Annotated in this window: 44 protein-coding genes and 3 pseudogenes (1 of these 47 running past the window's edge); 9 read left to right on the top strand and 38 right to left on the bottom strand. The window is 68.8% G+C overall.

Annotation, left to right across the window (positions count from 1 at the left end; translation table 11 throughout):
- From H7U32_RS00235 to H7U32_RS00175, 13 genes and pseudogenes are all read right to left on the bottom strand, one after another.
- Positions 1-1,077, bottom strand: the 5' portion of a protein-coding gene (locus H7U32_RS00235) for a purine-cytosine permease family protein (protein ID WP_204467005.1). 423 nt of this gene lie to the left of the window's left edge; the window shows 1,077 of its 1,500 coding nt (coding positions 1-1,077); its start codon is at positions 1,075-1,077; its stop codon lies off the left edge, out of view.
- A 106-nt stretch (positions 1,078-1,183) separates the two neighbouring features.
- The gene (locus H7U32_RS00230) at positions 1,184-1,954 is read right to left on the bottom strand and encodes a PfkB family carbohydrate kinase (protein WP_306452339.1); all 771 of its coding nucleotides are present in this window, start codon (positions 1,952-1,954) and stop codon (positions 1,184-1,186) included.
- 222 nt (positions 1,955-2,176) lie between these two features.
- A pseudogene (locus H7U32_RS00225) lies at positions 2,177-3,123 on the bottom strand (ADP-ribosylglycohydrolase family protein).
- 139 nt (positions 3,124-3,262) lie between these two features.
- Positions 3,263-6,157 carry an ABC transporter ATP-binding protein/permease gene (locus H7U32_RS00220; protein WP_204467003.1) on the bottom strand — a complete coding sequence of 965 codons (2,895 nt, stop codon included), beginning with the start codon at positions 6,155-6,157 and terminating at the stop codon, positions 3,263-3,265.
- 180 nt (positions 6,158-6,337) lie between these two features.
- Positions 6,338-7,522 carry a cystathionine gamma-synthase gene (locus H7U32_RS00215; RefSeq protein WP_204467001.1) on the bottom strand — a complete coding sequence of 395 codons (1,185 nt, stop codon included), beginning with the start codon at positions 7,520-7,522 and terminating at the stop codon, positions 6,338-6,340.
- Positions 7,523-7,559: 37 nt separating this feature from the next.
- A complete protein-coding gene (locus H7U32_RS00210) occupies positions 7,560-8,708 on the bottom strand; it encodes a pyridoxal-phosphate dependent enzyme (RefSeq protein WP_239457371.1) in 1,149 nt (382 codons plus the stop codon).
- A gap of 374 nt (positions 8,709-9,082) precedes the next feature.
- Complete coding sequence (locus tag H7U32_RS00205) at positions 9,083-9,985, bottom strand: hypothetical protein (protein ID WP_204466999.1); 903 nt, start codon at positions 9,983-9,985, stop codon at positions 9,083-9,085.
- A 1-nt stretch (position 9,986) separates the two neighbouring features.
- Positions 9,987-10,760: an ATP-binding cassette domain-containing protein gene (locus H7U32_RS00200; RefSeq protein WP_204466997.1), complete on the bottom strand. Its 774-nt coding sequence runs from the start codon at positions 10,758-10,760 to the stop codon at positions 9,987-9,989.
- Positions 10,761-10,871: 111 nt separating this feature from the next.
- On the bottom strand, positions 10,872-11,717 hold the full coding sequence (locus H7U32_RS00195) for an ABC transporter ATP-binding protein (protein WP_204466995.1): 846 nt from the start codon (positions 11,715-11,717) through the stop codon (positions 10,872-10,874).
- Positions 11,714-12,646 carry an ATP-binding cassette domain-containing protein gene (locus H7U32_RS00190; RefSeq protein ID WP_204466993.1) on the bottom strand — a complete coding sequence of 311 codons (933 nt, stop codon included), beginning with the start codon at positions 12,644-12,646 and terminating at the stop codon, positions 11,714-11,716. Before H7U32_RS00190 ends, H7U32_RS00195 begins: the two co-directional genes overlap by 4 nt.
- Positions 12,636-13,613, bottom strand: a complete 978-nt coding sequence (locus tag H7U32_RS00185; RefSeq protein WP_204466992.1) for an ABC transporter permease — start codon at positions 13,611-13,613, stop codon at positions 12,636-12,638. Before H7U32_RS00185 ends, H7U32_RS00190 begins: the two co-directional genes overlap by 11 nt.
- Positions 13,610-14,587: an ABC transporter permease gene (locus tag H7U32_RS00180; protein WP_204466990.1), complete on the bottom strand. Its 978-nt coding sequence runs from the start codon at positions 14,585-14,587 to the stop codon at positions 13,610-13,612. The genes H7U32_RS00185 and H7U32_RS00180 overlap by 4 nt, the downstream gene beginning before the upstream one ends.
- Positions 14,584-16,260: an ABC transporter substrate-binding protein gene (locus H7U32_RS00175; RefSeq protein WP_204466988.1), complete on the bottom strand. Its 1,677-nt coding sequence runs from the start codon at positions 16,258-16,260 to the stop codon at positions 14,584-14,586. The genes H7U32_RS00180 and H7U32_RS00175 overlap by 4 nt, the downstream gene beginning before the upstream one ends.
- A gap of 243 nt (positions 16,261-16,503) precedes the next feature.
- Here H7U32_RS00175 and coaBC point away from each other — a divergent pair, with 243 nt between their 5' ends.
- The 3 genes from coaBC to H7U32_RS00160 are packed head-to-tail and all read left to right on the top strand — an operon-like array spanning position 16,504 to position 19,375.
- The gene (gene coaBC / locus H7U32_RS00170; RefSeq protein ID WP_204466987.1) at positions 16,504-17,805 is read left to right on the top strand and encodes a bifunctional phosphopantothenoylcysteine decarboxylase/phosphopantothenate--cysteine ligase CoaBC; all 1,302 of its coding nucleotides are present in this window, start codon (positions 16,504-16,506) and stop codon (positions 17,803-17,805) included.
- The gene (locus tag H7U32_RS00165) at positions 17,805-18,593 is read left to right on the top strand and encodes a type III pantothenate kinase (RefSeq protein ID WP_204466985.1); all 789 of its coding nucleotides are present in this window, start codon (positions 17,805-17,807) and stop codon (positions 18,591-18,593) included. The genes coaBC and H7U32_RS00165 overlap by 1 nt, the downstream gene beginning before the upstream one ends.
- A gap of 14 nt (positions 18,594-18,607) precedes the next feature.
- Complete coding sequence (locus H7U32_RS00160) at positions 18,608-19,375, top strand: type III pantothenate kinase (RefSeq protein ID WP_204466983.1); 768 nt, start codon at positions 18,608-18,610, stop codon at positions 19,373-19,375.
- A 10-nt stretch (positions 19,376-19,385) separates the two neighbouring features.
- On the opposite strand, the gene H7U32_RS00155 is transcribed toward H7U32_RS00160, so the two are convergent.
- The 5 genes from H7U32_RS00155 to H7U32_RS00135 form a co-directional block, all read right to left on the bottom strand.
- Complete coding sequence (locus tag H7U32_RS00155; RefSeq protein ID WP_204466982.1) at positions 19,386-20,816, bottom strand: ABC transporter substrate-binding protein; 1,431 nt, start codon at positions 20,814-20,816, stop codon at positions 19,386-19,388.
- A 176-nt stretch (positions 20,817-20,992) separates the two neighbouring features.
- Positions 20,993-22,345, bottom strand: coding sequence for an ABC transporter substrate-binding protein (locus H7U32_RS00150; RefSeq protein WP_204466980.1), 1,353 nt, complete (start codon positions 22,343-22,345; stop codon positions 20,993-20,995).
- 727 nt (positions 22,346-23,072) lie between these two features.
- On the bottom strand, positions 23,073-25,154 hold the full coding sequence (locus H7U32_RS00145; RefSeq protein ID WP_204466978.1) for a beta-galactosidase: 2,082 nt from the start codon (positions 25,152-25,154) through the stop codon (positions 23,073-23,075).
- Positions 25,155-25,204: 50 nt separating this feature from the next.
- Positions 25,205-26,194, bottom strand: a complete 990-nt coding sequence (locus H7U32_RS00140) for a carbohydrate ABC transporter permease (RefSeq protein ID WP_204466977.1) — start codon at positions 26,192-26,194, stop codon at positions 25,205-25,207.
- An 88-nt stretch (positions 26,195-26,282) separates the two neighbouring features.
- Positions 26,283-27,215 (bottom strand): carbohydrate ABC transporter permease, encoded by a 933-nt coding sequence (locus H7U32_RS00135; RefSeq protein ID WP_204466975.1) that lies wholly within the window; start codon positions 27,213-27,215, stop codon positions 26,283-26,285.
- A 247-nt stretch (positions 27,216-27,462) separates the two neighbouring features.
- On the opposite strand from H7U32_RS00135, the gene H7U32_RS00130 reads away from it, so the two are divergent.
- Entirely contained in the window at positions 27,463-28,452 is a 990-nt protein-coding gene (locus H7U32_RS00130; RefSeq protein ID WP_204467351.1) for a LacI family DNA-binding transcriptional regulator, read from the top strand.
- 17 nt (positions 28,453-28,469) lie between these two features.
- On the opposite strand, the gene H7U32_RS00125 is transcribed toward H7U32_RS00130, so the two are convergent.
- The 10 genes and pseudogenes from H7U32_RS00125 to prfB form a co-directional block, all read right to left on the bottom strand.
- On the bottom strand, positions 28,470-29,198 hold the full coding sequence (locus H7U32_RS00125; RefSeq protein ID WP_323804543.1) for a pseudouridine synthase: 729 nt from the start codon (positions 29,196-29,198) through the stop codon (positions 28,470-28,472).
- A 164-nt stretch (positions 29,199-29,362) separates the two neighbouring features.
- The gene (glmS, locus tag H7U32_RS00120; protein ID WP_204466971.1) at positions 29,363-31,255 is read right to left on the bottom strand and encodes a glutamine--fructose-6-phosphate transaminase (isomerizing); all 1,893 of its coding nucleotides are present in this window, start codon (positions 31,253-31,255) and stop codon (positions 29,363-29,365) included.
- Positions 31,256-31,327: 72 nt separating this feature from the next.
- A complete protein-coding gene (locus H7U32_RS00115; protein WP_204466969.1) occupies positions 31,328-32,137 on the bottom strand; it encodes an amino acid ABC transporter ATP-binding protein in 810 nt (269 codons plus the stop codon).
- 38 nt (positions 32,138-32,175) lie between these two features.
- Entirely contained in the window at positions 32,176-33,171 is a 996-nt protein-coding gene (locus H7U32_RS00110; RefSeq protein WP_204466967.1) for an amino acid ABC transporter permease, read from the bottom strand.
- A gap of 68 nt (positions 33,172-33,239) precedes the next feature.
- Positions 33,240-34,166, bottom strand: coding sequence for an ABC transporter substrate-binding protein (locus H7U32_RS00105; RefSeq protein WP_204466965.1), 927 nt, complete (start codon positions 34,164-34,166; stop codon positions 33,240-33,242).
- A gap of 139 nt (positions 34,167-34,305) precedes the next feature.
- Positions 34,306-34,785, bottom strand: coding sequence for an SsrA-binding protein SmpB (smpB, locus tag H7U32_RS00100; protein ID WP_204466963.1), 480 nt, complete (start codon positions 34,783-34,785; stop codon positions 34,306-34,308).
- 31 nt (positions 34,786-34,816) lie between these two features.
- Positions 34,817-36,208 carry a CHAP domain-containing protein gene (locus H7U32_RS00095; protein ID WP_204466961.1) on the bottom strand — a complete coding sequence of 464 codons (1,392 nt, stop codon included), beginning with the start codon at positions 36,206-36,208 and terminating at the stop codon, positions 34,817-34,819.
- A gap of 56 nt (positions 36,209-36,264) precedes the next feature.
- The gene (gene ftsX, locus H7U32_RS00090) at positions 36,265-37,188 is read right to left on the bottom strand and encodes a permease-like cell division protein FtsX (RefSeq protein ID WP_204466959.1); all 924 of its coding nucleotides are present in this window, start codon (positions 37,186-37,188) and stop codon (positions 36,265-36,267) included.
- Positions 37,189-37,274: 86 nt separating this feature from the next.
- Positions 37,275-38,282: pseudogene (gene ftsE, locus H7U32_RS00085) on the bottom strand (cell division ATP-binding protein FtsE); the annotation flags it as partial.
- A gap of 66 nt (positions 38,283-38,348) precedes the next feature.
- Positions 38,349-39,473, bottom strand: a complete 1,125-nt coding sequence (gene prfB / locus H7U32_RS00080; RefSeq protein WP_204466956.1) for a peptide chain release factor 2 — start codon at positions 39,471-39,473, stop codon at positions 38,349-38,351.
- Between the two features lie 263 nt (positions 39,474-39,736).
- Here prfB and dapD point away from each other — a divergent pair, with 263 nt between their 5' ends.
- On the top strand, positions 39,737-40,699 hold the full coding sequence (gene dapD / locus H7U32_RS00075) for a 2,3,4,5-tetrahydropyridine-2,6-dicarboxylate N-succinyltransferase (protein ID WP_204466954.1): 963 nt from the start codon (positions 39,737-39,739) through the stop codon (positions 40,697-40,699).
- A 42-nt stretch (positions 40,700-40,741) separates the two neighbouring features.
- On the opposite strand, the gene H7U32_RS00070 is transcribed toward dapD, so the two are convergent.
- Together H7U32_RS00070 and map are read right to left on the bottom strand one after the other, a co-directional pair.
- Positions 40,742-42,028: a citrate synthase gene (locus tag H7U32_RS00070; protein WP_204466952.1), complete on the bottom strand. Its 1,287-nt coding sequence runs from the start codon at positions 42,026-42,028 to the stop codon at positions 40,742-40,744.
- 172 nt (positions 42,029-42,200) lie between these two features.
- Positions 42,201-42,977 (bottom strand): type I methionyl aminopeptidase, encoded by a 777-nt coding sequence (map, locus tag H7U32_RS00065; protein ID WP_204466950.1) that lies wholly within the window; start codon positions 42,975-42,977, stop codon positions 42,201-42,203.
- A 91-nt stretch (positions 42,978-43,068) separates the two neighbouring features.
- Here map and H7U32_RS00060 point away from each other — a divergent pair, with 91 nt between their 5' ends.
- Complete coding sequence (locus H7U32_RS00060) at positions 43,069-45,183, top strand: M13 family metallopeptidase (protein ID WP_204466948.1); 2,115 nt, start codon at positions 43,069-43,071, stop codon at positions 45,181-45,183.
- Positions 45,184-45,239: 56 nt separating this feature from the next.
- Here the strand turns inward: H7U32_RS00060 and H7U32_RS00055 are convergent, their stop codons facing one another.
- Together H7U32_RS00055 and H7U32_RS00050 are read right to left on the bottom strand one after the other, a co-directional pair.
- Complete coding sequence (locus H7U32_RS00055) at positions 45,240-45,857, bottom strand: single-stranded DNA-binding protein (RefSeq protein ID WP_204466947.1); 618 nt, start codon at positions 45,855-45,857, stop codon at positions 45,240-45,242.
- Positions 45,858-46,228: 371 nt separating this feature from the next.
- Positions 46,229-48,052, bottom strand: coding sequence for a proline--tRNA ligase (locus tag H7U32_RS00050; protein WP_204466945.1), 1,824 nt, complete (start codon positions 48,050-48,052; stop codon positions 46,229-46,231).
- Positions 48,053-48,147: 95 nt separating this feature from the next.
- Between H7U32_RS00050 and H7U32_RS00045 the strand changes: the two genes are divergently transcribed.
- Entirely contained in the window at positions 48,148-49,374 is a 1,227-nt protein-coding gene (locus H7U32_RS00045; protein ID WP_204466943.1) for an ATP-binding protein, read from the top strand.
- A 77-nt stretch (positions 49,375-49,451) separates the two neighbouring features.
- Here the strand turns inward: H7U32_RS00045 and H7U32_RS12545 are convergent.
- The 3 genes and pseudogenes from H7U32_RS12545 to H7U32_RS00030 form a co-directional block, all read right to left on the bottom strand.
- Positions 49,452-50,249 (bottom strand): annotated as a pseudogene (locus H7U32_RS12545) (HdeD family acid-resistance protein); the annotation flags it as partial.
- A gap of 667 nt (positions 50,250-50,916) precedes the next feature.
- Positions 50,917-51,405, bottom strand: a complete 489-nt coding sequence (locus H7U32_RS00035; RefSeq protein WP_204466942.1) for a very short patch repair endonuclease — start codon at positions 51,403-51,405, stop codon at positions 50,917-50,919.
- A gap of 15 nt (positions 51,406-51,420) precedes the next feature.
- Entirely contained in the window at positions 51,421-52,599 is a 1,179-nt protein-coding gene (locus H7U32_RS00030) for an aminotransferase class I/II-fold pyridoxal phosphate-dependent enzyme (protein WP_239457370.1), read from the bottom strand.
- Between the two features lie 104 nt (positions 52,600-52,703).
- Between H7U32_RS00030 and H7U32_RS00025 the strand changes: the two genes are divergently transcribed.
- Together H7U32_RS00025 and H7U32_RS00020 are read left to right on the top strand one after the other, a co-directional pair.
- Positions 52,704-53,753: a Gfo/Idh/MocA family protein gene (locus tag H7U32_RS00025; RefSeq protein ID WP_204466940.1), complete on the top strand. Its 1,050-nt coding sequence runs from the start codon at positions 52,704-52,706 to the stop codon at positions 53,751-53,753.
- A gap of 30 nt (positions 53,754-53,783) precedes the next feature.
- The gene (locus H7U32_RS00020; protein WP_204466938.1) at positions 53,784-54,875 is read left to right on the top strand and encodes a helix-turn-helix transcriptional regulator; all 1,092 of its coding nucleotides are present in this window, start codon (positions 53,784-53,786) and stop codon (positions 54,873-54,875) included.
- 7 nt (positions 54,876-54,882) lie between these two features.
- On the opposite strand, the gene H7U32_RS00015 is transcribed toward H7U32_RS00020, so the two are convergent.
- From H7U32_RS00015 to H7U32_RS00005, 3 genes are all read right to left on the bottom strand, one after another.
- Positions 54,883-56,322 (bottom strand): 3'-5' exonuclease, encoded by a 1,440-nt coding sequence (locus tag H7U32_RS00015; protein WP_204466936.1) that lies wholly within the window; start codon positions 56,320-56,322, stop codon positions 54,883-54,885.
- Positions 56,323-56,380: 58 nt separating this feature from the next.
- On the bottom strand, positions 56,381-56,830 hold the full coding sequence (locus tag H7U32_RS00010) for a permease (RefSeq protein ID WP_204466934.1): 450 nt from the start codon (positions 56,828-56,830) through the stop codon (positions 56,381-56,383).
- Between the two features lie 132 nt (positions 56,831-56,962).
- Positions 56,963-57,133 (bottom strand): hypothetical protein, encoded by a 171-nt coding sequence (locus tag H7U32_RS00005; protein ID WP_204466932.1) that lies wholly within the window; start codon positions 57,131-57,133, stop codon positions 56,963-56,965.
- Positions 57,134-57,671 lie beyond the last annotated feature (538 nt).

Below are 57,671 nucleotides of genomic sequence, written 5' to 3'. Positions count from 1 at the left end.
GGGGCCGATGAACGTGTCGGAGAAGAACGTCACGTACACCACGCCCACCACGGTGAGCACGGCCGTGAGTGCGGCGGCCACGGTGCGCGGCAGCCTCACGCCAAACGACAGCAGCGCCAGGCCGTTGGAATAGTTGTCCATGATGGCGCCGGACATGAGGCCCAGCACGGCGACCAGCGTGAACGGCACCAGGTACCAGGTCGGCAGGATCGAGGCCATGGCACCGATTGGGTCCAGCCCCACCTTGTCGGACAGGTCGGCGTTGGACACGGCGAGCAGCAGACCGTAGAGGATGAGGAACACGTTGGCGATCGACGCGCCGAACGTGGTCCATCCGATGATGCCCGCGTTCGACGCCCGGCGCGGCAGGTAGCGCGAGTAATCGGCCGCGATGTTCACCCAGCCCAGGCCGAAGCCGGTCATCACGAACAGGCAGCAGCCCAGAACGGCGGGCAGGTCGCCCGCCTGCGCCGACCCGATGGCAGAGAAGTCGATGTTGCCCCAGCCCAGGATGAAGAAGCCGAGGGTGACGATGCCGGTGACGATGGTGATGACCTGCTGGCACCGCATGATCAGATCGTAGCCGAAGATGCCCGCGATGACCACGAGGCCGACGACCACGATGGTCGAGACGATCTTCGGCACGGCTCCCGAGCCCATGCCGAGCGACGCCAGCGTCGACGACATGGCCAGCACGGCGGTGGTGGTCAGCGAGATCTCCCAGCCGAGCGTCGCGATCCACGACATGACCGAGGGGATCTTGGCGCCTTCGACGCCGAAGATGGCGCGGGTGAGCACCATGGTCGGCGCGTTGCCGCGCTTGCCGGCGATCGAGATGACGCCGACCAGCAGGAACGAGGCGACCACGCCGATCATCGTGGCGGCGGTCGCCTGCCAGAACGAGATGCCGAATCCCAGCGCCCAGGCGCCGTAGGACATGGCCAGCACCGAGATGTTCGCGGCGAACCAGGGCCAGAACAGGCTGGCCGGGGTGCCCTTGCGCTCGGATTCGGCGATCGCGTCGATACCCTGCTCCTCGACGGCGAGGGCTGATGGTCGGTCCGGTGCTGTGCTCATGGCGCGTCTCCTTGGTGACGGTTGATGTCTGCCACAATGGGGCCGCCGCCCCGCCCGGGTGGGGAATGACCATTTGCTGAAGCCCCCGCCGGAACCCCGTTGTCCGTCACGCCTCCGGATGGCCGTGCCGGCGGCGCGTGTCCGCCCCGAACAGCGCACGCACCTCCTGGCGCGAGGGACAGGTGGCGGGTCCGCGCCGAGTGACGGCGATCGCGGCCGCCGCGTTCGCGGTCCGCACCGCCTCGGGCAACGGCGTGCCCCGGGTCAGCTCGGCGCACAGGACCCCGGTGTGGCAGTCGCCGGCGCCGTTCGTGTCGACGGCGGCGACGGGGAAGCCGGCGACATGCCGCGGCCCCGCGCCCGGTTCGCACATCCAGGCGCCGTCGCCGCCGGCGCGCACGATCACCGGGGAGCCCAGCCCCTCCGCCAGCCGCCGGCAGGCCTGTTCCGCGCCCGATCCGTGCGGACCGTCCAGACCGAACCGCCGCATGAGCAGCCCGGCCTCGCGCTCGTTGCACGTCCATACCGGCGCATAGTCCCGCAGCTGCCGGAGCATCGCCATGTCGGCCGCATCGATCACCGGGGACGCGTCGACCACGGCGGCGAAGCGATGCCCCATCGTGCGTCGCAGGAACCGCCGCAGCGCCTCGGCCGTGCGGTGCGCCAGCGTGTATCCGCTGACATACAGCACGTCGCTCGCGCCAGGCTCGATGGCATCGAAGGCGTCGGCGGGGGCATGGGCCTCGGCCCCGCGGCAGGAGATGAACGTGCGTTCCGCCCTGGCGTCGGTCAGGGCGATACAGAACCCGTTGTCCTCCCCGTCGCAGCGCATCCCGATGTGCCGGATGCCGTCCCGGCGCAGGGCCGCGTCGATCATCGCGGCCCATGGGCCGTCGCCGATCACGCCGCCGTGGCATGCCGCGACCCCCCATGCGGCGGACGGTATGGAGCATGTTGTAGCTGGCGCCGACCTGCGCGCGGACGCCATCGGCGAACACATCCTGGCCGGGGCGCGGCACCTCCTCGACGCGCATGGTCAGGTCGACGATGATCTGCCCCAGCGAGATCACGGCCGGGGCGTCCGTGGCAACGGGGGCGCTCACCGCGCGCCCCCGTCGTTCCCGGCGCCGACGTCCCGTCCGCGCAGGTCCATGAGCCGGTCCGCGACCTGGGCGAGGTCGAGGCCGTTGACCCGTTCGACGAACGCGACCCGGTCCCCGCCGAACGCCCCGGCGCCCAAGCAGGCGCCGAGCATCGCCCCGCTCATGGCGGCGATCGTGTCCGTGTCGCCGCCGACCGACGCGGCGGCGCACAACGCGTCGAAGGGACGGTTGGCGTACCGGCTGGCGATGGCGAACGCGGCCGGCACCGACTCATTGGCCTCGACGCTGGTGCCGACCATCAGCCGCAGCCATCGCAGGAAGGCCGCGTCATCGGCCCCGGCCCCCTCCCCCTCGGCCCAGGCCAGCGCCCACCGGGTGCGTTCGAGCACGGAGGCCTTGGCGGACCAGGCGCCCGCCGGCCGCGCGGCGCCCGCCAGGGCGACGGCCCGGTCCAGGGACTGACGCACGCCGGCTCCCGCCACGCCGCAGCTGACGGCCGCGGCGAGCAGCGTCGTCGCCTCGATGCCCTGCACCGTGTTGTGCGTCACCACGCAGGAACGGCGCGCGGCGGCGAGCAGCGCCTCTCCCGGCGCGAAGGCGATGCCCACCGGCGCGGCGCGCATGGCGCCTCCGTTCGTCGTGCCGGTCCGTCCGGTCAGTTCCGGCGGCACGCCGCGCCCCAACGCCTCCAGCGCGGCCTTGGTGGAGGGGCCGAGCAGGTCGAGCGACCCCTTGGCCTTCATCGCCGCCTCCCAGCGCAGCAGGTCGTCGGCGTAGGCGAGCACGTCGAGGTCGCCGCGGTCGGCGATAAGCCGCCGCGCCAGCACCAGGGCCTGTTCGGTGTCGTCGGTCACGTGCCCCGCGGGCATGTTCGGGGCGATGGGCTGCGCGGCGGCCGCGTCGAGGAAACCGCGCACCGGCCCCCGTACGCCTTGGCGATCATGTCGGCGGACATGCTCTGCGTGGGCATGCCAAGGGCGTCGCCCAGCGCCAGCCCCGCCAGCGCGCCCCGCGCGCGCTCCCCCGTGGCCGTGTGACCGTGCCGCATCGTCATCCTTCCGTCCATCTGCGGTCCGCCAGCCTCACTCGGTGCGCAGGGCGGTGGCCGGGTCCTGCTTGGCGGCGCCGCGCGAGGGGATGAGGCCGCCGATGAGCGTGAGCACCACCGAAAGGATGACCAGCGCGATCGCGTTGGGCACCGGCAGCACGGCGCTCACCTCGTCCGTGCCCATGAAGTGGTGGAGCACCGCGTTGATCGGGACGTTGAGCAGCACCGTCAGGGCCACGCCGATCAGGCCGGCGAACAGGCCGATGATGCCGGTCTCCGCGTTGAACACGTTGCTCACGTTGCGCTTGGAGGCGCCCATGGCCCTCAGGATGCCGATCTCCTTGGTGCGCTCGAGCACGGAGATGTAGGTGATGATGCCGATCATGATCGAGGAGACGACCAGGGAGACCGCCACGAAGGCGATGAGCACGTAGGTGATGACGTTGATGATCGTGGTCACCGAATCCATCATGAGGCCCACGTAGTCGGTGTAGGTGATGCGGTCGGCCTTCTTCGCGTCCTTGTTGTAGTCGGCGATCTGGTCCTCGATCGAGTCCTTGTCCTCGAAGCTGTCGGCGTAGATGCTGATGGAGCTGGGCGCGCCGCGGCTCACGACGCCGAAGTTGGCCATGTTGTCGCGGTAGGAGCCGGTGGAGACGTACTGGTTGTAGATGGCCACGAGCGTCGGCTCGTCGGCGGTGGCGATCCACTGGTCGAACTGGGCGGCGATGGCCTGCTCGCCGCCCGCCCCGGCCATGGAGGCCGCGCCGGGCTGGGCGCCGGTCACGCCGGGCTGGGCGCCGGTCACGCCGGGCTGGGCACCGGGCTGGGCGCCGGTCACGCCGGGCTGGGCGCCCTGCTGGCCGGCGGCGCTCATCAGGCTCTGCGCCATCTGCGCCTTCTGCGTGACGCCCAGCGAGGCGACGTAGGCCTTGGCGTCGGCGGCCTTGGTCGCGTCGTCGGACGGCGCGAAGGTCATGCCGTTGAGCACGTTGTGCTGCTGGTCGGCCTGCTGGTCGGCCACGATCTGGCTGTGCTCGGCGCGGTCGATGAGCGTGTCGGTCAGCGCGCGCGTATAGCCGACGCCGGTGCCCAGCGGCGTGGCCTTGGCGTCCGCGATGGGCTTGACCACGCCCACGACCTTGAGCGCGATGGCCGCGTCGGAATCGACCAGCCGGGCGATCTCGTCGGCATTGTCGCCCACGTATTGCCAGTGGCCGTCCGCGCCCTTGACGTACTGGTCCGAGGCGGGCAGCAGGCTCAGCCGCTGGTCCAGCACCGTGGTGTAGTCGATCGCGCCGGTGTCGGTGGTCACCTTGTCCCCGGCGTTGAGCTGGTTCATCATCTCGTGGTAGTCGGCCGCCGGCTTGAGGCCCAGCTCGTACAGGGCCGTCAGCGGCAGCGTGTTGTTCTTGTCGAGGACGAGCACCACCTCGTCGGCCTGCTTCGGCCAGGCGCCGTCGACCACCTGGTAGTTGTCGGCGACGACCTTGCCCACCTGCCGCTTGCCGTCGGCGGAGGGCATGATCTCATGGAAGATGTCCGGGGCGGCGTTCTGGTCGGAGGAGCCGGTGAGCATGCTCATCTGCATCGAGGTGACCGAGCTCATGTCCATCGAAGACATGCTGGAGCCGGCCATCTGCGAGGCCATCGACTGGCCGCCGGTGGAACCGACGGTCACCCCGTCGGCGTCGACCAACGTGCCGGAGGGGTCATGGCTGTACACGGAGAAGCGGGTGTCGTAGGAGTACTGGATGCCGGCGGAGCCCACGTACTGGTGGATCGGGCTGGAGGCCTTGTCCAGGTACTTCTTGAAGGAGCTCAGGTTGTTCTCGGTGATCGAGCCGGTCATCGCGGAGGCGTCCTTGATGGAGCTGTCGTCCGGGTAGACGGCGTCCGCCTTGTGATGCGCGTTGGCGCGGCCCTCCATGTTCTCCTGGCTGGTGCTCATGATGGAGCCCAGGTCGAAGGTCTTCGCGTCGATGGTGATCGGATAGGCGGTCATCGTGTCGCGTTGGATGCGGTCGATGTACGTGTTCACGCCCGCGGAGACGCTCATGATCAAGGCGATGCCGATGATGCCGATTGACCCGGCGAAGGAGGTGAGGATCGTGCGCCCCTTCTTGGTCTTGAGGTTGTTGAAGCTCAGCGCCAGCGAGGTGAGCAGCGACATCGAGGTGCGGCCCATCGTCCGGCGCACCGGCTCGGCGGCGGTCTGGCTGTCCTGCCCGTCGGCGGACGGAGCGGTCGGATCGTAGGGGTTGGAGTCGGAGCGGATCACACCGTCCTTGAGCTCCACGATGCGGGTGGCGTACTCGCGCGCCAGCTCCGGGTTGTGGGTCACCATGACGACGAGGCGGTCCTTGGCCACCTCCTTGAGTAGGTCCATGATCTGCACGGAGGTGGCGGAGTCGAGGGCGCCGGTCGGCTCGTCGGCCAGCACGATGTCCGGGTCGTTGACCAGCGCGCGGGCGATGGCCACGCGCTGCATCTGGCCGCCGGACAGCTGGTTCGGCTTCTTGTCGACATGCGCGCCCAGACCCACCTGCTTGAGGGCGCGGCGCGCCATGTGACGCCGCTTCGACTTGGGCACGCCGCCGATCGTCAGCGCCAGCTCCACATTCGACAGGATGCTCTGGTGCGGGATGAGGTTGTAGCTCTGGAACACGAAGCCGATCGTGTGGTTGCGGTAGGCGTCCCAGTCGCGGTCCTTGTACTGGCGGGTGGAGATGCCGTTGATGACCAGGTCGCCCTGGTCGTAGCGGTCGAGGCCGCCGATGATGTTGAGCAACGTGGTTTTGCCGGAGCCGGAGGGGCCGAGGATGGCCACGAACTCGTTGTCCCGCAGGTTCAGGCTCACGTCGTCCAGCGCCTGCTGCACGAAATCGCCGGTCTTGTACTGTTTGGAAATGCCCTTGATCTGCAGCATGCCGCCGTCTTTCCCACCGTGACGCCTGGTGCGGGTGGCCGCATGCCGTCCGCGAGCAGTCGGTGTCATGTCATCGCCTGGAAAAATACGGCGGTCATTATACCGGGGCCATCTCGGTATTCCGCGCACATGGTGTCGCATATGTTTCCCCATGGGGAACAGATGCGACACCCTGCCCGCTCAGATCCGCCGCAGCGCCTGGCCGAGGTCGGCGATCAGGTCGTCCGCGTCCTCGATGCCCACGGACAGGCGCACCAGATCGTCCGGCACCTGGAGCGTGGTGCCGGCCACCGAGGCATGGGTCATGGCCCCCGGATGCTCGATGAGGGACTCCACGCCGCCCAGCGATTCGGCCAGCGTGAACAGCCTGGTGCCCTGGACGAAGCGCTTGGCCGCCTCCTGCCCGCCGGCCAGCTGCACGGAGACCATGCCGCCGAAGCCGCCGTGCATCTGCCGGGCGGCGATGGCATGGCCCGGATGCGATGCCAGCCCCGGGTACCACACGCGCGACACCACCTGCGAAGGCTGCGATTCCAGCCACTGTGCGACCTTCAGGGCGTTGACCGAATGCCGGCGCATGCGCAGTGGCAGCGTTTTGAGCCCGCGGATGTCCAGCCACGAGTCGAAGGGCGAGGGCACGGCGCCGGCCGCGTTGCGCAAGAACGCGACCTGTCCGGCCAGCTCGTCGTCGTCCGTCACGATGGCACCGCCGATCACATCGGAATGCCCGCCGATGTATTTGGTCGTCGAATAGGCGACCGCGTCCGCGCCGTCGGCCAGCGGATGCTGCAGCGCGGGCGAGGCGAAGGTGTTGTCGACCGCGACGCGCGCGCCGTGCGCGTGCGCGACGGCCGCGGTGGCGGCGATGTCGACGATGCCGAGCATCGGGTTAGTCGGCGTCTCCACCCACACCCAGCGGTGCGGGGCGGCCGCGAGCGCGGCGGAGACGGCGGCCGTGTCGGCCATGTCCACCACGTCAAGCCCCACGCCCCACGGCTGGAACACCTGGGCGAGCAGGCGGTACGTGCCGCCGTACACGTCGTTGCCGAGCAGGATGCGATCGCCGGGCCGCATGGTGGCGCGCAGCAGCACGTCGATGGCCGCCAGCCCGGAGGCGAAGCTCAGCGCGTGACGGGTGCCCTCCACGGCGGCCAGCTGCTCGTCGAAGGCCCGCCGCGTGGGGTTGACCGAGCGGCTGTAGTCGTAGCCGTGACGCGGCTCGCCCACCGCGTCCTGCTTGAACGTGGAGGTCATGTAGATCGGGGGCACGACCGCGCCGGTCGTCGGGTCGGGCTCCTGCCCGGCGTGGATGGCGCGCGTGTCAAGTGCAGCGGCCGGGGTGCGGGGTGTGGGGGTCGTGGTCATGGCGTCCGCTCCTGTCGTCCTGTGGTCGGGTCCTGGCTCACGCGTACTGCGCGACGAGCGAGGGACGGGAGGTGCGCTCGACGACATCGCCGTAGCCGTGCCCGCGCATCCAGTCGTCGTTGAAGATCTTCTCCAGATAGCTGCGCCCGGAGTCGGGGGCGAGCACGACGACCAGGTCGTCCTCGCCGAGGTCGTGTTCCCTAGCGTAGTCGAGAGCGGCGGCGACGGCCATGCCGGAGGACCCGCCGACGAGCAGCCCCTCCTCGGAGGCCAGGCGGCGCGTGGTCTCGAAGGCGGCGGCGTCGCGCACCCGGACGATCTCGTCGGGCACGGCGCGGTCGAAGGCGCCCGGGTACTTCTCCTTGCCCACGCCCTCCACGTCGTACTGGTGCTGGTCGGCGGGCGAGGCCGCCGAATAGATGGAGCCGTCGGGGTCGGCGCCCACGACGGTGACCTTGCCGTCGGAGACGTCCTTCAGGTACCGGCCGGTGCCGGAGATCGTGCCGCCGGTGCCGATGCCGGCGACGAAATGCGTGACCTTCCCCTCGGTGGCGGCCCAGATCTCCGGGCCGGTGGTGGCGTAGTGGCTGGCCGGTCCGTTGGGGTTGTCGTACTGGTTGGGCTGGAAGGCGCCGGGGATCCGCTCGGTGAGCCGGTCGGCGACGCTGTAGTAGGAGCGCGGGTCGTGGGCGGGCACATCGGTGGGGGCGACGACGATCTCGGCCCCGTAGGCGCGCAGCACGTCGCGCTTGGACTGGGAGACCTTGTCCTGCACGACGAAGATGGTGCGGTAGCCGCGCTGCTGGGCGACGAGCGCCAGACCGACGCCGGTGTTGCCGGAGGTGGGTTCGATGATGGCGCCGCCCGGCTTGAGCTTGCCCTCGCGCTCGGCCGCGTCGATGATGCGTTCGGCGATGCGGTCCTTGGCCGAGCCGCCCGGGTTCATGTATTCGAGCTTGACCACGACCTGGGCCTTGACGCCGGCGGCCTGCGGCAGGTGGTTGAGCCGGACGAGCGGCGTGTTGCCGATGAGGTCGACGGTCGAGTCGGCGATGCCGATGCGCGCCGGGTTGATGGGCGTGGAGCGCGGCGCGGCGATGGGCGCGGAGCCGGTGGAGACGGCGGGCGCGAACTGGTAGGGACGGTGGTTGGCGATGGTCGCGGAATCGTAAAGCAGCGTGGTCATGGTCGGGTTCCTTTGCCTGATGCGTATCGGTTGGTCTGGTCTGCCTGCGGAGGGATGCGCCAGGCACGGACACGGGATGCGCCGCCTGCCAGAGAGGACGAGGGAAGGAGCCCGGCGATGCGGATGCGAACCATGCATCGGCATGCCCTGGGGTCACATATTCGTGGAATTCCACCGGAATCGGCGAAGATGATCGTCTCTCGAGTTATGCGTCGTCAACCGCGCGCCGTGTGGCGTCGGTCAGCGACAACAACATGAGAGCTTCTGCATGGCTCAGCACCGTAGCAGGCGGTCTGACCATCCGTATCCGCCTGTCCATATGCCGAAACAGACGGGAGCCGGGCGCTCGATTCGTCCGGCTCCCGTCGCGTGGTTCAGCACATGCCGCCCCGATCCGGCGGCACCTCGCACCGGTCGGTCAGCCGGTGCGTCGCCCAGACCGCCACCACGGTGATCATCGCGGCGTACGCCAGCGGGAGCCACACCACGGTTCTCACCGCCCGCATGCCGTCCAGCGACGTCCATACGCCGCCTTTCGCCGCGTCGACCAGCCAGCCGACCATACTGTCGTCTCCCGGCTGCGGCTGCCACCGCATACCGCCCAGTTCCAGGCCGGCGACCAGCATCACCACTGCGCCGATCGCGGCCATCAGCCGGTGTCCGTGCGACCATACGACCATAAGCACGGTGCCGATGAGCTGTCCCGCCATCGCGACGACCACCATCGTCGCCACCGTGCCCAGGAACACGTAGCAGTCCCCCATCGCCAGCGGCTGCCCCGCCTCCGGCGCCGCCGCGGCGACGGATGGCGGCAGCACGCCGACATCGGCTCTGAAGATGCCGCCGTCGTGAGCCATCACCGTGGAATACGCGTACCGGAACCGCGAGGCAGCCAGACTCAGCGTCAACGGTGTACCGAGGCTCGTCGTCACCAGCCAGCCGGCGAACAGCACCACCGCCGCGGCACACGCCACCGCCAGGTTGGTCACGGTCTGTTCGCGCACGATGGTGCGCCGGGAGACGCCATGGCAGATGAGCGTGCCGAAGCCGAGGCACGGCCAGACAAGCGCTGCCAGGAACAGCATCACAGCCAGCGATCCTTCCAGGGTGCCGCTGGTGGCGGGAGTGGCGCCGCCATCGGTCAGCTGCCACCAGTAGCTGGCGTTGACCGCCAGCACGATGGCCAGCAGTACGGCACAGCACGCCAGCCACGCTCCGTGTTTGCGCAGCGTCATGCGCATCAGGCGGGCATGAACCGATGTAGTTGTAATCGCCATGTCACCCCTCCTTATCCGACGCAACGGCATTACCCGGCTCAGGCGTCGTTGCGACGCCGCCCGCCATGAGCCGGACCACGTGGTCCTGGAGCCGCAGGCTGCCGCGGTCGACGGAGTCCACGGCGCATTCGTCCGCCACCCGCCCGTGGTCGAGGACGATGGCGCGCTCGATCACCGGGGCGACCTCGTCGATGAGATGCGTGGCCATCACGATGGTCCGCGGGCGTTCAGCGACCGCTTCCAGCACCAGCCGGTGGAACAGGCTGCGATTGACGGCGTCCAGCCCGAGCATCGGCTCGTCCAGCAGCAGCACCTCCGCAGGGACTGCGAGCGCCGCGGCCAGCCGGACCATCATGCGCCGGCCGAGTGGCAGCTGGTGGAATCGCGAGGCCGGGTCGATGCCCGCCTCCATGAGCATGCGTGTGGCAAATCCCCAGTCGAAGCCGCCGGCGAAGCGTTCCTCGTTGCGGAAGAACGACCGAATCGAAGTGGCGACGAGGAACGGCAGCGTGTCGTTGACCAGATACACACGAGACTGGGCGTCCTCGCTGGCGCGCAGGTCCACGCCGTCGAGACTCATGGTGCCCCGGTCCGGCAGGAGCCGGCCGGCCAAGCAGCCCAGCAGTGTGGATTTGCCGGCGCCGTTGCGCCCGAACAGCCCGTAGATGACGCCTGGCCGCAACATGAGGTCGATGGGCCCCAGGGCGGCGGCGCCGGCGTACGTTTTGACGACGCCGGCGACCGCCAGCCCTGTGGGAGGAGTGGTCGGGCTCATGACTGGTATCCCTTCTCGACGAGTGCGATGCGTTCGCCGCGGCCGATGCCCAACCGCTTGGCCTCGGCGATGAGCCCCCCCCCGGTGGGCAGCACGCCCCGTATGACCAGACTACAGCGAGGCGGCGTCGATGAGGGAGCGGGTGTAGGCGGTCTGCGGATGGCGCAGCACCTGCGCGATGGCGCCGGTTTCCGTAACCCGGCCCTCTTGGAGCACGAGGATGCGGTCGGCTAGATGCTGCACCACGCCCAGGTCGTGTGAAACCATCACCAATGCCATCTCCGGCCGGGCCGCGCGGATGGCGGCGAAGGCGTCCAGGATCCGCAGCCGTGCGGCCGTGTCGATGGCGCTCATCGGCTCGTCGGCGAACACGATGCGTGGATTGGCCACGATCGCGCGCGCGATGGCGACCCGCTGCGCCTGCCCGCCGGACAGGTCGCGGGGAATCCGCGTCAGGAACACGTCCGGGTCAAGTCCCACGGTTTGCAGCGCATGCGCGACACGGCCGGTCAGATCGCCGCCATCCCGGGCATCCCCGTCATCCCCTTCCACCCTGTTCCGTCGGCGTAGCTCCAGCGGCTCGGCCACCGAACGGCCCACCGTCCAACGCGGGTCGAGCGAACCGTGCGGATCCTGGAACACCAGACCGCAGTCGCGACGCAGCGCCCGGAGTCCGGGCTGCCGCCGGCGCACCGGCATGCCGCGGTACGTCACCTCGCCCGCGTCGGCCGCGTCCAATCCGGCCAGGATGCGCGTCAACGTGGATTTGCCGGAGCCGGAACCGCCGATGATGGCCAGGCACTCCCCCGCGCGCACGTCGCAGTCCACGCCGTGCAGCACCTCGGCGCGTCCGCGACCCCGTCCGAAGCCTCGGACGATGCCGCGGGCCGAAAGCAGCACGCCGCCGTCAGCCGATGTGGTCGATGGGGTTCCGCCCACCTGTTCCCGCGCGGTCATGCCGCACCTCCTCCGAAGTCCGTCGTATCGTCCATGCCGCCGGGCGAGGCGCCCAGCGTGAGCGTGCGTGCCGCGGTGACGAGCCGCCGGGTCAGCGGCTCCCGCGGCTCGGCGAGCAGGCGCGCGGTGGGCCCGGATTCGACCACGCGGCCCCGGTCGAGCACCAGACAGCGGGTGGTGGCGCGGGCGAGCACGGAGAAATCGTGGGTGATGAACAGCAGCGAGGCGCCGGCATCGTCCACCAATGAGACGAGCAGGTCCACGATCTGCCGTTGGGTCACCGCGTCGAGCGCGGTGGTCGGCTCGTCCGCGATGATGAGACGCGGCGCGGCGACCAGCGCGGTGGCGATGCCGACGCGCTGCTGCTGGCCGCCAGACAGCTGCCCCGGATACCGGCGCATCACGTCAGCCGGGTCCAGCCCCACCTTGGCGAGCATGCGTTCCACCCGTTCGCGTCGTTCCGCGCGGCTCAGCCGGAAGTGGCGCTTCAAGGGCAGCGCCACCTGCTGGCCGACCGTGGCCGTCGGGTTCAGCGCGGCCGCCGGGTTCTGGAACACCGTGCCCACGTACCGTCCGCGCAGGCCGGCCATCCATCGGTCGGACACCGCGTAGCCCGGGGCCAGCAGCAGGCCGTCGTCATCGTCCGCCAGCGTCGGAACCGGATGATCGCTGCTGCCGTCGGCATGCCCGCCGCCTGTCGTCCAGTCCGCAGACGAACCGGCGAGGATCACACCTTCCATCGCAATGCCGCCGGCAACGCGCGCACCTGATGGCAACAGTCCCAGCAGCGCCTTGGCGATCATCGATTTGCCGGAGCCGGAGGGCCCGATGAGGCCGACACGCCCCCCCTGGCCAATCGAGAAGTCCACGCCGCGCACAATCGGCGCGTTGCCCAGCGTGATCCGCAGGTTCCTCACCTCAACGCCCATCGCGCACCTCCCCGGTCCCGTCCGGTTCCACGGCATCGGCCGGCGGCGCGGAGCCGACGGCCGCCGGGTCGGTCGCGTCACGCAGCGCGTCGCCGAGCAGGTTCAACGCCACGACGGCGACGGTGACGACCAGGCCGGGCCACAGCACGGCCGCCGGATACACGGTGACGAAGCGGACCGAGGTGGTCAGCGAATGCCCCCAGCTGGGCACGCCGCTGGGCACACCGACGCCCAGGTAGGTGAGTCCGGCCTCGGCCAGCAGCGCCGTGCCGGCCGACATCGATAGCTGCACGGCGATCACCGGCAGACTGTTGGGCAGGATATGCCGTATAAGCACGCCCATGCCGGAGGCGCCGTTCGCCAGCGCCGACTCCACATAGGCGGAGCGCGCCGCCAGCAGGGCGGCGGGGCGTGCGATGCGCGCCAGGTTGAGTCCGTACGCGAAACCACAGGCACACACCACCACGGCGACGCTGGCGCCCAACGGCACGGCGAGGATCAACGCCAGCAGCACCGTGGGGATGGAGATGAGCGCGTCCACCGCCACGACGGCCGTGCCTGCGAGCGCCCCGTGCCGCGACACCATCGCGGCGATGAGCAGCGTGCCCCACACGGCGGCGACAAGCGCCACGAGCAGGGCGATCGCCAGGTCGGTGGCGGCGCCGGCCATGAGCCAGCTCAGCACGTCGGCGCCGGTGCCGTCCGTGCCCAACGGGTGCGCGGGCGAGGGCGCCTGCCAGGTGTGGTAGCCGTCGGTGGCCAGCAGCGGCCATGGCGTCCACACCAGCGAGACCAGCGCGACGGCCGTCCACACGCCGATCACGATCAGGGCCGCCCGGCCGCCGCCCCGCGACCACACCGCGTAGAGCGTCCGGCCCGCGGCGCCTGCGGCACGCGCGGCACGGCCACCACACACGGCAGGGCCACCACGCACGGCGGATCCGCGCCGCTTCGATGTCCCAATCATGCGCGGCCTCCTTCCCGATCCGCTCCGGCCGCCAGCCGCGGGTCGAGCGCATGGTGCGCCAGGTCGACCAGCAGCCCGACGAGCAGGAAGAACGCGGCAAGCAGGAACAGTTCGCTCTGCACGGCGATGAGGTCGCGGTTGCCCACGTCGGTCACGAGCATCGCGCCGATGCCGGGCAGCGCGAACAGGTTCTCCACCACCATCACGCTGGTCACCATCTGCGCCAGCGTGAGCCCGGCCACGGAGACGAGCTGCGGGGTGGCCAGCCGCAGTCCGATGCGCAGCGCGGCCTCGGTGCGCGTCATGCCGCAGGCCATGCCCATGGCGACGGCGCCGCCCTCGAGCTGCTCGCCCAGGGCGGAGCGCGTGTGCCGCATCAGCGAGGCGGCCACGATGAGCCCGCTGGCCACGGCGGGCAGCGTCAGCGAGGCGAACGCGGCGCCGGGCTGGCGCCATCCGCCCATCGGGAAGCCCTGTGAGGGGAACAAGCCCACCAGTCCGGAGCCGCGGGCGAACAGCAGGATGAGCAGCAGTCCGCTCCACAGCGCGGGCACCGCGCCGGCCACGATCGCGACCAGGCGGAACGCGCCGCGCACCGCGGGCCGGCGGGCCAGCGCCGCCGCGCATCCCAGTGGAATGCCGGCCGTCAGCGCCAGCGCCATGGTCATGCCGATGAGCGGGAACGTCACCTGCGCGCGCTGCGCCACCTCGGCGGTGACCGACCGCCCGGTGAACGCGGAGACCCCGAGGTCGCCGTGGAGCAGCGCGGCCAGCCAGTCGCCGTACTGCGCGGCCAGCGGACGGTCGAGCCCGAGCTCGGTGCGCAGGCGCGCGACCTGCCCGGCGGTGGCGTTCATGCCGGCCATCACGGCGGCCACGTCGCCGGGCAGGATGCGCAGCGCGGCGAACACGAGCACGGACAGGGCGAACAGCGCGGCCACGAACAGCATCAACCGTTGTGCCAGGAACCTCATGCCGCTCCCCCTTCCGCGGGCCGGACGTAGGTGAGGTTCCACAGCGGCATGAAGCTCTGGCTCAGGTCCGCGGCGAACCCGCTCACCCCTTGGGCGGTGGCGGTGGTCACGCGGTAGGCGAACAGCCAGTCGGCCGCCGCGTCCTCGGACACCTGCCGGGCCGCCTGGGCGAGCAGCCGGTCCGTGGTCTTCTCGTCGGTGGCGGCCATGGCCTTGCGGTAGAGCTCCTGCACGCGCGGATTGTCGTAGCCGTAGTAGTACGTGGGGTCGGCCCACTGCTCGAAGTCATGGCTTTCCGCATGGTCCACGAGCGACAGGTCGTAGTCGGCGTTCTGATGCACGTCGGTCAGCCAGGTGGAGAACTCCACGTAATCGATCTTCAGGTCGATCCAGATGGCCGCCAGCTGCGAGCGCAGCTGGTCGCCCAGCTCGGTGCCGTAGGTGTTGGCGTAGGTGAGCGTGGTGGTCAGATGGTGGTCGGGCCCGTAGCCGGCCTGGCGCATGAGCTCCTGCGCCTTCGCCACGTCATGCGGGTACAGCCCGGTCAGATCGCGGTAGCCGGGGTCCACGGCGGGGATGGGCCCGCCGAGCGGCTGGTCGGCGCCGCCGCGCGCGGCGATGATCTGCTTATGGTCGATCGCGTAGCGGATGGCCTGGCGCACGCGCTTGTCGGTGAACGGAGCGCGCCGGTTGTTCATCGCGAGCACGTATTTGTCGGAGCCGTTGCCGGCGCGGATCGTGTACGCCGGATCGTTCTTGAGCGGCGCGGCCAGCTGTTCGTCAATCGGGGAGAGCACCTGCACGGCGCCGGAGGTGAGCGCGTTGACCGCGGCGTTCGCATCCGTCAGGTAGCGCACCACGACGGTGTGCGTTTTCGCAGGGTTGCGCCCGGTGTAGTTCGGGTTGGCGGTCAGCGTGACCGAATCGTTGGGCACGAAGTCGCTCACCAGGTATGGTCCGGAGCCCACGGCCTGGGTTTTGGGGTCGTAGTGCGCGTCCTGGTCGAACACGAGGCCGGGCCGGGCGGACAGATACCACAGCAGGTTCGCGTTGGGCGTGTCCAGGGTGAGGCGCACGGTGTGGTCGTCGAGCGCTTCGACGCCGGTGACGCCGTCGAGCTGCTCGTAGTCGTAGTATTGCCGTTCGATCATCTGCCGGATGCTCCACACCACGTCCGTGGCGTCGAGCACGTCCCCGTTGGAGAACGTGAGCCCCTGCCGCAGGTGGAAGGTGTAGGCCAGGCCGTCCTTGGCGATGTCCCAGCTGTCGGCGATGGCGGGCACGACGCGGTTGTGCGAGTCACGGCCGACGAGTCCCTCGTACACGTTGCCGATGAGCAGCTGCATGACGGCGTTGCCGGATTGCCGGCGGATGTCGAGGTTGACGGGCGCGAGCTTGAGTCCCACGACAACGGTGTCCGCCGCCGTGCCAGCATGCTCCGGCGCGGTTCCGCCGGGTCCGGTGCGCCCGACGGCGAAGCCCGCGGCGAACGCGATGGCGGCCGCGAGGATAGCGACGCCCAGCGTGCGCGCCCATCCCGACCGGCGGCGACGGCGGACGCGCGCGTTGAGCGTCGCGTCGGTGCCGGCGAACGGGTCGGTGGGTGCGGTGCCTGTCATCCCGGATGATGTGGTTGCGCCGGGTGTCCCGTGCGCACCAAGGGCCTTAGACATGGTGGTTCCCCGATGTTCGGTTATGGGTGTGCGCGTGCCGCTGCGCGCCCGTGCCGGGTCGCGCGCCTGAGCGCCGACTGGCCGCCCGTGCCGGGTCGACCGTCGCGCGCCTCATTCTACGCGCGCCCATGCCCGGCGCCCGTGGAAACCATGGCACGCCAACCGGCGGGGCCATGGCCCGGCCCTATACTTGGGGAGGCGTCGACGGAGGGCCCGCGACGACCGCGACAGGGAGAGACCAGCATGGCGCACATCCTTCTGGGCGTGACCGGCAGCATCGCCGCGTTCAAAGCCGCCCATCTCGCATCCGACTGGACGAAGCAGGGCCATGAGGTCCGCGTCGTGATGACGGATGCCGCCACCCGATTCGTCGCCCCGCTCACCTTCGCCTCCCTGACGCACGCCCCCGTGCGCGGCGCGATGTTCCCCTCCCCCACCGCCGCCGACCTGGCCGGCGATGTGGCCGACGGCGCCGCCAGCCTCGCCATCAACCATGTGACCGACGCCGCCTGGGCCGATATCATCGTCGTCGCGCCGGCGAGCGCCGACGCCATCGCCCGCATCGCCGCGGGGCTGGGCGACGACGCGTTGGCCGCCACGATCCTCGCCTACGACCAGGGTCCGAAGGTGCTGTGCCTGGCGATGAACACCCATATGTACGCCAATCCGGTCACCCAGCGCAATCTGGAGACCTGCCGCCGGCTCGGCTGGACCATCGTCGAACCGGAGTCCGGGACGCTGGCCTGCGGCGACACCGGCCGCGGCCGCATGGAGGAGCCCGGGGGCATCGAGGCCGCCGTCGCCGCCCTGCTGGCCGGCGAGGCCGGGCAGGCCGGGCCGGACCGGCCGCGAGACGGCGTCCGCCCGCTGGCCGGCCTCGAGGTGCTGGTGACGGCGGGACCGACGCAGGAACCGTTGGACCCGGTGCGCTATCTGACCAACCATTCGACCGGCAAGATGGGCTACGCCATCGCCGAGGCCGCGCGCGACCTGGGCGCGCGCGTCGTCCTCGTCTCCGGCCCGGTGGCGCTGCCGGCCCCCGAGGGCGTGGACCTGGTGCGCGTGACCACCGCGCAGGAGATGTTCGACGCGGTGCGGGACGCGTTCCCCGGCGCCGACGTGACGGTGATGGCCGCCGCGGTGGGCGACTTCCGCGTGGCCGAGGTGGAGCCGGACAAGATCAAGAAGCATGGCCGCGACGCCATCGAACTGCGCCTGGTCGCCAACCCGGACATCCTCGCCTGGGCGGGGGCGCACCGGCGCGCGAACGGTTCGCAGACGCTGTGCGGCTTCGCGATGGAGACGCGCGACCTCGAGGCCAACGCCGCGGCGAAGCTCGCCGCCAAGCGGTGCGACATGCTCGTGGCCAACGACCTCAGGGAGCCGGGGGCGGGCTTCGGCACCGACACCAACGCGGTCACCGTGCTCACGCCCGGCGACGCGCCGGACAAGCCCCATGCGGAGCGTTGGCAGCTCATGGGCAAGCGCGAGGTGGCCGAACGGCTGCTGCTGCGCCTTGCCGCGATGCGGGAGGGCCGCGCCTGATGCTGGTCGCGGTGGACATCGGCAACACGAAGATCGCGGTCGGCTTCCTCGACGGCGGCACGGTGGTGGGCAAGTACCGCATCACGACGGATGGCGGCGGCTCCTCCGACGAGTACGCGCTCAAGCTGCGCCGCTTCCTGGCGATGACGGGCGCGCGGCGGCAGGACGTGGAGGGCGTGGTCGTCTCCTCGGTGGTGCCGAAGGTCATGCACGCGTTCCGCGGCGGCGTCGTCAAACTGTTCGGCATCGAACCGCTGGTCGTCGGCCCGGGAGTCAGGACCGGCATCAACATCGCGCTGGCCAATCCGCGCGCGGTGGGCGCCGACCGCGTGGCCGACGCGACCGCCGCATGGCATCTGTACGGCGGGCCGACGCTGGTCATCGACTTCGGCACCGCCACCACCTACGACTACATCGACGGGCGCGGCTCGTTCCGCGCCGGCGCCATCAACGTCGGCTTCCAGACGGCGGCGGACGCCCTGACCGGCGCCACCGCGCAGCTGCCGGACGTGGAACTGGCGGATCCGGGCACCGTGCTCGGCACGGACACGCGCGCCGCCATCCAGGCGGGCCTGTTCTACGGCTTCGTCGGCGGCGTGGAGCACACCATCCGCCGCTTCGCGGACGAGACCGGCTCGATGCCGCGCGTCGTGGCCACCGGTGGCCTCGGCAGGCTCGTCCACCGCGAGACCGACCTCATCGACGTGGCCGACCCCGATCTCATCATGAAGGGGCTGGCCATCATCCACGCGCTCAACCGTCCGTCGCCGGCCGCGCGCCGATCGTAGGGAAAGAGGCATCCATGCTCGTCACTGTGGATATCGGCAACACCAACATCGTCCTCGGGTTCATGGAAGGCGGCTCCATCGCCGGCACCTACCGCATCGCCACGAAGGCCCAGCACACCTCCGACGAATACGGCATCTTGCTCACCGAGTTCATGGAGCTCAGCGGCTATGGCCGGGGCGACGTGGAGGGCGTCATCATTTGCTCGGTGGTGCCGAAGGTCATGCATTCTTTCCGCGCCAGCATCGTCAAGTTCCTCGGCGTGGAGCCGCTGATCGTCGGGCCGGGCGTGAAAACCGGCATCGCGGTGCGCATCGACGACCCCAAGTCGCTGGGCGCGGACCTGCTGGCCGGCGCGGCGGGCGCGATGGCCGAATACGGCGGCCCGGCGCTGGTGGCGGACTTCGGCACCGCCACCACGTATATCCATCTGGACGCCGGCGGCGCCATCGACAGCGGCGTCATCACGGCCGGCATCCGCACGGCGGCGAACGCGCTGTGGGGGCAGACGGCCCAGCTGCCTGAGGTGGAGATCACCCGCCCGCGCTCGATCCTGGCGACGAACACCATCGACTGCATGCAGGCGGGCCTGTACTACGACGCGCTGGGCGGCGTGGAGATGATCATCCGCCGGTTCCGCGAGGCGTTGGACGAGCCGTTCCGCGTGATCGTCACCGGTGGCCTGGGGCGCGTGTTCGAGGGCGACTCCGACCTCATCGACGTGTACGACCCGGATCTCATCCTCAAGGGCATGGCTGCGATCTGGCAGCGCAACCGCCGCTAGGCCGGCCCGCTCAGTGGACGGTGAAGCCCTGGTTGGTCCCGTATTCCTCGAGATCCTTCTGCCACAGGGCCAGGCCGTCCGCCAGACTCACCTTCTTGCCCGGCTTGTCCAGGGGTTCGAGGGGGTTGCCGTCCTGGTCCGTCATCCCCAGGCGGATGGCGCGGCGGCGTTCGTCGTAGGCCTGCCTGGCCTTCGACCACTCGTAGGCCGTGCCCACGGTTTTGCGGAAGTCGCTGCGCGCGTACACCTCGAACGGCAGGTACTGGTAGCCGACCGTCACGTTCTCGGCGGCCTGAGCGAGCACCTGGTTGAAGCGTTGGCCGCCGAAGTAGGTCACGTCCACGCCGCGGGCGTCCTTGACGGTGGTTTTGTCGCGGAACTCGCGGCTTTCCATCGTGCCGACATCGGCGGGGAAGGCGCCGCCGTCCACACGCGCGGCGATGCCGGCGTCGTCATGGGTGACGAAGTCGACGAAGCGGAACGCGGCGTCCGGCTTACGGGTGGACTGGAGCACGGCCATCGCGGAGCCGCCGTTCTCGGCGGTGGCGGGGCTGCCGTCGAAGGTGGGCATCTGCGCGACGCGCCACAGGCCGGAGGTGCCGGGCACATCCGCGAGCAGCAGCGACGGCATCCACGCGCCGGAGAGCACGGAGGCGACCTGGCCGGAGCCAAGGGCCCGCTTCCAGCCGTCGGACCAGGTGGTGTGCGCGGTGTCGACGAGCCCCTCGCCGATCATCCGCTGCCAGAAGGCGGTGAAGCGGCGCACGCCCGGGTCGTCGGTCAGGTCGACGGTCACGTCCTTGCCGTCGGCGGAGGTGCGGAAGGGATGGCCGCCGGCGGCCCAGACCATCGCGTCATAGAAGCTGGCGTCGCCCGCGTCGGCGGCGATGTACACGCCGATGTCCTTGAGCTTCTTCGCGGCCTGGTAGTAGTCGTCCCAGGTCCGGATCGCCGCGGCGTCCACGCCGGCCTGGTCGAACACGTCCTTGTTATAGAAGAAGGCCATCGGGCCGGAATCCATCGGCAGGCCGTACACGCGGCCGGCCAGATGCACGGAGCTCCAAGTACCGGGCGAGAAGAACCCCTCGTAGCCGCGCCCCGAGACGCGGTCGGTCAGGTCGAGGAACTGCCCGGAGACCGCGTATTGCGGCAGCGCGTAATACTCGATCTGCATCACATCCGGCATGCCATAGCCGTCCTGGATGGCGGTGTTGATGTTGTCGTAGCCGGACATGTTCTGCCAAGTGACGCGGATGTCCGGATTGGCCTGCTCGAAGCGGCTGATGACCTGCGCCATGCTCGGCTCCCAGCTCCACACGGTCACCTCGGTGCGCGTGTCCGCGGTCGCCTGGCCGCAGGAGGCGAGCGTCGTCGCCACGATGGCGACGGCCGCGGCGGCTACGGCGCGCCGTGCCAGTGTGTTCCATCCCTTCGGTCGCATAACCCCACAGTGTAGTGGACGGGCGCGCGCCGCGGCGGCCGTGGCCGACGGGCGCCGAGTATACAAACGCCGGGCATACGGGCGCGCACGGGGCGCCCGTCCGAAGAAGACAGGCACCCCGTGCGCAGTATGTGTGCCGACCCGGCCGTGCGACGGCGGCGCGGGCCGGCGTGGCGTCACTTGATGGTGACCTCGAAGCCCTGGCCGTCGCCGTAGGTCTTCAGGTCCTTCTCCCAGGCGGCCACGCCGTCGGAGAGCTTCTGGTCGCCGGTGTAGGACTTGCCCACATAGTCGCCGAACTTGTTGCGGGCGTACACCTCGAAGGGCAGGAACTGGTAGCCGGTGGAGACGTCCTCGGCCGCCTGGGCCAGCACCTCGTTGTACTTCTGGCCGCCGAAGTAGTCGACGTCCTCGCCGTCAGAGTTCTTCACGGTGGTGGCGTTGAGGAAGCTGTCCTTCTTCATCGACTCCTTGTCGGCCGGGAAGGCGCCGCCGGCCACGCGGGTGGCCACGCCGTCGCCGTGGTTCGCGTACTCGACGAACTTGTACGCAGCCTCGGCCTTCTTGGTGGAGGAGAGCACGGCCAGCGAGGAACCGCCGTTCTCGGCGTTGGTGTGCGAGCCGTCGGCGGTCGGGGTCGGCGCCACACGCCACTTGCCGGCGCCGCCGGCGGCGGAGTTAGCCAGGTTGGCCGGCATCCAGGCGCCGGTGATCAGGGAAGCGATGGTGCCGTCCACCATGCCCTTGAACCAATCCTCGGACCAGCCGGCGGTCTTGGTGTCGAGCAGGTGCTCGTCCAGCAGCTTCTGCCAGAAGTCCTCGAAGTCCTTCACCTTCGGGTCGGAGCTCAGGGAGATCGTCACCTTGGAACCGTCCTTGGAGGTCTCGAACGGCTTGGCACCGGCCAGCCAGGTCATCGAATCGTAGAAGCCGGCGTCACCGGTGTCGGAGGTGATGTAGTAGTTGTCGCCCAGGGCGTGGATCTTCTTGGCGTCCTCGTAGAACTCGTCCCAGGTGGTGGGCGGGTTCGCGATGCCGGCCTTGTCGAAGACCTCCTTGTTGTAGAAGAAGGCCATCGGGCCGGAATCCATCGGCAGGGCGTACACCTTGCCGCCCCACTGCACGGAGCTCCAGGTGCCCGGGGTGTAGAAGTCCTTGTAGCCGGAGGTCTTGTCGGTGATGTCGAGCAGGTTGCCCTGGATCGCGTACTGCGGAATGGCATAGTACTCGATCTGGGCCACGTCCGGGGCGCCCTTGCCGGCGGCGATCGCGTTGTCCAGCTGCGTGTACTGCTTGGTGTTGGTGCCCACGTTCTGCAGGTTGACCTTGATGTCGGGGTTCGCTTTCTCGAAGTCCTGCTTCACCTTGGTCAGGGTCGGCTCCCAGGCCCACACGGTGATTTCGGTCTTGCCTCCCTCGGAGCCGGAGTCACCGCCCGAGGCGCTGTTGGAGCTGCCGCATGCGGCCATGCCGGCCATCATGGCGACGGCGCCACCCATAGCCACGGCCTTCTTGATCGTGAACTTCATCGTCCTGTTCTCCTTCCTTCGACCGGTGTGTCTCCAGTCGACGAACATTCCGCGCCCTTGTCCGCCAATCCTGCGGTGGTGATGCTTCTGACGCTGCCTTCGGCGCAAGCCGCATCGCCGCGACTTCATGGCACCGGTCTCGACATACCGCTGTCGAAACCTGTATGGTTGCGATAACAATTTGTTATTATACACAATCTCGACCCACCCGCAAGAGATGCGCAGTCTCAGTGTGTTATCGCAAACACACATCATGGGCCTCCTAGTTCCCGGCTCTTCGCATTGTCGCGTGTGCGCGTTATCGCCGGGGTGTTGTTTCCGGAAGCATGGAAGACCCCCATCACGCCATGGCGTGGTTACGCCGCACTGACGCGAAGGCCATGCGGCAAACCGTACTGTGACGGCGAGTAAGAGTACGGTTCGCCGTACACACACGGACCCCATACGGCAAACCGTACGCTGACAGCGAGTAAGAGTACGGTTCGCCGTATGAAGACCGCAAGACTGCGGCAAACCGTACGCTTGCAGCCAGTCAGCGTACGGTTTGCCGCATGCGTGTGATGCCGGCGCGGCCTCGCATCGGTCCCCTCCGCAGGTTCCGTACCGGCGTCTGCGCCCATGATCACGCCCCAACCGCCGCAGGAGATACGCGAAGCCCGGTGGCTCCGTCTCGCTTCGAGGCGGAGCACCGGGCTTGCGCAGGCCGGTCCGGGCAGAGCCTGGCCGGTCAGGCGGTCTTCGTCACCAGCACACCGTTCGGCTGGATCGTCGCGGCCGAGCCATCCTCGTCCACCGCGGCGAGGGAGGCGACCATCGGCTCGCCTTCCACGGCCACCTGCTGCGGCTCGTGGGTGCGGTTGAACAGGAAGACGAAGCGCGTGCCCATCTCCTCGTCCACGCGTTCCACGCGCAACACGGCGCCACCGTTCGTGCGGTCGTCCACCGCGATGCCGTTGGCTTCGAGCATGGCCGGCAGGCTTGCGGCGAGGCCCTCACGGCCGAGCCTGGCGCCCACGTACACGGTGGAACCTTCGCCGTAGCGATTGGCCACGATGGCGGGCGCGCCGTCGAATCCAGTCCAGGCATCGGCCTGGAAAGTGGCGAGCACACGGGCGGAATCGGCCACCGAGGTGATCTCGTCGGCGATGTCGTGGGCAACGGCACCGTTGGACAGGTCAAGGTGATCCATCGCGCCGGGGAAGTCGCTGCCCATCGGGGCATGCTCCTCGATGCGCACACCGACCACGTCGCGGATGGAGCCGGGGTAGCCGCCCAGCCAGATGTGGTCGCGTTCGTCCGACAGGCCGGTGTAGTAGGTGACGAACAGCTTGCCGCCCTGAGCCACGTAGTCGCGTACGCGACGGGTGGTCTCCTCGGAGAGGATGTACAGGCTCGGCAGCACGACGGCCTCGTATTCGTCCCACGGGCCGCGCACCGGCACCACGTCGGCGGTCACGCCGTTGTCGGCCAGGGCACGGAACCAGTCGAGCGGCTCCGTCCAGTGGCGGACCTGCTGCGTGGGGGTTGCGGTGTGCTCGGTGGCCCACTGGGACTCATAGTCGAACACGACGGCCACACGGCTCTTGGCGAGCGTGGTCTCCAGCAGTCCCTCGTCGGCGAGCTTGTCCAGGTCGGCGCCCAGCTCGCACACGTCGCGGAACACATGGCTGTCGGCGCCCGCGTGGGGCACCATTGCGGCATGCCACTTCTCGGCGCCCGACTTGGACTGGCGCCACTGGAAGTAGCAGATGCCGTCCGCACCCATGGCCAAGTGGGCCAGGGAGTCGCGCACGAGCTCGCCGGGCTCGCACCGGTAGTTGATCGGACGCCAGTTGACGGAAGAGGTGGAATGCTCCATGAGCAGCCACGGCTTCTTGCGGGCGATGCCGTCGACCAGGGACGCCGAATAGGCGAGCTCGTCGAGGTGCGCCTCGCCGGGAGTGAAGTAGTGGTCGTTGGACACGAAGTCGACGTCGTAGCCCCACTTGTCGTAGTCGAGGCCGGTGCCGGAGGCGGAGACCATGAAGTTCGTGGTCTGCGGGCGGTCCGGATCCACGGAGCGCAGCATCGCCACCTCGGCGTTGTAGAAGTCGAGGAGAACGTCGGAGCTGAAGCGCTTCCAGTCGAGCAGCTTGCCGGGGTTCATGAAGTTGCCGTCGCCGATGAACTTCGGCGCCACGATCTCGTCGAAATCGTTCATGTGCTGCGCCCAGAAGGCGGTGCCCCAGGCCTCGTTGACGGCCTCGATGGTGCCGTAACGCGCCTTGCACCACTTGCGGAAGGCGTACTGGGCGTCGTCGGAGTAGTCGAAGCGGTTGTGGCAGCCGTACTCGTTGCTCACATGCCAGGCCACCACATACGGGTTGTCCTTGTACCGTTCGGCCATCCGGCGGTCCATCTCCAGCGCATAGTCCTTGAAGACAGGACTCGTGGCGCGCCAATGCTGGCGGGCGCCGGGGTGGCACACGTCGCCGCGGTAATCCTGCCAGAGGATCTCCGGATGCTTCTCCGTCAGCCACATCGGCGGCGAGGCGGTAGCGGTGGCCAGGTCGACGGCGATGCCGGCCTCGCCGAGCTTGCCGATGATGCGGTCGAGCCAGTCGAAGTCATACACGCCCTCGCGCGGCTCGATCCTCGCCCAGGAGAAGATGGCGAGGGACACGAAGTTCACACCGGCCTGCCGCATGAGCTCGATGTCCTCGTCCCACACCTCCTCGGGCCACTGGTCGGGGTTGTAGTCGCCGCCGTACCAGATGCGGGGTTTGCCGCCGGCCAGCGGCTGCGGCCAGCGGAATTGCTTGCGTTCCATAACGCTCCTTTACCTCAACGGATTGATGATTACGGACTGGCGCTGGGTCGTCATTCTTTGACGGCGCCGGCGGCGAGGCCGGACTGCCAGTATTTCTGCAGCAGGAGGAACGCGATGACCAGGGGGATGATCGTGATGAGCGAGCCGGTGATCACCAGGTTCTGGATCGCCTGACCGCCAGCCGTGCTCGCTTGGTCCTTCCACTGGTTCAGACCGATCGTCAACGGATACCAGTCCGCGTCCTTGAGCATGATCAAGGGCAGGAAGTAGTTGTTCCACGTCGCCACGATCGTGAACAGCGCCGTCGTCACGATACCCGGCGCCAACAAAGGCAGCGAGATCGTGCGGAACGTGCGCAGCTCGCTCGCGCCGTCCACGCGCGCCGCCTCCAGCAGCTCCGTGGGCACCGCCTGCTCCGAGAAGATCCACATCAGATACAGGCCGAACGGACTGATCAGGCTCGGGATGATCATCGCCCAGGGCGTGTTCGTCAACCCCAGCTTCGCGAACAGCAGGAACTGCGGCACCGCCAAAGCGATGCCCGGCACACTGATCGAGCCGATGATCACCGCGAACACGGCCTTGCGGCCCGGGAACCGGAACTTCGCCAACGCGTAGCCGCCCATGATCGCCAACAGGGTCGCCCCGCCCGCGCCCACCACCACGTACAGCAGCGTGTTCAGCAGCCACCGGCCGAAGATCCCGTCCTGGTACGTGAACACCGTCACGATGTTGTCCCACAGCGCGAAGCTCCTGCCCGGCCCCAGGCCGAACGTCGAAGTGAAGTCCGCCTGCGTCTTCGTCGCGTTGATCACCAGATACACGAACGGGAACAGGCAGTAGATCGCGAACAACGCCGTCACCACCGTCAACACGGTGCTGCGCCGCGGGTTCTGCACGTTCGCGAACCCGCTCTTCGCCGCCCGCTTGCGCTCCGCCGCCTCGTCGCGGGCGATCCTCTTCTGACGCTCCCGCTCCGCGCGCCTCGCGGCACGCTCCTGCTCACGCAGGCTCTGCCCGCTCACAGTCGCACTTGACATGTCAATCCAGCTCCTTCGCCTCAGCCACGCACCGTGGCACCCAAACCAAACACCATGCTGTTCCGGTCAACCAGCACGCAAGCCGACGTCACTTCATCTGCTCCTTCATGCTGTTGAGCTGCACCGCGTACGCGATCGCCATCGTGATCACCGCCATCACGATCGCCAACGCCGCCGCGTAATTGCTCTGGTTGCCACTGAAACTCAGGTTGTACGCGTACATGTTCGGCGTGTAATACGTCGTGATCGCGTTGCCCGGCACCATGTTCTCCATGATCGACGGCTCGTTGAACAACTGGAACGAACCGATGATCGAGAAGATCACCGTGATCGCCAACCCGCCCTTGAGCTCGGGAAGCTTGATGCTCTTGACGATCTGCCACTCCGACGCGCCGTCGATCGCCGCCGCCTCATACAGGCTGTGCGGGATCGTCGACAACGACGAATAGAAGATCAGCATGTTATAGCCCGTGAACTCCCACGTCACGATATTGCCGATCGACGCCAGCAACACATTCGGCGACAACACATCCAGATCCGTGCCCAGGAAATCATTCAGACTCCCGACCAGACCATACTTCGCGCCGTACATGAACCCCCAGATCAACGTCGACACCACCGCCGGCACCGCATACGGCAGGAACGTCGAGATCCGGAAGAACTTCGTGCCATGCAACTTCGCCGAATCGATCGCCAGGGCCAACGCCGCCGCCAAAAACAACATGATCGGCACCTGCACGCACGTGAACAAGGCCACACGCCCCACACTGCTCCAGAAATTCCCATCCCGGAACAGGCGCGCGTAATTCGCGAACCCCACGAACTGGTTCCCACCGATCATCTTCTTCTGGAAGAACGAAATATAAATGGCATACACAATCGGAATGATGAACACAAACACGAACACCACCGAAAACGGCCACATGAACTTCCAACCACGCCAATCACGCCGACGCCTATTCACACGCCCAGAAGCCGAATGAACCGGCGTAGCGACGGCCGCAGTCTCTCCCGAAACCATAAGCCCTCTCCTTCGAAGGAACCGTCGACCGACCGCTGGGGCGCAACGCTGGTGCCACGGCGATCGATCGTTCTTCAAATGTTTGCGTTGCCATAATAACATCATTCGCTCAAAACGCCTAATTCATGTCAAACTCGCCATGTCGCGCTCCGCGACTGGATTGCTATGATGGTAACGAAAACATCATCACTATTCGCAACGCAGCAAGGTGGTTCAGACGATCATGGAGCGAAGCAACGCGGCATCCATGCAGGACGTGGCCCGCGAGGCGGGCGTCTCCCCGCAGACAGTCTCGCGGGTGGCCAATGGCGGCGCGGCCGTGCGCCCGGAGACCCGGCGGCGTGTCGAGGACGCCATGCGCCGGCTCGGATACCGGCCGAATTACGCGGCCCGCGCGTTGAAACACGGGCGGTTCAAGGACATCGGCGTCGTCATGTTCCATATGACTAGCTTCGGCAACGCCCGCATCCTCGATGGCATCGTCTCCGCCGCGGCCGCGGACGACTACTCCGTCACCATCCAGATCATGCGTTCCGGCCCGGAGCGCACGCTGCAGGCGGCGGTCGAACGCATGAAGCAGCAGCCGGTGGACGGTGTGATCGTGGTGCTCGAGGAGATGATTGCCGACTTCAACGACTTCGTCCCGCCCAAGGGACTCCCCGTCGTCCTGGTCACCGAACGCGTCGCCGACCACTGCCCCACCGTGGACGCCGACCAATACGGCTGCTCCATCGCCGCCGTCGATTACCTCCTGAGCAAAGGGCACCGCACCGTCTACCACGTGGCGGGCCCCAGCCAGTCGCATGCGGCGCAGAGCCGCGTGCGCGGCTGGCGCGACGCGCTGGAGCAGATGGGCGCCACCGTGCCGCCGGTGCTCATGGGCGACTGGGAGGCGGACAGCGGCTACCAGGCCGGCGTCGTGCTCGCTCACACCCCGGATTGCACGGCCGTGTACGCGTCGAACGACCAAATGGCCTATGGCGTGATCCAGGGCCTGCAATCCGCCGGCAAACGCGTGCCGGAGGACGTGAGCGTGGTCGGCGTCGACGATTCGCTGGTCGGTATGGTGCCCCGGCTCCAACTGACCACCATGCGCATGAAGTTCGAGGACATCGGCCGCAAGGCCTTCGCGATGGTGCGCGACCAGTGCGAGGGCCGGCAGGTGCCGGTCGGCGTCAAAACCGTGGTCCCGGCGGAGCTGGTGGAACGCGAGTCCGTGCGCGACCTGACGGCCTGAGGCCGCGACCGGCCGCCTCACAGCGGCATACGCGAGACGAACCGGCGCATCCCGCCGGTGACCGGATCGGAGAACTCCAGGCTGCGTGCCACCAGCCGCAGAGGCTGACTGAAGTCGTCGACCGCGCGGTCGCGCACCACCGGGTAGAGGTCGTCCCCCTCGATCGGCAGTCCCAGCGCGTTCATATGCACCCGCAGCTGATGCGTTTTGCCGGTGCGTGGCCTGAGCACATACCGCGCCAGCATCGGCGCGCCGGCCGTGCCGGTGCCGGCCGCCGGCACGCGTTCCATCCGTTCGACGCGGGTCACCGCGTTCACGACGCCCGGCTCCTCCTGCGCCTGAAGGCGTCCGCGGATCTTGACGATGCGGGACCGGCGCACCAGGGGGAACGGACGCGGCGGTTCCAGCCGCCGCACGGTGCCGGTCCCCGGCGTGCGCACGGGCGCGCACGGCGCCACGCATTCGTACACCTTGGCGGTCTGCCGCCGTTGGAACAGCATCTGGTAGGCGCCGCGCAGCGCGGGGTCACGCACGAATACGACGACGCCGGCGGTGGCGCGGTCCAGCCGGTGCGCCGGGACGATGCCCGGCTCGCCGTATGCCTCGCGCAGACGCATCAGCGCGGTCTGCCGGTACCACATGCCGCGTGGCGTGGTCGCCAGGAAATGAGGTTTGTCGACGACGATGATCGCCGCGTCCTCGTAGAGCACCTCGAGCTCGAACGGAATCGACGGCTCTTCCGTCACATACCGGTGCCCCATGCTCAGGCCCCCTGACTGACGCACGATACGCACCCGGGCAAGGGGCTTGCCGGGATATTCGTTTTCAGACACGCTCCGGGCCGCTCTGGCCAAGTCTTTACGGTCTGAAAACGAATATCCCGGCAGCCCCCGGCCCACGGACACCCCCGTCATTCGACGGTGACGGACTTGGCCAGGTTGCGCGGCTTGTCCACGTCGTAGCCCTTGAGCTTGGCCATGTCCATCGCGAACAGCTGCAGCGGCACCACGTCCACAAGCGGGCTCATCAACGTGGGGCATTCGGGGCGCCAGAACACGACGTCCGCGTACTGCTGCACGTCCTTGTCGCTGCGTTCGGCCACGGCGATGATGAACGCGCCGCGTGCCTTGACCTCCTCGATGCCGGAGATCACCTTGGCGTGCAGCACGTTGCGCCCGCGCTCCGGCGGCACGATGAACACCACCGGCTCGCCCTCGTCCACCAACGCGATGGGACCATGCTTGAGCTCGCCGGCGGCGAAGCCCTCGGTGAACGTGTAGGCGATCTCCTTGAGCTTGAGCGCGCCCTCCAACGCCACCGGGTAGCCCACATGCCGGCCGAGGAACAGGAAGGATTTCGCGTCCACCATCTGCTCGGCGGCCTTCTCAATCGCCTCGGGCTGCGTGTCGAGCACCCACTGGATTTTCGCGGGCATGTCTTTGAGCGAGGCGAGCACCTGCTGGATCTCGTCGCGGAACATCGCGCCCTTGACCTGCGCCAGGTACAGGCCGAGCAGATAGGCGGCGGTGATCTGCGCGACGAAGGCCTTGGTGGAGGCCACCGCCACCTCGGGGCCGGCGTGCGTGTACAGCACCGCGTCGGATTCGCGGGGGATCGAGGCGCCCTGCGTGTTGCAGATCGCGAGCACCTTGGAGCCCTGCTCGCGCGCGTGGCGCAGCGCCATGAGCGTGTCCATCGTCTCGCCGGACTGCGAGATCGCCACGACCAGCGTGCGCGGTGTGAGGATCGGGTCGCGGTAGCGGAACTCGTGGGCCAGCTCCACCTCCACCGGGATGCGCACCCAGTGCTCGATCGCGTATTTGGCCACTTGGCCGGCGTAGGAGGCGGTGCCGCAGGCGATTACGATGATCTTGTCGATGGCCTTGAAGTCATGCTCGTCGATATGGACCTCGTCAAGCGTCACGTCGCCGTGCTCGTCGAAGCGGCCGAGCAGCGTGCGCTGCACGGCGGCCGGGTCCTCGTGGATCTCCTTGTCCATGAAGGAGTCCCAACCGCCCTTCTCGGCGGCCGAGGCGTCCCAGTCCACGTCATAGGTCGCGGGGTTCTCGACCACATTCCCCTCGAAGTCGGTGACCGTCACCTTGGTGGCGCTCACGCACACGCACCGGTCCTGGTCGATCTCCATCGCATGGCGGGTGTACGCCACGAAGGCGGCCACGTCGGAGCCGAGGAAGTTCTCCCCGTCCCCCAGGCCCACCACCAGCGGCGAGTCGTGGCGCGCGCCCACCACGATGTCCGGTTGGCGGCAGTCGGTCGCCAGGATCGTGAACGCGCCTTCGAGCATGCGGGCGAGGCGGCGCACCGCCTCGAAGAGGTCCGGGTGGCCTTTCTCGGCGATCACCGTGTCCACGATCTTGCCGAGCAGCTTGGCGGCCACCTCGGTGTCCGTGGCGGAGACGAAGGAGTAGCCTTCGGCCTGCAGGTCCAGGCGGAGCCGGGAGGCGTTCTCGATGATGCCGTTGTGGATGATGGCGACCTTGCCGTCGCGGCTGACATGCGGATGCGCGTTCACATCGCTGGGCACGCCGTTGGTGGCCCAGCGCGTGTGGCCGATGGCCACGGTCGCGTCCGGCATCGGGTGGCGTTTGATGTCGTCCGCCAGGTTGGACAGGCGCCCCGCCTTCTTGCGTACCTCCACATGGTCCATGCCGGGGGCGGTCAAGGCCACGCCCGCCGAATCATAGCCGCGGTATTCCAAGCGTTTGAGCCCCTGCATGCACACTTCTAGCGGCTTGCCGCACGCAGTGGTGACGTTTCCAGCGTATCCGACGATTCCACACATGCGTTCCACCCTAACAAACGAAGATGTCATCCGCCGCACGCCGGGCGTGCGTCCGCCACGGGCCGAACCGGATCACAGCACGTGCTGGAGGAAGTCGCGGAAGCGCGGCTCGCTCGGATGGTCGATGATGCCGGGTCCGCCCTGTTCGACGACCACGCCGCCGTCCATGAACACGACCTGGTCGGCCACCTCGCGCGCGAAGCCGATCTCATGGGTCACGCACACCATGGTCATGCCGGCCTGGGCCAGCTCGCGCATGACGCCGAGCACCTCGCCGACGAGCTCGGGGTCGAGCGCCGAGGTCGGCTCGTCGAACAGCATGATCTCCGGCTGCATGGCCAGGGCGCGGGCGATGGCCACGCGCTGCTGCTGGCCGCCGGACAGCTGCGCCGGATAATGGTCGAGCCGGTCGCCCAGGCCGACGCGCGTGAGCTCCTTGACGGCCAGTTCGCGCGCCGCCGCCTTGCCCAGGTGCTTGACGTGCACCGGCGCCTCCATGACATTCTCCAGCGCCGTCATATGCGGGAACAGGTTGAACCGCTGGAACACCATGCCGATCTTCGCGCGCTGCGCGGCCACCGCGCGGTCGTCGAGCGTCTGCAGCATGCGCTTGCCGCGGTGTTCGACCACCTTGTATCCGATGAGCTCGCCGTCCACGCGGATGGAGCCGCCGGTGAGCGTCTCCAGTTGGTTGATGAGCCGTAGCAGCGTGGATTTGCCCGAGCCGGAGGGGCCCAGGATCACGGTCACAGTGCCGGGCATCACCGTCAGGTCCACGCCTTTCAACACGTGCAGCTGGCCGAAGGCCTTGTGCACGCCCCGCGCTTCGATGGCCGGCCTCGTGCCGCCAGCCGTCTGCTCCGCGCCGTTGACTTCCGTCATCCCTGCCTCCTGTGCTGCGTCCGCCGTGGGTCGCCCGGTCATGCGTTGAGCCCCACGAATGTGGCCTGGTTGAGCTTGCTGACGTCGTCATGCGGCTCGCCCTCGGATTTGCCCGGGTACGGCGGGTCGTACGGCGGGCGCCGTCCCCTGGTCCCGACCGGGCGCGCGTCGAAGCCGCGTCCGAAGTGCCGTTCGAGCTGCTGCTGGAGCAGCATCATCACCGAGGTGATGACCAGGTACCAGATGCAGGCCACGATGAGCAGCGGGATCGGCTTGTACGTGCGGTTGGCGATGGCGTTGGTCTGGAACTGCAGGTCGAGGGTGAACGGCACGGCGAGCACCAGCGAGGTGTTCTTGAGCATGCCGATCGTCTCGTTGCCGGTGGGTGGGATGATGATGCGCATGGCCTGCGGCAGGATGATGCGCCGCATGATGAGCGAACGTCCCATGCCCAGGGCCTGCGCCGCCTCGCTCTGGCCGGCGTCGACGGCTTCGAGGCCGGCGCGCACGATCTCCGACAGGTAGGCGGCCTCGTTGAGGGCCAGGCCGATCCAGGCGGCGTTGAACGCGGTGATGACCACGGACGAGTCGATGCTCCAGAACGAGATGTCGGTGAAGGGGATGCCGAGGGACAGCTTGGGGATGAGCACGGAGAACAGGCCCCAGAACACCAGCTGCGTGTACACCGGCGTGCCGCGGAAGAACCAGATAAAGAACCAGCTGACGCCGCGCAGCACCGGGTTGATGGATTTGCGCATGATGGCCAGCACCACCGACAGCACGATGGCCACGGCCATGGAGATGACGGTGAGCAGCAGCGTGTAGCCCACGCCTTCGAGCACATGCTCGTTGAACAGGTACTTCCACACGGTCGGCCAGTCGAGCCGCTTGTTGGCGACCAGCCCCTGCACGAGCATCGCGGCGAGCAGCGCCACGATGACGGCCGCCACGATCGGTCCGGTGCGCCGCACCGGCAGCGCCTTGATGCGGTCGGGGATGTCGAGCCCCTCGCCGTCCACCGTCTTTCCTGCCATGGTTCCCTATCTACTCGTTCGCATGGTCCGGCCGGGTGGTCCCGGCCGGACGCCGTCCGCTCCGGCCATCAGTCGGCGGCCGGGTTGATCTCCGCCTTGTCGATGGCGCCGGATTCGACGCCCCAGTGCTTGAGGATCTTGTCGTAGGTGCCGTCCTCCATGAGCTTGGTGACGGCCTTCTGCACGGCCTCGTCCATCTGCGTGTCGCCCTTCTTGATGGCGATGCCCTGCTTGGCCACGCCCACGTCCTCGCCGAGCGCCTCGAGCTGGCCGTCGGTCTGCGAGATGGCGTAGCCGGCCACCGGGGAGTCGGCGTAGAACGCCTCGGCCTTGCCGGTGACCACATTCGTGGTCACGTCGGTCTGCAGCTTGGAGGACATCACGTCGATCTTCTGGTCCGCCGGGCAGGACTTGTTGGCGTCGAGCACCTCGGCCTCCTGCGTGGTGCCGGTCTGCACGGCGACCTTCCTGCCGCACAGCTTGGAGGAGTCGAACTTGTCCGGGTTGCCCTTGCGCACGGCCCAGGTGGAGCCAGCCTTGTAATAGCTGACGAAGTCGACAGCCTGCTTGCGCTCGTCGGTGATGGTGAACGAGGAGATGCCCAGGTCGTACTTGCTGCCCACGGACGGCACGATCGAGTCGAACGTGGAGGTGACGGTCTCGGGCTCCAGGCCGAAGACCTTGGCCAGCGCCTTGGTGAGGTCCACGTCATAGCCGACGGGGGTCTCGTTGTCCTCGGCGATGAACTCCGCGGGCGCGTACGAGGTGTCGGCGCCGACGGTGAGTTTGCCGTCGGATTTGACGGAATCCGGCACCAGGGCGGCGATCGCGTCGTCCTTCTTCACGCCGGACAGGTCGGTGCCCTGCGTCTGGCTCGTGGACGAGCCGGAGTCCTTGGCGCTGCCCTCAGAGGAGTCGGTGGTGCCGCAGGCGGCGGCGGAGCACAGCATCGCGGCGGCCAGGGCCGCGGCGGCGAACGGTTTGATGGTCTTCATGGGCTTCCTCTCTCCCAGATGCCCGGCGAGATGCCCGGGCATATATCTGAGACGATAGGGAGCCGCCTGCTACGGCAGTGTTAACGGTCCGCATGACGGCCACGCCGGCCATGCCGGTCCGCATGGCCGCCCGCCGCGCTCAGCGGGAGCGCCGGTTGGCGTAGCGCATCGCGCGCAGGGCCTCGCGCTTGTCCTGCTCCGCGCGCAGGGCCTGGCGCTTGTCGTAGTCGCGCTTGCCGCGGGCCAGGGCGATCTGCACCTTGGCGCGGCCGTCCTTGAAGTAGATGCTCAGCGGCACGATGGTGTAGCCCTTGGCCTGCGTCTGGCGGGCCAGCTTGTCGATCTCGCGGCGGTGGAGCAGCAGCTTGCGCTTGCGCTTGGGCATGTGGTTGTTCCACGTGCCGTTGAGATACTCGGGGATGTTGGCCTGTTCCAGCCACATCTCGCCGCGCCGGTCGATGGACACGAAGCCTTCGGCCAGGGAGGCCCTTCCCTCGCGCAAGGACTTGACCTCGGTGCCGGTCAGGGCCATGCCGGCCTCGTAGGTGTCTTCGATCTCATAGTCGTGCCGGGCGCGCTTGTTCTGCGTCACCGGCTTGATGCCCTGTTCCTTGGCCATGGTTCCTATCCTCTGTTCCCGGCCGCGGCGCTCAGTAGTGGATGAAGGAGCGGCCCGCGGCGCTCACGATCTCCGTGGCGCCCTGGACGGCCATGCCGGTGCCGCCTTCGGAGATCAGCACGGTGCCGTTGCCGAGCACCTTCTCCACGACGGCGACATGCCCATAGAGCGCGTTGGCCGTCCAGGAGCTCACGCGCTGGCCGCGCTCGAACACCATCACCGCGCCCACGTGGGGGGTGCCGTTGACCAGGTAGCCCAGGCTGCGCGCCGTGTTGTCCCAGTCGCCGCCGTTGCCCATGTACGAGCCGACCGGCAGCGACAGCGCCGAACGCCGCTGGTACGCCCACAGCGTGCACTGCCGGGCGGGGTACGCCGACCCGCCCACGGTGTTGCCGGTGTAATGGCCGTAGCAGAAGCCGGAGCCCGCCGGGCAGTTGCCGGGCACCGCGTAGTTCATGCCCGAGGCGCCGCCCGACGATCCGCCCGAAGGCACGCTGGCCGGAGGCGCCGCCGCCGAGCCGCCGCCGGAGCTCGAGGACGGTCCGCGGTAGTCGCCGCTGGTGTTCACGCCGGCGTTGACGGTGTTGTTCTGGGCCTGGGAGGCCAGTTCCGACTGGATGCGCACGATGTCCGCCGCCTCGCGCGCCGCGGCGCTTTTGAGCTCGCCCTGCCGACTTTCCAGTTCGGCGCGCCGCTGGTTGCCCTGCTGCTGCAGCGCCTCGAGCTCGCGCTGCTTGGCCTGCGCGTCCGCGGCGACCTGCTGCGCCTGCCGGGACTGCTCGTCCGCCTGGCTTTTGAGCTGGGCGACCTGGTCCTTGATCGCCGCGAGGCGCTGGCGGCGGTTCATCGAGGTGTTGAGCTCCACCGCGGCGCTGTTCGCCGCGTTCGCCTTGCTGCGGGCCACGGCCGCGTCGGCCTGCATCTTGCCGACGAAGTCCTCGGTGGAATTGGAGTTCGTGATGACGGCCATGAGCTGCGAGGTGTCGGAGGTGTGGAAGCTGTCGCGGGCCATCTCGGCCACGGCTTCCTTGGCGTCGTCGTAGTCGGCGCCGGTCTGCTCGATCTTCGCCTCGAGGTCCTCCTGGTCCTTGCGCGCCGCCTCCAGCCGTTCGGCCGCGGCGTCCGCGGCGTCCTTGGCCTGGGCCGCCTTCTGCTGCGCGTCGTTGAGGGCTTGCTGCGCCGCGGGGATGCGGTTCGTCGACAGGTCCTCGAGCTCCTTGATCTGGTCCGCCAGGCTGCTGCTGACGCCGGCCAGCTGCGCGTCCAGGTTGTATTTGCTCGACTGCTTGCGCCGCAGCTCGCTGTACGTCGCCGCGTCGGCCTGCGGCACGGGGCCCGCGGCCACCGCGATGCCACAGGCGAAGGTCATGGCGGCGACCACGGCCAGTCCCATGGTCGTGCGCGCATACCGCAACCGCTTCATCCGTCGATCCTCCTTGACTTGTGTGCCGCCGATGATAGCAAATCGGTCTGATGCCGTCACGCCTTGAGATAGCGGCGCAGGGAGATGACCGAGGCCAGCGCCGACAGGATGACCGCGCCCGCCACCAGCGCCGGCGCCAGCAGCAGCACCGTGCGCACGTCCACGAACGGCATCCACCGCACCGACTGCGACAGCCAGTCGGTGACGAACACCTGCACCACGCCGGCCAGCGTGCCCACGGCCAGCAGCGAGCCGAGCAGCGAGGCGATCACGCCTTCGAGCACGAAGGGCAGCCGGATCGTCCAATTCGAGGCGCCCACGTACCGCATGATCTCGGTTTCGTTGCGCCGCGACGCCGCCGACATGCGGATCGTCGTGCCGGTGAGCAGCACGGCCGTGACCACCATCACCACCGCCAGGGCCACCGTGACCATGGTCACGCGGTTGATGATCGCGAAAATCGGCTCGAAGATCTGCCGTTGGTCCTCGACCTGCTCGATGCCGTCACGCCCCGAGAGCACCTCGGAGACCACCTGGTACTTGGTCGGGTCCTTGAGCTTGAGGCGCAGGGAGGCCTGCATGTCGGCCGGGGTGAGCGTGCGGCCGTTGAACTGGCCGTTGGGGTATTCCTTGAGGAACGTGTCCTTGTAGAACTGCTCGCGGCTGACATACGTGACCTTGGCGACCTCGTTGTGCAGTTCGTTGTCGATCACGTCGATGATGTCGTTGATCTCCTCGTCCGTGGGCGCCTTGCCGGAGGCGCAGGACGGCGCCTGGCTCGTACCGTCCGGGCACAGGTACACGACCACCTCCACCTGGTCGTACCACACGCCCTTCGCCTGGGCGATCTGCACCTGCAGCAGGCCCGACGCCCCGATGAACAGGAAGGAGATGAAGGTGACGAGCGTCACGGACAGGATCATCGAGACGTTGCGCCTGAGGCTCGTCCACGTCTCGGAAAGGATGAAGCGGAACCTCATCGGGTCTCCTCCTTGTCGTCCTCGGCCGCCTGGTCCTCGCGCCGGGGCGGGGCGGGCACGTCGTCCCCGCCGTCGTGCCGCTCCTCGGCGGCCTGCTCGTCCAGCCGCAGTCCGCGGCCCCAGGTGAGCGTCGTCTCGACGGGGGCGAAGGCCTCGCCGTAACGGCCGGTGCGGCCGGAGTGCACGGACTGGGCGAGGCGGGCGATGCCGGCGTCGCCATCCGCGGAGCCGACGGTGGCGGAGACGGCGTCGACGGCCTGCGCGGCGACCTCCACGCGGGCCTCGCCCTGGGCCTGCACGGCCTCCAGCGTGTCGAGACGCTCGGGCCGGGGCAGGCCAACGTCGGCCCGGCCGCCGAGCGCGTGCTTGGCCTGGGCCTCCACCTCGGCGTCGGGGAAGTATTCGGCGGAATCGTAGGAGCCGTGCTCCTCGTCGCGCACGATGCGGCCGTTGTGCAGCTCGACGACGCGCTTGCGCATCGAGTTGACGATCTCCTCGTTATGCGTGGCCATGACCACCGTGGTGCCGGTGCGGTTGATGGCGTCCAGCACCTCCATGATGCCCAGGGAGGTGGTGGGGTCGAGGTTGCCGGTGGGCTCGTCGGCCAGCAGGATCTGCGGATGGTTCACGTAGGCGCGGGCGATGGCCACGCGCTGCTGCTCGCCGCCGGAGAGCTCGTGCGGATAGTTGCGTTCCTTGCCCGTCAGGCCCACGGTCTGGAGTACCTTCGGCACCAGCGTTTTGATCGTGGAACGGCGGGTGCCGATCACCTCGAGCGCGAACGCGACGTTCTGCCAGACGGTTTTGTTGTTGAGCAGCTTGTAGTCCTGGAACACGAAGCCCAGCGTGCGGCGGTACTGCGGCACCTGGCGGTTCGTGATGCGCCGCAGGTCGTGGCCGGCCACGCGGATCTCGCCGTCGGTGGCCTCCTCCTCGCGCAGCAGCAGGCTCAGCAGCGTGGTCTTGCCGGAGCCGGAGGCCCCCACCAGGAACACGAAGTCGCCACGGTCGACGTCAAGGCTTACATCGTCCAGCGCGGGGCGCGTGCCCCTCGGGTAGACCTTGCTGACGTGGTCGAGCGTGATCAGTGCCATGTCATCCCTTCCGTCTTGCGTTCCCCCCGGAGACCATACGACACGGTCCTGAGAGCCTCCTGGGGGTCACTCCTCCTCGGCGGCCTGGCGCTTCTGCTCGTGGCGCCACCGGATGCCGGCGTCGATGAAGCCGTCGAGGTCGCCGTCGAACACGGCCTGCGTCTGGCTGGTCTCGTACCCGGTGCGCAGGTCCTTGACCATCTGGTACGGGTGGAGCACGTAGGAGCGCATCTGGTCGCCCCAGCTGGCCTTGATGTCGCCGGCGAGCTCCTTCTTCTTCTTCGCCTCCTCCTCGTGGCGCAGCACGAGCAGGCGGGACTGGAGCACAGCCATGGCGGCGGCGCGGTTCTGGATCTGGCTGCGCTCGTCCTGCATGGTCACCACGATGCCGGTCGGGATATGCGTGATGCGCACCGCGGAGTACGTGGTGTTCACGCCCTGGCCGCCGGGGCCGGAGGCGCAGTAGGTGTCCACGCGGATCTCCGTCTCGGGCACGTCGATGTGGTCGGTGGCCTCGACCAGCGGCACCACCTCGACGGCGGCGAAGCTCGTCTGGCGCCGGCCCTGGTTGTCGAACGGGGAGATGCGCACCAGGCGGTGCGTGCCGCCCTCCACCGACAGGCGTCCGTAGGCGTAGGGGGCGTCCACCTGGAAGGTGGCGGACTTGATGCCCGCCTCCTCGGCGTAGGAGGTGTCCATGACCTTGGCCTTGTAGCCGTGGCGCTCGCAGTAGCGCAGGTACATGCGCAGCAGCATCTGCGCGAAGTCGGCCGCGTCCACGCCGCCGGCGCCGGCGCGCACTGTCACCACGGCGGAACGCTCGTCGTATTCGCCGTCGAGCAGCGTCTGGATCTCCATCTGGGCGAGGTTGGCGGTGATCGCGGCGATCTCCTCGCGCGCCTCCGTCAGGGAATCCTCGTCCTCCTCCTCGCGGCCGAGCTCGACGAGCGTCTCGACGTCGTCGATGCGCTGGGCGGCGGAATCGAGGCGCTTGAGCTGCGACTCGGCGGCGGACAGCCGGCTCGTCACCTGCTGCGCGTGCTCCGGGTCGTCCCACAGCCCCGGCGCGGCGGCCTGCGTCTCCAGGTCCTTGATGTCGGCCTTGAGGCGGTCGACGTCCACCGCCTTGGCGATGGAATCGTACTTGGCGCGCGCCTCGCCGATGGCCTGCGCGTAGTCGTATTCAGCCATTCCCTGCTACCTGTCCGTCTATTCAAAATCCGCAGCGGCCGGCATGCCGGCCGCTCTGTACACAGTCAGACCGCCACTGTACTGCAAGGCGTGGTCCGAGCGCCGGGGCACGGGCGCAACGCGTGCGCAACCGTCACATTCGCGCCGGCGCGGGGCGGGGCCCGCGTCCGGCGCGTCCGCACGGTGCACGCCCGCCCGCCAGGCGAAGGCCGCTCGGGTATCGTGTGGTGTGGCAAGCTCACGTTCGATGGTAAGGAGCAACAATGAGCGAGACACGCAAGGCATGGGGATGGGGTCTGGCGAGTGTGGACGCCGCCGGCGCCACCCTGGACGTGTGGTATCCGAGGCTCGAGCTGGGCGAGGCGCCCGCACAGGGCTCGCGCCCGGACCACGGCTTCGGCGCGATGGTGCGCCCGGAGCCGGATGCGCGCGGCGTGCGCCGCGTGCCGGTGTTCACCGTCAGCCGCTTGGATGACCCGATCGAGGACGCGGCCGACGCCTACCTGCGCCTGCATCTGATGAGCATGCGCCTGGCGAAGCCGAACACGCTCAACCTGGATGGCATCTTCGCCAAGCTCAACAACGTGGTGTGGACCGACCGCGGTCCGTTCGCGGTGCCCGACTTCGCACAGCGCAAGCTCGACGTGATGGCCTCCGGCGAGGATGTGACCGTGCTGTCCGTCGACAAGTTCCCCCGCATGCTCGACTATGTGGTGCCCACCGGCGTGCGCATCGCCGACTCGAGCCGCGTGCGCCTGGGCGCCCACCTGGCGGAGGGCACCACCGTGATGCACGCCGGCTTCGTGAACTTCAACGCCGGCACGCTGGGCACCTCGATGGTCGAGGGCCGCGTCTCGCAGGGCGTGGTCGTGGGCGACGGCTCCGACATCGGCGGCGGCGCCTCGATCATGGGCACGCTGTCGGGCGGTGGCAAGCTGCGCAACTCGATCGGCGAGCATTCGCTGCTCGGCGCGAACGCCGGCATCGGCATCTCGCTGGGCGACAACTGCGTCGTCGAGGCGGGCCTGTACGTGACGGCCAGCACCAAGGTGACGGTCTACGACAAGGCGAAGGCCGCCGCGGGCGAGCCGATGGATGTGGTCAAGGGTGCGGAGCTGTCCGGCAAGGACAACATCCTGTTCATCCGCAATTCGGTGACCGGCGCCATCGAGGCGCGCCGCCGCAAGACCGGCATCGAGCTCAACGCAGCGCTGCACAAGAACTAGCCGGCTAGGCGGCCGCGGCCGGCACAGCCGCCGCGGCCGCCCTCAGCGTTCGGCGATCGGCACGTAGTCGCGTTCGGTCTCGCCCGTGTACACCTGGCGGGGCCGGCCGATGCGGGTGTTCGGATCGGCGAGCATCTCCCGGTACTGGGCGATCCAGCCGGGGATGCGGCCCAGGGCGAACAGCGTGGTGAACATGGCGGGGTCGAATCCGATGGCGCGGTAGATCAGCCCCGTGTAGAAGTCGACGTTCGGGTAGAGGTGGCGATCGACGAAGTACGGGTCCGTCAGCGCGATGTCCTCGAGCTCCAGGGCCACGTCGAACAGCGCGCGTTCGCCGGCCAGCGCCTCGCCGCGCTCGGACAGGAGGCGCTTGAGATACGACTTGGCGACAGCGGCGCGCGGATCGTAGGACTTGTAGACGCGGTGCCCCAGTCCGGAGATGCGCCGGCCGGAGGCCTTGGCCGCCTCGACGAACTCCGCGACGGATTGGCCCGAATGCAGGATCTCCTCGAGCTGGCGCAGCACGGCCTCGTTCGCGCCGCCGTGCAACGGCCCGGAGAGGGCGTTGATGCCCGCGGCCACGGCGGAGTACAGGTTGGCGTGGGCGCTGCCGGCGATGCGCACCACGGAGGTGGAGCAGTTCTGCTCGTGGTCGGCGTGGATGATGAGCAGCTTGTCGAGCGCGTCCACGAACAGCGGGTCGGACTCGTAGTGCTGGTAGGGCACGGCGAAGCTCATCCTCAGGAAGTCGTCCACGTAGCCGCGGGTCACGTCCGGGTACAGCAGCGGCTCGTCGCGCCGGCGGCGGTGGATCAGGGAGACGATGGTGCGCACCTTGGCCATGATGATGCTGGCGGCCTCGTCGAGCTGGTCGCCGTCGGTGATGTCGCAGGTGTCGGGGTAGAAGCTGGCGAGCGCGTTGACGGCGCTGGCGAGCACGCTCATCGGGTGGGCGTTGCGCGGGAACGAGCCGATGAGTCCGCGGAACTCCTCGCCCACCATGGTGTGGCGCAGGATGGTCGAGCGGAAGGCCTGGTATTCCCGCTGGCTGGGCAGTTCGCCGTGCCGCAGCAGCCACGCCACCTCGAGGAAGTTCGAATGCTCGCACAGCTGTTCGATCGGGTAGCCGTGGTAGCGCAGGATCGAGTTGTTGCCGTCGATGAACGTGATCTTCGACTCGCATTGGGCGGTGGTCAGGAAGCCGGGGTCGAGCGTGACCCAGCCGTCGTTGCGCAACGAGGAGACGACGATGCCGTCGGGGCCGGCGGTCGCCTTGACCACGGGCAGCGTGAATTTGTCGTCGTCGACGTCGAGCCGAGCCTGTGCCATGCGTGTGCCTCCCATATCCGCGCGACCGGCGCGGGGGTCGAGTTGCCGTCAATGTTTCGCGTCACTCTAGCCGCGCGGTATTACGGATGCGCCCCGCCGTCCGTTGCGTGGGACGGCGGGGCGCCTGGGGGCGCGGCCGGCCGCGGCATGGCCGCGGGGCGCGGGATGGCGTTCAGTCGCGCGTGGTGAGGATGACCGGGCCGTCCTCGGTGATCGCGATGGTGTGCTCGGAGTGGGCGCCGCGCGAGCCATCCGAGGAGCGCAGCGTCCAGCCGTCCTTGGGATCCTGGTAGATTTCGTCGGTGGTCTTGAGGAACCACGGCTCGATGGCGATGACCAGGCCCGGGCGCAGCTTGTAGCCGTGATGGGCGCGGCCGTCGTTGGGCACATGGGGGTCGCCGTGCATGATGCGGCCGACGCCGTGGCCGCCGAACTCGAGGTTGATCGGGTAGCCGTACTCGCGGGCCACGTCGCCGATGGCGCAGGAGACGTCGCCGAGGCGGTTGCCGGAGCGCGCCGCGTCGATGCCGGCGGCCAGGGCCTCCTCGGTGCACTTGATGAGGCGCAGGTCCTCCGGATCCTGCTTGGTGCCGACCACCCAGCTGATGGCCGAGTCACCCACCCAACCGTCCACGTTGATCGCCAGGTCGAGGCTGAGCAGATCGCCGTCCTTGAGGTCGTAGTCGTAGGGCACGCCGTGGAGCACCGCGTCGTTGACCGAGGTACAGATGTAGTGGGCGAAGGGGCCGGTGCCGAAGTCGGGGGCATAGTCCACGTAGCAGGACTCGGCGCCCTTGCGGTCCATGATGCGCTTGTGCACGAACTCGTCGATCTCGAGCAGGTTGGTGCCGACCTTCACGCTGTTGCGCAGGTCGCGCAGAATGGAGCCGACGAACCTGCCGGCAGGCTTCATCGCTTCGATTTCCTTGGGGGTTTTCAATTCGATCATGGTCCCCCAGCCTACGCCGCCCACTCCCCTACCCTCCCGGGCTCTGGGCCGTGCGCCGCAGGGCGGCGCCGGGCGACTAGACTACGCAGATATGAGTGAAACCCTGAAGTCCGGCATCGACCCGGCATCGTTCTCATCCGTCATCAGACCCGCCGACGACCTGTTCCGCTACGTCAATGGACCGTGGATCGACACCTACCGCCTGCCCGACGACCGTTCCCGCTACGGCTCCTTCGACAAGCTCGCCGAGGACGCGGAGCGTCAGATCCGCGACATCCTGGAGGAGGACGACTGCCCGGCCGCCAAGTCCCGCGCCCTGTACCGCTCCTTCCTGGACACCGCGGCGATCGAGGCGGCGGGCGCCGCCCCGATCCACCCCGACCTCGAGGCGATCGAGGCGGCGGGCGACAAGACGGCGCTGGCACGCGCGCTGGGCGCGATGAACCCGACCGGTGGCCCGGACCTGTTCGGCCTGTCCGTGTACGGCGACCCGGCCGACCCGGAGACGAATGTGGTGCATGTGGAGCAGGCCGGCATCGGCCTGCCGGACGAGGCCTACTACCGCGAGGACCATTACGAGCCGATCCGCGAGGCCTACGTGGACATGGTGGCCCGCCAGCTGTCCAACGCGGACCTGGCCGCCGACGGCGAGGACGCGGCCGAGCAGGCCGCCCGGTTCCTGGACGTGGAGACGCGCATCGCCGCGAACCATTGGGACAACGTGGCCACCCGCGACTCCGTCAAGACGAACAATCCGATGGACTGGGACGCTCTGGCCGCCGCGTTCGGCGCCTTCGACCTCGAGGCCTGGGCGCGCGCCTGGCAGGACGCCTATGACGCGACTCCGGCCGCGCAGGCCCAGCCGGTGGATCTCAGGGCCGCGCTGGCGCATGCGATCGTGCACGAGCCGAGCTTCGTCAGGGGCCTGGGCGCGTTCTGGCAGCAGGCCACGCTGGACGACCTCAAGCTGTGGGCGAAGGTTCATGTGGTCATCGGCGCGGCAAGCATGCTCGCCGAACGCTTCGACAAGACGAACTTCGACTTCTATGGCAAGGTGCTCTCCGGCGCCAGGAAGCAGCGCGACCGCTGGAAGCGCGCCGTGGCGCTGGTCAACGGCGTGTGCGGCGAGGACGTGGGCCGCGAGTATGTGCGCCGCCACTTCCCGGCCAGCTCGAAGCGCCGCATGGAGGCGCTTGTCGCCAACCTCATCGACGCCTACCGCGTTTCCATCGCCAACTCCGACTGGCTGGGCGAGGAGACGAAGGCCAAGGCGCTGGAGAAGCTCGCCAAGTTCACCCCGATGATCGGCTACACCGAGCATTGGCGCGACTACGCGGCGCTCGACGTGCGCGAGGACGCCCTCCTGGCGGACAACATGGCCGCCGCCACACTGTACGAGACCGGCTTCCAGCTGGCCAAGGCCGGCAAGCCGGTGGACCGCGGCGAATGGCTGATGAACCCGCAGACCGTGAACGCCTACTACGAGCCGAGCATGAACGTCATCGTGTTCCCGGCGGCCATCCTCCAGCCCCCGTTCTTCGATCCGGACGCCGAGGACGCGGCCAACTACGGCGGCATCGGCGCGGTCATCGGCCATGAGATCGGCCACGGCTTCGACGACCAGGGCGCCCAGTACGACGGCGACGGCAGACTGCGCGACTGGTGGACCGCCGAGGACAAGGCGAACTTCGAGGCGCGCACCAAGGCGCTCATCGCCCAGTACGACGCCTTCGTGCCCGAGCAGCTCAGGGAGAAGTACGCGGACGAGCCCGGCAAGGCCCCGCATGTCAACGGCGCGCTGACCATCGGCGAGAACATCGGCGACCTGGGCGGCGTGAACATCGCGCTCAAGGCCTACGCCTTCGCACTGGCGGACCGGGCGGCCGGCACGGACGCAAACGCCGGCTCCGGGGCCCGGCCGCAGCGCGACGGCAGCCCCGAGGCCATCGCCTCGCTGCTCGCCACCGCGCCCGAGATGGACGGGTTCACCGGCCTGCAGCGCTTCTTCCTGGGCTACGCCTCGATCTGGCGCTCCAAGAACCGCGACGAGCTGGCGGAGCAGTACCTGCAGATCGACCCGCATTCGCCGGCCGAGTTCCGCACGAACGGCATCGCGCGCAACGTGGACCTGTTCTACCAGGCATTCGGCGTGACCAGCGACGACGCGATGTGGCTCGACCCGGCCGACCGCGTGCGCATCTGGTGAGCCGCTGGCGGCCGTGAGCCGACCGGACCGGGACGGCGTCTACCGCCCCGGTCCGGTCAGAACTCCGGACCGTCCGAAGCGCCGAGGTCCTCGCCGGCTGCGGCCGGCGCTTCGGCGGGGGTCTGCTGGGCGTCGCCCGGCGAGGCGGCGCCCTGCGCGGCCGGCGCGCCGTCCTGCGCCGGAGGAACGTCGATATGCACCGGCTGGACTGCCGCCGCGCCGGCCTGTGGCGCGCCGGCGGGCATCGCCGCGGCCGGCGCCGCCTGCGCCTGTTCTCCGGCGGCCGGCTGCTGGGCGTCGGCCGGTTTTTCGATGCGGTTGAGCCGAGTGAAGCCGAAGTTGAGGTCGTGGCCGATGGCGGTGGCCTCGAGCACGATGGCGGAGCGCGACTCGCCGTTTTCGGTCTGCCAGGAGTCAGTGCCCAGCATGCCGGTGACGATCACCGCGTCACGTTTGTGCACGGAGCGGCCCACGTTCTCGGCGAGCTTGCGGAAGGCCTTGACGGTGATCCAGGTGGTGGGGCATTCCACCCAGGTGCCACGGTCGCGGTGGTAGTAGCTGCGCGTGGTACCCACGCGGAAGGTGGCCACGGTGTTGACCCCTTCCACGCCGCGCAGGATGGGATCGGTGCCGACGAAGCCCCGCAGGGTGACCGCCGCTTGCTGACTTGCCATGGTCATTCCTTTCCTCGTGGTCTGACAAGTGGACCGAGGCGGGCCACGGCGCCGGACCGCGTTGACGGAGAGTGGATGAGGGAGGTCCGGTCGCCGTGGTTCCTCGGTGCCTCCACTCTGCCCGAGACGCCCGGAGCGCCGCCATCGCCGCGGGGCATTGTGGTCGGATCCTCCGTTCCGGGCGTGTCGTCCACAATCGTTGTGGACGAGGACCGGGCCGTCCACCAAACGGGGGCGTCCCCTCCCCCGATGCCCCCCGCATACGACGCCGCCCCCGTTCCCGAAAGGGGAACGGGGGCGGTCGGATTCAGGCATTCAGGCCTTACGGAACCGAGCGGGCCGGGCAGGCCGGAGCGGTCACCTCGCCGGCGTCACAGGCGGTCGGCCAGCGTGGCGGCGGCCTGGTCGGCCGGCACCGTCACCTTGTCGGAGCCGTCGCGGCCGCGGATCTCGATGGTGCCGTCGTTGACATAGTCGCGGCCGACCACGGCGATCTGCGGCACGCCGATGAGCTCGGCGTCCTTGAACTTGACGCCCGGGGAGACCTTGCGGCGGTCGTCGTAGATGACCTCGATGCCGCGCTCCTCCAGCTCCTTGACGAGCCGTTCGGCGCCGTCGAAGGCCTGCTCGTCCTTGCCGGTGGCCACCACATGCACCTGCGCGGGGGCCACGATGGACGGCCAGGCCAGGCCGGCCTCGTCGTGGTGGGTCTCGGCGATGCAGGCGAGCACGCGGGAGACGCCGATGCCGTAGCAGCCCATCCACACGGGCACGGCCTTGCCGTTGCTGTCCAGCACCTTGAGATCCAGCGCCTTTGAGTACTTGAGGCCCAGCTGGAACACCTGGCCGATTTCCACGCCACGCTCGAAGCTCAGCGGGCCAGAGCCGTCCGGGCTCATGTCGCCGTGGCGCACCTCGACGGCCTCGACGGTGCCGTCGGCCTCGAAGTCGCGCCCGTAGACGAGGTCGTACCAGTCCACGCCCTGCTCGTCGGCCCCGGTGAACCAGGCGGAGCCCCGGGCCACATGCGCGTCGAGGAAGTAGCGCAGCGCCTCGCCGGTGTCCGACGCCCCGTCGGCCTTCCTGCCGCCGCGGGCCTGCGGGCCGAGGGCCATCGGGCCGATGTAGCCGCGCACCAGCTCGGGATGGGCCTTGAGGTCGTCCTCGGTCGCTTCCTCCAGCTCGGCGGGGGCGAACTGCGCCTCTAGGCGCTTCATATCGACCTCGCGGTCGCCGGGGATGCCGACGACGATGAGCTCGCGCCACGGCTCGCCATGCTCCTCGTCCTCGGGATGGCAGACGGCGATGACGACGTTCTTGAGGATGTCGGACGCCGCCCAGCTCCGGCCGTCCGTCCGCGGATGGTCGGCGTCGGCGCGCCTGACCATCGCCTCCACGGTGGCCGCGTCGGGGGTGGGCTGCTTCGAGGCCGCAGGCGTGGCCGAGCAGTCCACGGCTGGCACCTCGGGGGTGGTCAGCGCCTCGACGTTCCACGCCTTGCCGGAGGGAGCGAGCGCGAAGGTGTCCTCGCCGATGGCCATCGGGGCCAGGAACTCCTCGGAGGCGGAGCCGCCCATCGGGCCGGACATCGCGAACACCGGCACGTACTTCAGGTCCAGGCGCTGGAAGATGCGCTCGTAGGCGCTGCGCTCGTCCATGTAGGCCTTGCGCATGCCCTCCTCGTCGATGGTGAACGAGTAGGCGTCCTTCATCACGAACTCACGGCCGCGGATGAGTCCGGCGCGCGGGCGGAACTCGTCGCGGTACTTGGTCTGGATCTGGTAGAGCGTGACGGGCAGGTCCTTGTACGAGGAGTACATGTCCTTGACCAGCAGGGTGAACATCTCCTCGTGGGTGGGGGCGAGCAGATAGTCGGCCTGGTGGCGGTCCTTGAGACGGAAGAGATTCTCGCCGTACTCCTCCCAGCGGTGGGTGGCCTCGTAGGGCTCGCGCGGCAGCAGGGCCGGGAAGTGGACCTCCTGGGCGCCGATGCCGTCCATCTCCTCGCGGATCACGGCCTCGATCTTATTGAGCACCTTGAGGCCGAGCGGCAGCCAGGTCCAGATGCCGGGGGCGGCCTTGCGGATGTAGCCGGCGCGCTGGAGCAGCTTGGCCGACGCAACGTCGGCGTCGGCGGGGTCCTCGCGCAGCGTGCGCAGGAACAGGGTTGACATACGGAGGGTCTTGGATTCCATACGCCCCAACCTAGCGGTCCAAGGGGACGAGCGCCTCCGGCTCCGAGGCCCGGCCAAGGCCCGGGTGTCGGCTTCGCTGAATACCATGGCGCCCCATGGGGAACTCGACGCAACCGCTCACGTATGACCAGGCCAGGATGGCCTTCGCCGACGCCGGCGTGCCGTGGGACGGGACGGTCGCAGCCTTACTGGCGGCGGGCGCGCCGGGGACGTCGGACGGCGACGAACCGGGCCTGCTGGTCAGTGACCAATGCCCTGCCACGCTGTCTCTGACGGTATTCGCCGGCGACCGCCGCACCGATGTGGTCGAGGAGCGCGAATGCTCCGGCTCGCTGCTCGGCCAGCTCACGGACGCCTTGGATTTCGTGGACGGTCATGCCGGCCCCGGCCCGCGCTGGCCGGAGCAGGCCGTGCGCGAGGCGGTGGCGAACGCGATCCTCCACCGTGACTATGCGACGGATGCGCCGACGATGGTGGAGCTGTACGACGACCATCTGCGCATCGTCTCGCCGGGCGGCTTTCCCGGGGACCTGACGTTGGGCGACGTGCTCAATGGCGCGGTGCGGCCGCGCAATCCGCGGCTGCTCGCCGTGTTCCGCCGGCTGGGGCTGGCGCGGGGCCGCGGCACCGGCATCCCGCGCATCGTGGACGCCTACGGCAGGGCCGACGTGCCGCCGCAGCTGACGGTGGCGCCGCGTTCCGTGTCACTGACGTTGCCGCTGCCGGCGCCTGAGGACGATGCGACGCGTTCCGGCCGCGGCCCATGGGCCTCGGCCGGAACGTTGGGCTTCGACCCGAAGAAGCATCCGAAGATCATCCCGTTTCCGTCGCCCCTCCAACCGCGGGACGCCCTGCCGCGCCCATGGACGATCATCGACTATGGCGGCGGCGAGATGACGGCGCTGCTCGGCGAAGTGCCGCCGGTCGGCCATGCCATGGCCCGGACCGACGCCGCCGGCGATGTGGTGACCGCCGAGCTGGCGGAGGACGGACAGTCCGTGGATGTGTTCGGCGCCGGATTGGATGACTCGCCCGCCCAGACCGGGGGCTGCCCCGGCGCCGCGTCAGCTAGGCTCGACGGCCAGACCGACGCCGAGGGCGTGGTGAGCACGCCCTTGGCCGGCGAGGCGGAACTGTCGAATCTCGAGGAGGCGATGCTCGAGCTGTTCCGGGTCGCCCACGCCGACCTGACGCGTCAGGAGATCCAGCAGGAGATGCATGCCAGCGAGGCCGCCACGCGCACGGCGCTGCACCGCCTCAGCGAGCAAGGGCTCATCGTGCGCGTCGGCAACTCGCGGGCCACGCGCTACCGCGCGCTCTGAGCGCCGCCGGCACCCGGCTGGCCGGCCGTGGCGGACGGACCGTTCACACCCGTCTGGCCGTTCCCGCCCGGCTGGCCGCCCGTATGGCTGCCGAAGGTGAAGGCGCGCACGATGGACGTCACGCCCATCACCACCATCGCCAACGCGCCGAATACGACGAGCCACACAGTGGCGGTGGTCGGGGAGAACAGCACGACGGCGCCGGCGATGATCGAGATGATTGCGTAGGCGATGGCCCATCCGGAATGCGGCAGCTTCCACGATTCGACCAGTGACATCACGCCCTCGACGATCCATCCGAAGCCGACGAACAGCGTGAGCAGCAGCGCCAGCGTGGTGCCGCTCACCGTCCAGTTCTTGACGACGAACAAGCCGCCCATCGCCAGCAGGATGCCGACGATGACGTCGAGCACACGCCAGCCGCCGGGCAGGTTCGGCTCGGCGAAGGCGGTGACCACGCGCACCGCGCCGGAGATGATGAAATAGATGCCCAGTGCGAGCGCCAGCACCGCCAGCGTCTTGAACGGGAAGATGAACAGACAGGCGCCGATGACCAGCGCGGCCACGCCGATGACGCCGTAGATGACACGCACGGTGGTCACCGCGCGGTGCGAAAGCTTCTCCTCGATGAGCTTGAAGGGGCTGAACTCGGCCTGCCCCCACCATCCGCCCGCTTGGTCGGTCGGATGGTCGGGCTCGGGACCGGCTCCGGTCCGGCCGCTCTGCGGGCCCGCGCCATAGGCGCCGTATCCCGGCTGCCCGTAGTACGGCTGGCCGTAGGGCTGCTGACCATAGGACTGCTGGCCGTACTGCTGCTGGCCGTAGGGCTGGCCGTACGGCTGTTGACCGTACGACTGCTGGCCTTGTCCCGTCTGCCCATAGCCGCCCTGGCCGGGCCCGTAGGGGTTGGCGTAGGGCTGGCTGCCCTGGCCGTTCCAGCCGGAGGGCCCCTGCTGGCCGTACGGCGGATAGCCGGGCTGGGCGTAACCATTCGTTCCCTGGCCGCCGTAGGGTTGGCCGACGCCCGGCTGGGCGTAGGGCTGGCCGTAGTACGGCTGACCCGGCGCATAACCGGGCGCATACGCGCCGTATTCGGGAGCCGGCTGCGGATTGGTCTGGGGCTGCTGCGGCCCTTGGGGCTGCGCAGTGGGCTGGGGCTGCGCAGTGGGCTGGGGCTGCTGCTGCGAATCGGCCTGCGGTCCGTCTGGCTGCGGCGCGGCCTGCCGGGACGCGTCGTCGCCGCCCTGCGGATCGGTGCCGGGGCGCATGCCATGTTCGTTGGAATCAGTCATGATGACCTCCTTGAGGCCACATCGTAGGCGGACCGTCTCGTTCCTCTCTGGGACGAACGATGGGGAATCATGCGCGCCACCTGAACGGATGCTGAACGTCACGCCCCGCCACCGCCGCGCCGGCATCACACGCATACGGCAAACCGTACGCTGACTGGCCGCAAGCGTACGGTTTGCCGCATGGCCTTCGTATCAGTGCGGCGAACCGTACTCTTACGCGCCGCAAGAGTACGGTTCGCCGTATGTACGCTCACGCGCCGTCGTCTTCAACCGCCTCGTCCTCGCCGACAATCTGGTGGTATAGGCGGTCCAGTCTGGCCTCGCGGTCGGCCTTGCGCCCCAGCTCGCACTCCCACACAGTGATGACGCGCCATCCGGCGGCCTCGAGCTCGGCGTGCTGGCGGGCGTCGCGCTCGCGGTTGCGCAGCAGTTTGGCGGTCCAGAACTCCACGTTGGACTTGGGGAGTCGGGCGTGCGGGCAGCCCTCATGCCAGTGCCAGAAGCAGCCGTTGATGAACACCATCGCATGGTGCTTCGGCAGCACGATGTCCGGATGGCCCGGATAGCGGCGGTCATTCTTGCGGAAGCGCAGCCCGCGCCGGAACAGGTAGGAGCGGGCCATCACCTCGATCGAGGTGTCCTTGCCGCGGATGCGCGACATGATGTACGAGCGCGTCCCACGCTCATACCGCTGCCCAGGGTCCTCCCCCGACTTCCGCCGTGCCGTCACGGCGCCCATCCTACCCAGGCCGGCTCACAGGGCGGTGACGAAGCGGCCGAGCCGGTCGAGACCCTCGGCGAGCGCCTCGCGCGAGGCGGCGTAGGAGAGACGCACATGCGTGTCGGCGGTGGCGGGGCCAAAGTCACGGCCGGGCGTGAGCGCCACATGTGCCTCGTCGAGCGCGCGCTCGCAGAACGTCCACGCGTCCAGGCCGGTGCGTTCCACGGAGCAGTAGGCGTAGAACGCGCCATTGGGTTCCACTTCCACCGGCAGACCGATGCGCGCCAGCCCGTCGAGCGTGATGCGCCGGCGCGCCAGAAGCTCCTGGCGGCGGCGTTCGCATTCGGCGAGGCTCTCCGGCGTGAAGCAGGCGAGCGCGGCGTGCTGGGTGGGCGTGTGCGCGCACAGGAAGTAGTTGGTGGCCAGGTTGTCCACGGCCTCAAGCGTCGCCTCGGGCACGACGGCCCAGCCGAGCCGCCAGCCGGTCATGCCGAAGAACTTGGAGAAACTGCCGCACACGATGGCGTCGGGGTCGCAGGTGAGCACGGAGCGCACGGCCGAGCCGTCCGCCTCGCGATCCGCCAGGTCGAGGTAGGTCTCGTCCACGATGCGCCAGGCGCCGCGTCCGCGTGCCAGCGCGCACACGCCGGCGAGCGCGTCGTAGGGGATCGTGGTGCCGGTGGGGTTGGAGGGCGAGGTGATCATCACGGCGGCGACGTGGCCGGACCAGTGCCGTTCGACCAGTTCCGGGGTGAGGTGGAAACGGCTGGTGGCGTCGGTGGGCACGGAGATGACCTCGCCGCCGAAGCTGCGCACCAACTCGCGGTTGCACGGGTAGGAGGGGTCGGCGATGATGACGCCGTCGCCGGGGTCGACGGTCAGCGCCGTGGCGAGCAGCAGCGCAGCCGAACCGCCGGCGGTGATGATGACGCGGCGCCAGTCGAGGTCCACGCCGTGGCGCTCCCGGTAGAACCCGGCGATGGCCTGGCGCAGCTCGGGCAGGCCGAGGGCGGCGGTGTAGGGCAGCGCCCGGCCGTCGTACTGGTCGCGCATCGCCTGGCGCACGGCGGGCGGCGCGCCGAAGTCCGGCTCCCCCAGGCTGAGCTTGACCACGGGGATGCCGGCCGCGATCATGCGGTCGGCCTTCTCCCCGAATACCATCGCACGGAAGGGCTGCGCCTCACGGGCGCGCTTCGACAGTTCGCATCCCATGCCTCCCATCCTAGGCAGTACGATGGGTGGCTGATGGATATCCAGGCCCGTCCGTGGACACGCCGACGGGGCGCGCCCCGGGCCAAGATTTCAAGGAGGAGCGGATGAGCCGGTTGAATGGCAGACGAGCCGAGGCCGAGGCGCAGGGACTCAAGGTGAATGTGGCGATCCTGGGCGCTGGACGCATCGCGCATGCGATGGCCGAGACGCTGGTCAGGATGGCGGCCTCGCCGGAGTACGGGAATCTGGTGGCCCCGTACGCAGTGGCGGCGCGCGACGGCGAGCGCGCGGCCGCGTTCGCCGAGCAGTATGGCTTCGCCACGTCGTACGGCTCCTACGAGGAGCTGGTGGCCGATCCGGATGTGGATCTGGTGTACATCGCCACGCCGCACAACCTGCACGCCGAGCAGGCCATCCTGTGCATGCGCGCGGGCAAGAACGTGCTGGTGGAGAAGTCGCTGACCGCGAATGCCGCCCAGGCGCGCGAAATGCTGGCGGTGGCCGAGGAGACCGGCATGCTGTGCACCGAGGCTATCTGGACGCGTTACATGCCGTCGCGCGGCATCATCGACGGGCTCATCGCCTCGGGCGAGATCGGCGAGGTCAAGGCCGTGGACGCGAACCTGTGCTACCCGGTATCCGGCAAGCCGCGCATGACCGATCCGGCGCTGGCCGGCGGCGCGTTGCTCGACGTGGGTGTCTATCCGCTCAACTTCATCGACATGGCGGTGGGCTCCGGCCGCACGTTGGAGCGCGTGGAGACCTCGATGACGCCGTGGCGGCCGACCGGCGTGGACGCGCAGAACTCGATGACGCTGTTCTATGACGATGGCCTCATGGCCACCGCGCAGAGCTCGATGGTGGTGGCCGCGGACCGCGGCGGCTACATCTGGGGCACGGACGGCTACCTGGTGTGCGAGAACATCAACAACGTCCAGTGGGTGGATGTGTACGACGCCGACCATACGCGCACGCGGCGCGTGGAGGTGCCGGCCCAGCTCACCGGCTACGAGTATGAGGTGGCCGCCACCGCGAACGCGATCCTGGACGGGAAGCGCGAGTGCGACGCGATGCCGCACGCCGACTCGCTGCGCATCATGGAGCTCATGGACTCCATCCGCGCGAAGTGGGGCCTGGTCTACCCCTTCGAGTGAGTGGCCCGGCCGGCGTAGTAAAATTTTTCCATGACTGCGAGCACACGGAAACGCTACGCGCCCAACGCCGGCCTGGAGATTCTCGACGTGCTGTGGCACGGCACGTACTTCGGGCATGGGATGACGGTGCGGCAGATCCTCGTCGAGCTGCGGCGCCGCCATCCCGACGACCCGAAGGCGGTGCCCACCGAGAAAACCGTGCGCAACCAGCTGGCCGCCCTGCGCGAGGCGAAGCCGCTGGGCCGGGTGGTCGACCAGCTCACCGCGGAGGCGCTCGAGGGCCTCGACATGCCGGACAAGCAGCCCGGCTGGTACTTGGATTCCTTCCTCTCCCCCGCCGAGATGCGTCTGCTGGCGGACAGTCTGACGCTGGCACGTCTCGACCCGGAGGCGCTCGGCAAGCTGGTCGGCAAGCTCCAGGACTTGGCCGGCGCGGCCGGCAAGGGCATCTCGCATCTGGAGCATGTGGGCAGCCACCGGCACATCAACCGGCAGTTCCTCGTCACCGTGGACGACCTCAACCGCGCGATCGAGGAGGGGTTCGCGGTCACCTTCCACTACTGCGACTATGACGAGCACGGCGACCTGACGCCGCGCGCGGACGATGACGGGCGGCTGCGCCGTTATGCGTTCGATCCTTTCCAGATGGTGTACAAGAACGGACGCTACTACCTGATCGGCCATCTGCACGGCGAGGATACCGGGCGGATGCGTCTGTTCGTGGTGGAGCGCATCACCGACCTCGACCTGCACGACGGCACGATGGTGCCCGAGGTGGCTCCGCGCGCGGACTTCGACGCGGTGGAGCTCATGCGCCACCGCCCCTACGCGCAGCTGGGCCCCACGGAGCGCATCGAGATGGCGGTGACCGGCAAGCGCATGCTCGACAACGTCTTCGAATGGTTCGACGCTCCCACGGTGCGCATGACCTCCGAGCGGCGCCCCGATGCTCAGGGCCGCCCGCAGCCCGTCTACCAGGTGGCGGTCGATGCCCCGGAGCTGGCCGCGTTCTGGTGGGCGCTGCAGTACTCGTGGAACAAGCAGCTGGCCATCATCGCCCCCGATTCGTTCAAGGCGCGGCTGCGCGACGCCGGCACCCAGCTGCTCGGCATGTACCGGTAAGCCGCGGTTACCTCCTTCCGATGCGTTTGCCGCCTTCGCCCGCGCGCCCGCCGGGGCCCCACGGCCCGCGGCCAGCGGCCTTGAGCGCGGCGAGGTGATGTTTCATCGCGACGAGCATGATATGCGCGTCCTCCAGGCCGAGGTGGCGCTCATGGGCGTCCGCCGGCAGGGCGCCCTGCCGTTTGGCGTAGGCGTCGAGCGTGTTGTCGCCGTAGGGGTGGGCGTCGTCCGGCGCGGAGCCCGGGTCCCATTGGCGGCTCATCGGCAGCGTGTCCACGATGGTGATCTCGCCGGCGCGGTAGGCCTCCGCGTAGCCGGCCACGTTGAGCATGAGGAACTTGTGCTCGAACGTGGCGTTGTGCGCGACGTACGGCTGGGCGACGAGCCTCGCCAGCAGGCCGCGCTGCGCGGCCGGCCATTCGTCGAACAGCGGCAGGGAGCCGTCGCCGCGGCGACTGATGTCGATGCCGGTGAGCCGCGTGATGAACGGGTTGCCGGCGGCCGCTGCCATCGGCGTCACACCGAAGGAGAGGCGGGCCTGGCCGTAGGCGTCGCCGGCCTCGTAGCCGGGTTCCAGGTAGATGGCGTTGACCGGCGCGTCCGCTGGTCTGGACGAGGCCATCGCCATGTATTCGAAACCGGCGTCGAGCACGCTGTCCCTGGCCGGATCGGTGCCGGTGGTCTCGATGTCGATGCCCATGACGACGTCGATGCCGCGGCCGGGCAGGTAGGCGTCACGCCAATCGGGGCTGGGATAGGGCCGTCCGGCCCGCTCCGGCCCGTGACCCGGCCCGTTTTTCTCCGCCGCATCCGTGCCGTGGGCGCTCACGCCGGCGAGGCTGGCGCGGGCCATGAGCGTATCGCTGCCGCGCCGGGCGCCACGCCGGCGTTCGCGGCGTTCGGCCCGGCTCTGGGCGATGGCGGCGGAACGGTCCACGAGGTCGTCAAGCGGCACCGGCGACTCGGCGCTTTCGTCGACGGGATGGAGCACGACGGCGCGTTCGCGCCCGATCCGTTCGGTTTCGGCCCGCCACAGCCGCCGCTCCTCGCCCAGACGGAGCAGCAGCCGGATCTCATCGCACAGGCGCCGGTTCGCGTACGCCAGGGCCCGGGGCAGCCGGTAGGAGGGCAGCACGCGGTCGAAGTCGCCCATGAACGCGGCGGAGCATTGGGCGATGACGGCCTCCAGCCGGTCGCGGGTGGCGTAGTCGGCTTTGAGCGCGTCGTGCAGTCCCTGGGCATCGAGTCCCCGCGCGGCGGCCACCGCGCCGTCGCCGCCGGCCGCGGACGGCGCGGCCGACTCCATCACCGCGCCGATGCCACCGGCCAGGTCGAGGCCGCGCACCCACGCCCAGTCGATGGGTTCGCCGTCGGCGTCATCCGGCATCACGACCGCCCATGTGGTGATGTCGTCCTTCGCCTGTTCCTGCCATGCCGTTGCACTCATAGGGCCATCGTACCGGCGGAACCAAGCGGCGGTAATTTTTTACTGCCGAATCGTCCCCTCAGTGACGGGCGGAATGACGCGCCTCGGTCTCCTCCACCTGGTCGTCGACCATATCCTCGAGCACATCGCGCTGAAACGAGGCCGGCGGGTACGCGAACACCGGTAGGATCATCAGGCATCCGGCCAGGTAAAACAGATCGGCGAGCGGGAACAGGCCGAACACCGAAACCGCGTTCGGAATGAGGATGCCCACGCACACCACCACGACGCCGATGAGCGGCAGCGTGGCCCACACGAAGCGATGGGGCGCGCCGTCGGCGCTTTTGCGGGCGACGGAGTCACGCCAGATGGGACCGATGAACAGAACCCCGCCGACAATGGCGAGCATGTCGGTGAGCTTGACGGTGCCGAGCGCCGGCACCTGGATGGGATTGGCGAACAGCACGAACGCCACGAACAGCACCAACAGTCCGATCCCCGAGACGATGAGCGACATCGTGCGCTTCATGGCAACCTCCTTCGGCACCGGGACGGCGCGCCGCCGCCGCATCATCGCGGGACCGGCTACGCCGCCGTGTTGCCTCTCATTCTATGCCATGCGGACTGAGATCTGGGGTATCCCATGCCGCTGACGCATCCATCATGGCCGACTCTCCGCGGCACCGCCCAGCCCGTAGAACACGGCGCCGGACTGAAGGTCGTCTGCCAACAGTGTGTCCACGATGACCAGGCGGAAGCCACAGGTTTTGAGGCCGGCAATAATGCCGGGAAGCGCGGCAGCCGCATATGTGTTCCCGTCATGCAGGTCCACGATAGATCCCGCGTACGCATGTTGAAGCACTTGCCGCTCAAACAACGCCCGGAAGCTGATATCTTCACTCGTTGGGGCGTGGTGGACGGGATATCTTGGTTCGTTGGGTCGTCTGGTGGGGTGTATCTCGGTTCGTTGGGGCGGATTCGGGCCGTTGCGGAGGTCTATCTCGGTTCGTTGGGTCCTCCCCGGCGTGGTATCCCACCTGGGAAAGTCCACGGAACGGCGGAATTCCAAGGACCGGGTTCCGGGGTGCCTGTGGCCGGAGGACTCAATGAGCGCGGATGGACCTCCGCAGGAAGCATAATCCGCCCCAACGAACGGAGGTACCCCGGCCGTGGCGCCCCAATGGGCCGAGATACCGAGGCCGGGGCGTCCCAATGGGCCGGGATGCCGCAGTGAACTGCGTCCCGTTTCTTGGATTGGGGAGTAGGTGGTTCGTGGGATGGGAGGTTTCCTGTGTCTGGTGGGTTGCGGGCGGGGTATGGCCGCGGGGTGCGGGAGCGCGCCGCGGACTTGTTCGCCCAGGGGCGTGGGT

Origin of the sequence: Bifidobacterium pullorum subsp. saeculare, from assembly GCF_016899725.1 — a bacterium.
GTDB classification, from domain to species: domain Bacteria; phylum Actinomycetota; class Actinomycetes; order Actinomycetales; family Bifidobacteriaceae; genus Bifidobacterium; species Bifidobacterium pullorum_C.
Note: the sequence above shows the minus strand (reverse complement) of the source record. Positions and strands in the feature narration are given on the sequence as shown.

What these genes read in the sequence shown, in the direction of transcription:
- H7U32_RS00230 (WP_306452339.1), bottom strand. Translation starts at nt 1,954, where the DNA reads ATGATCGACGCGGCCCTGCGCCGGGACGGCATCCGGCACATCGGGATG.
- H7U32_RS00220 (WP_204467003.1), bottom strand. Translation starts at nt 6,157, where the DNA reads ATGCTGCAGATCAAGGGCATTTCCAAACAGTACAAGACCGGCGATTTC.
- H7U32_RS00215 (WP_204467001.1), bottom strand. Translation starts at nt 7,522, where the DNA reads ATGACCACGACCCCCACACCCCGCACCCCGGCCGCTGCACTTGACACG.
- H7U32_RS00210 (WP_239457371.1), bottom strand. Translation starts at nt 8,708, where the DNA reads ATGACCACGCTGCTTTACGATTCCGCGACCATCGCCAACCACCGTCCC.
- H7U32_RS00205 (WP_204466999.1), bottom strand. Translation starts at nt 9,985, where the DNA reads ATGGCGATTACAACTACATCGGTTCATGCCCGCCTGATGCGCATGACG.
- H7U32_RS00200 (WP_204466997.1), bottom strand. Translation starts at nt 10,760, where the DNA reads ATGAGCCCGACCACTCCTCCCACAGGGCTGGCGGTCGCCGGCGTCGTC.
- H7U32_RS00195 (WP_204466995.1), bottom strand. Translation starts at nt 11,717, where the DNA reads ATGACCGCGCGGGAACAGGTGGGCGGAACCCCATCGACCACATCGGCT.
- H7U32_RS00190 (WP_204466993.1), bottom strand. Translation starts at nt 12,646, where the DNA reads ATGGGCGTTGAGGTGAGGAACCTGCGGATCACGCTGGGCAACGCGCCG.
- H7U32_RS00185 (WP_204466992.1), bottom strand. Translation starts at nt 13,613, where the DNA reads ATGATTGGGACATCGAAGCGGCGCGGATCCGCCGTGCGTGGTGGCCCT.
- H7U32_RS00180 (WP_204466990.1), bottom strand. Translation starts at nt 14,587, where the DNA reads ATGAGGTTCCTGGCACAACGGTTGATGCTGTTCGTGGCCGCGCTGTTC.
- H7U32_RS00175 (WP_204466988.1), bottom strand. Translation starts at nt 16,260, where the DNA reads ATGTCTAAGGCCCTTGGTGCGCACGGGACACCCGGCGCAACCACATCA.
- coaBC (WP_204466987.1), top strand. Translation starts at nt 16,504, where the DNA reads ATGGCGCACATCCTTCTGGGCGTGACCGGCAGCATCGCCGCGTTCAAA.
- H7U32_RS00165 (WP_204466985.1), top strand. Translation starts at nt 17,805, where the DNA reads ATGCTGGTCGCGGTGGACATCGGCAACACGAAGATCGCGGTCGGCTTC.
- H7U32_RS00160 (WP_204466983.1), top strand. Translation starts at nt 18,608, where the DNA reads ATGCTCGTCACTGTGGATATCGGCAACACCAACATCGTCCTCGGGTTC.
- H7U32_RS00155 (WP_204466982.1), bottom strand. Translation starts at nt 20,816, where the DNA reads ATGCGACCGAAGGGATGGAACACACTGGCACGGCGCGCCGTAGCCGCC.
- H7U32_RS00150 (WP_204466980.1), bottom strand. Translation starts at nt 22,345, where the DNA reads ATGAAGTTCACGATCAAGAAGGCCGTGGCTATGGGTGGCGCCGTCGCC.
- H7U32_RS00145 (WP_204466978.1), bottom strand. Translation starts at nt 25,154, where the DNA reads ATGGAACGCAAGCAATTCCGCTGGCCGCAGCCGCTGGCCGGCGGCAAA.
- H7U32_RS00140 (WP_204466977.1), bottom strand. Translation starts at nt 26,194, where the DNA reads ATGTCAAGTGCGACTGTGAGCGGGCAGAGCCTGCGTGAGCAGGAGCGT.
- H7U32_RS00135 (WP_204466975.1), bottom strand. Translation starts at nt 27,215, where the DNA reads ATGGTTTCGGGAGAGACTGCGGCCGTCGCTACGCCGGTTCATTCGGCT.
- H7U32_RS00130 (WP_204467351.1), top strand. Translation starts at nt 27,463, where the DNA reads ATGCAGGACGTGGCCCGCGAGGCGGGCGTCTCCCCGCAGACAGTCTCG.
- glmS (WP_204466971.1), bottom strand. Translation starts at nt 31,255, where the DNA reads ATGTGTGGAATCGTCGGATACGCTGGAAACGTCACCACTGCGTGCGGC.
- H7U32_RS00115 (WP_204466969.1), bottom strand. Translation starts at nt 32,137, where the DNA reads ATGACGGAAGTCAACGGCGCGGAGCAGACGGCTGGCGGCACGAGGCCG.
- H7U32_RS00110 (WP_204466967.1), bottom strand. Translation starts at nt 33,171, where the DNA reads ATGGCAGGAAAGACGGTGGACGGCGAGGGGCTCGACATCCCCGACCGC.
- H7U32_RS00105 (WP_204466965.1), bottom strand. Translation starts at nt 34,166, where the DNA reads ATGAAGACCATCAAACCGTTCGCCGCCGCGGCCCTGGCCGCCGCGATG.
- smpB (WP_204466963.1), bottom strand. Translation starts at nt 34,785, where the DNA reads ATGGCCAAGGAACAGGGCATCAAGCCGGTGACGCAGAACAAGCGCGCC.
- H7U32_RS00095 (WP_204466961.1), bottom strand. Translation starts at nt 36,208, where the DNA reads ATGAAGCGGTTGCGGTATGCGCGCACGACCATGGGACTGGCCGTGGTC.
- ftsX (WP_204466959.1), bottom strand. Translation starts at nt 37,188, where the DNA reads ATGAGGTTCCGCTTCATCCTTTCCGAGACGTGGACGAGCCTCAGGCGC.
- prfB (WP_204466956.1), bottom strand. Translation starts at nt 39,473, where the DNA reads ATGGCTGAATACGACTACGCGCAGGCCATCGGCGAGGCGCGCGCCAAG.
- dapD (WP_204466954.1), top strand. Translation starts at nt 39,737, where the DNA reads ATGAGCGAGACACGCAAGGCATGGGGATGGGGTCTGGCGAGTGTGGAC.
- H7U32_RS00070 (WP_204466952.1), bottom strand. Translation starts at nt 42,028, where the DNA reads ATGGCACAGGCTCGGCTCGACGTCGACGACGACAAATTCACGCTGCCC.
- map (WP_204466950.1), bottom strand. Translation starts at nt 42,977, where the DNA reads ATGATCGAATTGAAAACCCCCAAGGAAATCGAAGCGATGAAGCCTGCC.
- H7U32_RS00060 (WP_204466948.1), top strand. Translation starts at nt 43,069, where the DNA reads ATGAGTGAAACCCTGAAGTCCGGCATCGACCCGGCATCGTTCTCATCC.
- H7U32_RS00055 (WP_204466947.1), bottom strand. Translation starts at nt 45,857, where the DNA reads ATGGCAAGTCAGCAAGCGGCGGTCACCCTGCGGGGCTTCGTCGGCACC.
- H7U32_RS00050 (WP_204466945.1), bottom strand. Translation starts at nt 48,052, where the DNA reads ATGGAATCCAAGACCCTCCGTATGTCAACCCTGTTCCTGCGCACGCTG.
- H7U32_RS00045 (WP_204466943.1), top strand. Translation starts at nt 48,148, where the DNA reads ATGGGGAACTCGACGCAACCGCTCACGTATGACCAGGCCAGGATGGCC.
- H7U32_RS00035 (WP_204466942.1), bottom strand. Translation starts at nt 51,405, where the DNA reads ATGGGCGCCGTGACGGCACGGCGGAAGTCGGGGGAGGACCCTGGGCAG.
- H7U32_RS00030 (WP_239457370.1), bottom strand. Translation starts at nt 52,599, where the DNA reads ATGGGATGCGAACTGTCGAAGCGCGCCCGTGAGGCGCAGCCCTTCCGT.
- H7U32_RS00025 (WP_204466940.1), top strand. Translation starts at nt 52,704, where the DNA reads ATGAGCCGGTTGAATGGCAGACGAGCCGAGGCCGAGGCGCAGGGACTC.
- H7U32_RS00020 (WP_204466938.1), top strand. Translation starts at nt 53,784, where the DNA reads ATGACTGCGAGCACACGGAAACGCTACGCGCCCAACGCCGGCCTGGAG.
- H7U32_RS00015 (WP_204466936.1), bottom strand. Translation starts at nt 56,322, where the DNA reads ATGAGTGCAACGGCATGGCAGGAACAGGCGAAGGACGACATCACCACA.
- H7U32_RS00010 (WP_204466934.1), bottom strand. Translation starts at nt 56,830, where the DNA reads ATGAAGCGCACGATGTCGCTCATCGTCTCGGGGATCGGACTGTTGGTG.